The sequence below is a fragment of the Halomonas sp. SSL-5 genome (genome assembly GCF_030708455.1).
GTDB lineage: Bacteria > Pseudomonadota > Gammaproteobacteria > Pseudomonadales > Halomonadaceae > Halomonas.
In genome coordinates this window covers 1-56,029 of record NZ_JAUYWF010000008.1, presented here as the reverse complement: position 1 = coordinate 56,029, position 56,029 = coordinate 1, and the positions used below count along the sequence as shown (strand labels likewise).

The 56,029-nt window shown below is 67.8% G+C and carries 53 protein-coding genes (1 of these 53 cut by a window edge); 10 read left to right on the top strand and 43 right to left on the bottom strand.

Features of this window, described 5'->3' with window-relative positions; genetic code table 11:
- On the bottom strand, positions 1-1,726 hold the 5' portion of the coding sequence (locus RAN53_RS10730; RefSeq protein ID WP_305796813.1) for a diguanylate cyclase. Its footprint begins 224 nt before the window's first position; the window shows 1,726 of its 1,950 coding nt (coding positions 1-1,726); its start codon is at positions 1,724-1,726; its stop codon lies beyond the left edge, outside the window.
- Between the two features lie 341 nt (positions 1,727-2,067).
- Between RAN53_RS10730 and RAN53_RS10725 the strand changes: the two genes are divergently transcribed.
- Positions 2,068-2,349, top strand: coding sequence for a DUF503 domain-containing protein (locus RAN53_RS10725; protein WP_305796812.1), 282 nt, complete (start codon positions 2,068-2,070; stop codon positions 2,347-2,349).
- Positions 2,350-2,376: 27 nt separating this feature from the next.
- Here RAN53_RS10725 and RAN53_RS10720 read toward each other — a convergent pair whose 3' ends face one another.
- Positions 2,377-3,708: a carboxypeptidase-like regulatory domain-containing protein gene (locus RAN53_RS10720; protein WP_305796811.1), complete on the bottom strand. Its 1,332-nt coding sequence runs from the start codon at positions 3,706-3,708 to the stop codon at positions 2,377-2,379.
- Positions 3,709-3,894: 186 nt separating this feature from the next.
- Between RAN53_RS10720 and RAN53_RS10715 the strand changes: the two genes are divergently transcribed.
- From RAN53_RS10715 to RAN53_RS10700, 4 genes are all read left to right on the top strand, one after another.
- A complete protein-coding gene (locus tag RAN53_RS10715) occupies positions 3,895-4,122 on the top strand; it encodes a hypothetical protein (protein WP_305796810.1) in 228 nt (75 codons plus the stop codon).
- A 94-nt stretch (positions 4,123-4,216) separates the two neighbouring features.
- Positions 4,217-4,462 carry a type II toxin-antitoxin system CcdA family antitoxin gene (locus RAN53_RS10710; RefSeq protein ID WP_305796809.1) on the top strand — a complete coding sequence of 82 codons (246 nt, stop codon included), beginning with the start codon at positions 4,217-4,219 and terminating at the stop codon, positions 4,460-4,462.
- Positions 4,462-4,779, top strand: coding sequence for a CcdB family protein (locus tag RAN53_RS10705; protein WP_305796808.1), 318 nt, complete (start codon positions 4,462-4,464; stop codon positions 4,777-4,779). The genes RAN53_RS10710 and RAN53_RS10705 overlap by 1 nt, the downstream gene beginning before the upstream one ends.
- Before the next feature lie 129 nt (positions 4,780-4,908).
- Complete coding sequence (locus RAN53_RS10700; RefSeq protein WP_305796807.1) at positions 4,909-5,496, top strand: NAD(P)H-dependent oxidoreductase; 588 nt, start codon at positions 4,909-4,911, stop codon at positions 5,494-5,496.
- A gap of 16 nt (positions 5,497-5,512) precedes the next feature.
- Here the strand turns inward: RAN53_RS10700 and RAN53_RS10695 are convergent, their stop codons facing one another.
- The 9 genes from RAN53_RS10695 to RAN53_RS10655 all read right to left on the bottom strand — a co-directional run bounded on the left by RAN53_RS10695 (position 5,513) and on the right by RAN53_RS10655 (position 18,211).
- Positions 5,513-5,977 carry a hypothetical protein gene (locus RAN53_RS10695; RefSeq protein ID WP_305796806.1) on the bottom strand — a complete coding sequence of 155 codons (465 nt, stop codon included), beginning with the start codon at positions 5,975-5,977 and terminating at the stop codon, positions 5,513-5,515.
- Positions 5,974-6,870 (bottom strand): PhzF family phenazine biosynthesis protein, encoded by an 897-nt coding sequence (locus RAN53_RS10690; RefSeq protein WP_305796805.1) that lies wholly within the window; start codon positions 6,868-6,870, stop codon positions 5,974-5,976. The genes RAN53_RS10695 and RAN53_RS10690 overlap by 4 nt, the downstream gene beginning before the upstream one ends.
- The gene (locus RAN53_RS10685; RefSeq protein ID WP_305796804.1) at positions 6,863-7,267 is read right to left on the bottom strand and encodes a hypothetical protein; all 405 of its coding nucleotides are present in this window, start codon (positions 7,265-7,267) and stop codon (positions 6,863-6,865) included. Before RAN53_RS10685 ends, RAN53_RS10690 begins: the two co-directional genes overlap by 8 nt.
- 498 nt (positions 7,268-7,765) lie before the next feature.
- Positions 7,766-9,172 (bottom strand): restriction endonuclease subunit S, encoded by a 1,407-nt coding sequence (locus RAN53_RS10680; RefSeq protein WP_305796803.1) that lies wholly within the window; start codon positions 9,170-9,172, stop codon positions 7,766-7,768.
- On the bottom strand, positions 9,169-10,812 hold the full coding sequence (locus RAN53_RS10675; RefSeq protein ID WP_305796802.1) for an N-6 DNA methylase: 1,644 nt from the start codon (positions 10,810-10,812) through the stop codon (positions 9,169-9,171). The genes RAN53_RS10680 and RAN53_RS10675 overlap by 4 nt, the downstream gene beginning before the upstream one ends.
- Entirely contained in the window at positions 10,809-11,969 is a 1,161-nt protein-coding gene (locus tag RAN53_RS10670) for a Fic family protein (RefSeq protein ID WP_305796801.1), read from the bottom strand. The genes RAN53_RS10675 and RAN53_RS10670 overlap by 4 nt, the downstream gene beginning before the upstream one ends.
- Before the next feature lie 188 nt (positions 11,970-12,157).
- Entirely contained in the window at positions 12,158-15,694 is a 3,537-nt protein-coding gene (hsdR, locus tag RAN53_RS10665) for a type I restriction-modification system endonuclease (protein ID WP_305796800.1), read from the bottom strand.
- 164 nt (positions 15,695-15,858) lie between these two features.
- Positions 15,859-16,866: a RhuM family protein gene (rhuM, locus tag RAN53_RS10660; protein WP_305796799.1), complete on the bottom strand. Its 1,008-nt coding sequence runs from the start codon at positions 16,864-16,866 to the stop codon at positions 15,859-15,861.
- A gap of 211 nt (positions 16,867-17,077) precedes the next feature.
- Entirely contained in the window at positions 17,078-18,211 is a 1,134-nt protein-coding gene (locus RAN53_RS10655) for an alkene reductase (protein WP_305796798.1), read from the bottom strand.
- A gap of 230 nt (positions 18,212-18,441) precedes the next feature.
- Here RAN53_RS10655 and argE point away from each other — a divergent pair, with 230 nt between their 5' ends.
- Both argE and RAN53_RS10645 read left to right on the top strand, forming a co-directional pair.
- Positions 18,442-19,596, top strand: a complete 1,155-nt coding sequence (gene argE, locus RAN53_RS10650; RefSeq protein WP_305796797.1) for an acetylornithine deacetylase — start codon at positions 18,442-18,444, stop codon at positions 19,594-19,596.
- A gap of 34 nt (positions 19,597-19,630) precedes the next feature.
- On the top strand, positions 19,631-20,353 hold the full coding sequence (locus RAN53_RS10645; RefSeq protein WP_305796796.1) for a glutamine amidotransferase: 723 nt from the start codon (positions 19,631-19,633) through the stop codon (positions 20,351-20,353).
- A gap of 194 nt (positions 20,354-20,547) precedes the next feature.
- Here RAN53_RS10645 and RAN53_RS10640 read toward each other — a convergent pair whose 3' ends face one another.
- Positions 20,548-21,531, bottom strand: a complete 984-nt coding sequence (locus tag RAN53_RS10640; protein ID WP_305796795.1) for a DMT family transporter — start codon at positions 21,529-21,531, stop codon at positions 20,548-20,550.
- Between the two features lie 112 nt (positions 21,532-21,643).
- Complete coding sequence (locus RAN53_RS10635) at positions 21,644-23,347, bottom strand: DEAD/DEAH box helicase (protein WP_305796794.1); 1,704 nt, start codon at positions 23,345-23,347, stop codon at positions 21,644-21,646.
- A gap of 444 nt (positions 23,348-23,791) precedes the next feature.
- Between RAN53_RS10635 and RAN53_RS10630 the strand changes: the two genes are divergently transcribed.
- Positions 23,792-24,241 (top strand): YaiI/YqxD family protein, encoded by a 450-nt coding sequence (locus RAN53_RS10630; RefSeq protein WP_305796793.1) that lies wholly within the window; start codon positions 23,792-23,794, stop codon positions 24,239-24,241.
- A 237-nt stretch (positions 24,242-24,478) separates the two neighbouring features.
- Here the strand turns inward: RAN53_RS10630 and hslR are convergent, their stop codons facing one another.
- Together hslR and yrfG are read right to left on the bottom strand one after the other, a co-directional pair.
- A complete protein-coding gene (gene hslR, locus RAN53_RS10625) occupies positions 24,479-24,865 on the bottom strand; it encodes a ribosome-associated heat shock protein Hsp15 (protein WP_305796792.1) in 387 nt (128 codons plus the stop codon).
- Positions 24,858-25,568 carry a GMP/IMP nucleotidase gene (yrfG, locus tag RAN53_RS10620; RefSeq protein ID WP_305796791.1) on the bottom strand — a complete coding sequence of 237 codons (711 nt, stop codon included), beginning with the start codon at positions 25,566-25,568 and terminating at the stop codon, positions 24,858-24,860. The genes hslR and yrfG overlap by 8 nt, the downstream gene beginning before the upstream one ends.
- 73 nt (positions 25,569-25,641) lie before the next feature.
- On the opposite strand from yrfG, the gene nudE reads away from it, so the two are divergent.
- The gene (gene nudE, locus RAN53_RS10615) at positions 25,642-26,226 is read left to right on the top strand and encodes an ADP compounds hydrolase NudE (RefSeq protein WP_305796790.1); all 585 of its coding nucleotides are present in this window, start codon (positions 25,642-25,644) and stop codon (positions 26,224-26,226) included.
- Positions 26,227-26,239: 13 nt separating this feature from the next.
- Here the strand turns inward: nudE and RAN53_RS10610 are convergent, their stop codons facing one another.
- The 15 genes from RAN53_RS10610 to RAN53_RS10540 all read right to left on the bottom strand — a co-directional run bounded on the left by RAN53_RS10610 (position 26,240) and on the right by RAN53_RS10540 (position 42,489).
- A complete protein-coding gene (locus tag RAN53_RS10610; protein WP_305796789.1) occupies positions 26,240-27,325 on the bottom strand; it encodes an oxidoreductase in 1,086 nt (361 codons plus the stop codon).
- Positions 27,326-27,386: 61 nt separating this feature from the next.
- Positions 27,387-29,231 (bottom strand): dihydroxy-acid dehydratase, encoded by a 1,845-nt coding sequence (gene ilvD / locus RAN53_RS10605; RefSeq protein ID WP_305796788.1) that lies wholly within the window; start codon positions 29,229-29,231, stop codon positions 27,387-27,389.
- A gap of 96 nt (positions 29,232-29,327) precedes the next feature.
- Entirely contained in the window at positions 29,328-29,981 is a 654-nt protein-coding gene (locus RAN53_RS10600) for an ATP-binding cassette domain-containing protein (RefSeq protein WP_305796787.1), read from the bottom strand.
- Positions 29,981-31,639, bottom strand: a complete 1,659-nt coding sequence (thiP, locus tag RAN53_RS10595) for a thiamine/thiamine pyrophosphate ABC transporter permease (protein WP_305796786.1) — start codon at positions 31,637-31,639, stop codon at positions 29,981-29,983. The genes RAN53_RS10600 and thiP overlap by 1 nt, the downstream gene beginning before the upstream one ends.
- Positions 31,615-32,613: a thiamine ABC transporter substrate binding subunit gene (gene thiB / locus RAN53_RS10590; RefSeq protein WP_305796785.1), complete on the bottom strand. Its 999-nt coding sequence runs from the start codon at positions 32,611-32,613 to the stop codon at positions 31,615-31,617. The genes thiP and thiB overlap by 25 nt, the downstream gene beginning before the upstream one ends.
- Entirely contained in the window at positions 32,613-35,057 is a 2,445-nt protein-coding gene (lon, locus tag RAN53_RS10585; protein ID WP_305796784.1) for an endopeptidase La, read from the bottom strand. The genes thiB and lon overlap by 1 nt, the downstream gene beginning before the upstream one ends.
- Positions 35,058-35,136: 79 nt before the next feature.
- The gene (locus RAN53_RS10580) at positions 35,137-36,378 is read right to left on the bottom strand and encodes a DUF945 family protein (RefSeq protein WP_305796783.1); all 1,242 of its coding nucleotides are present in this window, start codon (positions 36,376-36,378) and stop codon (positions 35,137-35,139) included.
- Between the two features lie 58 nt (positions 36,379-36,436).
- Entirely contained in the window at positions 36,437-36,910 is a 474-nt protein-coding gene (locus tag RAN53_RS10575; RefSeq protein WP_305796782.1) for a phosphatidylglycerophosphatase A, read from the bottom strand.
- The gene (thiL, locus tag RAN53_RS10570) at positions 36,907-37,872 is read right to left on the bottom strand and encodes a thiamine-phosphate kinase (RefSeq protein ID WP_305796781.1); all 966 of its coding nucleotides are present in this window, start codon (positions 37,870-37,872) and stop codon (positions 36,907-36,909) included. Before thiL ends, RAN53_RS10575 begins: the two co-directional genes overlap by 4 nt.
- Positions 37,873-37,883: 11 nt before the next feature.
- Positions 37,884-38,381: a transcription antitermination factor NusB gene (gene nusB, locus RAN53_RS10565; RefSeq protein ID WP_161431086.1), complete on the bottom strand. Its 498-nt coding sequence runs from the start codon at positions 38,379-38,381 to the stop codon at positions 37,884-37,886.
- Positions 38,378-38,872: a 6,7-dimethyl-8-ribityllumazine synthase gene (ribE, locus tag RAN53_RS10560; RefSeq protein WP_161431084.1), complete on the bottom strand. Its 495-nt coding sequence runs from the start codon at positions 38,870-38,872 to the stop codon at positions 38,378-38,380. Before ribE ends, nusB begins: the two co-directional genes overlap by 4 nt.
- Before the next feature lie 92 nt (positions 38,873-38,964).
- The gene (gene ribBA, locus RAN53_RS10555; protein ID WP_305796780.1) at positions 38,965-40,134 is read right to left on the bottom strand and encodes a bifunctional 3,4-dihydroxy-2-butanone-4-phosphate synthase/GTP cyclohydrolase II; all 1,170 of its coding nucleotides are present in this window, start codon (positions 40,132-40,134) and stop codon (positions 38,965-38,967) included.
- 136 nt (positions 40,135-40,270) lie between these two features.
- Positions 40,271-41,416, bottom strand: coding sequence for a bifunctional diaminohydroxyphosphoribosylaminopyrimidine deaminase/5-amino-6-(5-phosphoribosylamino)uracil reductase RibD (ribD, locus tag RAN53_RS10550; protein WP_305796779.1), 1,146 nt, complete (start codon positions 41,414-41,416; stop codon positions 40,271-40,273).
- Between the two features lie 13 nt (positions 41,417-41,429).
- The gene (gene nrdR, locus RAN53_RS10545) at positions 41,430-41,903 is read right to left on the bottom strand and encodes a transcriptional regulator NrdR (RefSeq protein WP_305796778.1); all 474 of its coding nucleotides are present in this window, start codon (positions 41,901-41,903) and stop codon (positions 41,430-41,432) included.
- A gap of 76 nt (positions 41,904-41,979) precedes the next feature.
- Entirely contained in the window at positions 41,980-42,489 is a 510-nt protein-coding gene (locus tag RAN53_RS10540) for a copper chaperone PCu(A)C (RefSeq protein ID WP_305796777.1), read from the bottom strand.
- A gap of 186 nt (positions 42,490-42,675) precedes the next feature.
- Here RAN53_RS10540 and dsbG point away from each other — a divergent pair, with 186 nt between their 5' ends.
- Entirely contained in the window at positions 42,676-43,428 is a 753-nt protein-coding gene (dsbG, locus tag RAN53_RS10535; protein WP_305796776.1) for a thiol:disulfide interchange protein DsbG, read from the top strand.
- Positions 43,429-43,523: 95 nt separating this feature from the next.
- On the opposite strand, the gene RAN53_RS10530 is transcribed toward dsbG, so the two are convergent.
- From RAN53_RS10530 to RAN53_RS10470, 13 genes are all read right to left on the bottom strand, one after another.
- Positions 43,524-44,558, bottom strand: coding sequence for a c-type cytochrome (locus RAN53_RS10530; RefSeq protein WP_305796775.1), 1,035 nt, complete (start codon positions 44,556-44,558; stop codon positions 43,524-43,526).
- Between the two features lie 13 nt (positions 44,559-44,571).
- Complete coding sequence (locus RAN53_RS10525; RefSeq protein ID WP_305796774.1) at positions 44,572-45,222, bottom strand: c-type cytochrome; 651 nt, start codon at positions 45,220-45,222, stop codon at positions 44,572-44,574.
- 44 nt (positions 45,223-45,266) lie between these two features.
- Positions 45,267-46,595, bottom strand: a complete 1,329-nt coding sequence (locus RAN53_RS10520) for an ATP-binding protein (RefSeq protein ID WP_305796773.1) — start codon at positions 46,593-46,595, stop codon at positions 45,267-45,269.
- Positions 46,592-47,281 carry a response regulator transcription factor gene (locus RAN53_RS10515; RefSeq protein WP_305796772.1) on the bottom strand — a complete coding sequence of 230 codons (690 nt, stop codon included), beginning with the start codon at positions 47,279-47,281 and terminating at the stop codon, positions 46,592-46,594. The genes RAN53_RS10520 and RAN53_RS10515 overlap by 4 nt, the downstream gene beginning before the upstream one ends.
- Before the next feature lie 159 nt (positions 47,282-47,440).
- Complete coding sequence (locus tag RAN53_RS10510) at positions 47,441-47,854, bottom strand: DUF6691 family protein (RefSeq protein WP_305796771.1); 414 nt, start codon at positions 47,852-47,854, stop codon at positions 47,441-47,443.
- Positions 47,851-48,324: a YeeE/YedE family protein gene (locus RAN53_RS10505; protein WP_305796770.1), complete on the bottom strand. Its 474-nt coding sequence runs from the start codon at positions 48,322-48,324 to the stop codon at positions 47,851-47,853. The genes RAN53_RS10510 and RAN53_RS10505 overlap by 4 nt, the downstream gene beginning before the upstream one ends.
- Before the next feature lie 128 nt (positions 48,325-48,452).
- Entirely contained in the window at positions 48,453-50,261 is a 1,809-nt protein-coding gene (locus RAN53_RS10500) for a SulP family inorganic anion transporter (protein ID WP_305796769.1), read from the bottom strand.
- Position 50,262: 1 nt separating this feature from the next.
- A complete protein-coding gene (locus RAN53_RS10495) occupies positions 50,263-50,697 on the bottom strand; it encodes a TIGR01244 family sulfur transferase (protein ID WP_305796768.1) in 435 nt (144 codons plus the stop codon).
- An 18-nt stretch (positions 50,698-50,715) separates the two neighbouring features.
- Positions 50,716-51,582, bottom strand: a complete 867-nt coding sequence (locus RAN53_RS10490; RefSeq protein WP_305796767.1) for an MBL fold metallo-hydrolase — start codon at positions 51,580-51,582, stop codon at positions 50,716-50,718.
- 170 nt (positions 51,583-51,752) lie between these two features.
- Positions 51,753-52,664, bottom strand: coding sequence for an MBL fold metallo-hydrolase (locus RAN53_RS10485; RefSeq protein WP_305796766.1), 912 nt, complete (start codon positions 52,662-52,664; stop codon positions 51,753-51,755).
- A gap of 229 nt (positions 52,665-52,893) precedes the next feature.
- Positions 52,894-53,085 carry a DUF2892 domain-containing protein gene (locus tag RAN53_RS10480; protein WP_305796765.1) on the bottom strand — a complete coding sequence of 64 codons (192 nt, stop codon included), beginning with the start codon at positions 53,083-53,085 and terminating at the stop codon, positions 52,894-52,896.
- Between the two features lie 181 nt (positions 53,086-53,266).
- Complete coding sequence (locus RAN53_RS10475) at positions 53,267-54,676, bottom strand: MBL fold metallo-hydrolase RNA specificity domain-containing protein (protein WP_305796764.1); 1,410 nt, start codon at positions 54,674-54,676, stop codon at positions 53,267-53,269.
- Between the two features lie 189 nt (positions 54,677-54,865).
- Positions 54,866-56,029 (bottom strand): hypothetical protein (locus RAN53_RS10470; protein WP_305796763.1); only part of this gene is annotated, 1,164 nt, incomplete at its 5' end.

Genomic DNA, 56,029 nt, shown 5'->3' with positions numbered 1-56,029 from the left:
CCAGTGCCTGGTCGGGGCTACAGCCACCGATCAGCACGGCAAACTCATCCCCCCCTTGGCGGGCGGCATGATCGCTTTTGCGCACCACGCTGCGCACCGCGTCCGCCACCTGCTGCAGCATGCGGTCACCCAGGGCGTGCCCACCCTGGTCATTGATCGGCTTGAAGTGATCGAGGTCGAAGAGCAGTACCGCGGCCTGAGTGCCGGCCTTCTGCCACTCCACCAGGGCCTCTTCTAGACGGCGTGTCAGGCCACGTCGGTTAAGCAGACCGGTGAGCGGGTCGTGCTCGGCCTCCCAGCGACGCAGGGCGTCGTCATGACGATGCTGGGTGATGTCGCGCACCGCCCCGACGATGCCGATGAACTCGCCCTCGACCTGAATCGCGCCGGCATGCACGTCCAGCCAGCGCGGAGCGCCTTCGGCATCCAAGAAGCGGAACTGGCGCATGAAGTCGCGGCGCCGAGCCAGGCTCTGATTCCAGGCCTCCAGCACGGCCGGGCGATCCTCGGCATGGATCCGCTCGCTCCAGGTATCCATATCGAGGGGGTCATCGATCCCCAGCTGCGTGTACAGGGCATCATTCATGAAGGTCACCCGCCCATGCGGATCCGTCACGAACATCCCCTGAGGCGAGGCGGCCAGGGTGCCGCGCAGCAGGGCCTCGCGCTCCGTCAGGTCGCGCAGGCTGGCCCGCCGTGCCTGCTCGGTCTCGTTGATCACATCGATCACCCGGCGCAGCTCCGGCATGCGTGTCGGGATCTCCACGAAAGAGCGCCGCTCGTCCTGCAGCTCACGGACCTGCTCGGCCAGCCGGGACAGGGGACGCAGCGTCAACCAGATCAAGCCTCCCACCAGGGGCAGCACCAGTGCCAGCGCCCCCCAGGCATAGAAGGAGATGCGCCGCATACCGGCCACCAGCGGCGCCTCGGCCTGCGACTGTGGCAGGTGCACGCCCACGATCCAGTCGGCCGGCCAGATCTGGCGATACGCCACCAGTTGGGGCTCGCCGGAGGACATGCGGCCGGCGCTTTCTCCCTCCCAGCCATACAGCGCCAGCTCGAGCGCCGGGGGGAGGTCATCGGGCAGGCCGACGATGGCCTGCCGCTGGTTCGGGTGATAGAGCCGCTGGCCGGTGGCGGTGGTAATGGTGACATACCCACCTTCGCCCAGGCGCAACCGCTCGAAACTCTTGAAGAGTCGACTCTCGTTGATGTTGACCAGGCCTCCCAGGAAGCCGGTGTAGCGTCCCTCGTCGTCACGCAGCGGGACCAGCATCATCACCAGGGGCAGGCCGGTGATGCGCCCCACGAAGGGCTCGCTGACATACGGGCGCTTGAAGGCGTGCATGAAGCGGGCATATTCCCGGTCAGGAAAGCTGGCTCCCACCCGGCCAGCACCGGTAGGCCAGGCGTCTACCACCCGAGTGTCGCGATCGAAGAGGGAGAGACCTTCGAAGAGGTGGGCCAGGGCGTGGGCATGCTGGTCGGCCAGGGCACCCTCACGCGGCTCGGGAATCCTGCTTGCCAGCTGCGCCAGCTCCTCCAGTCGTAGGCCGACCTGGTTGGTGATGGTGTTGCTGATCAGCTCGGCTTCGTAGCGCAGATGCTGGTGGTTGGTCTCATCCACCAGGTGACGGCCCGCTTGCCAGCCGAGGGTCAGCAGCGTCACGCACAGCACGCCCCATAGCACCGCGGCACCCACCAGCAAGCGTCCGCGCAGCGTCATCAGGGGAAAGGTAAGCGGGCGTGATAGGATGCCAAGGAGCTGCGAGCCGGCAGCATACTCCTTTAAATTAGACTTCGTTTTCATTAACGACATACTGCCCGAGAATAATCTCAACGGCCAGGGTGGGCAACGCCCAGGCTTCGCGGCATAAGGCTTAACTGCCCCTCGATTGCCCCTCTTCCCGTAGGCAAGAGCCCCCATAGACGCCCCTGGTGACGGGGAGACACTCGAGGTAGTCAGACCACCTTCGGGAGTCGCTTCTTGGCCATCGACAACGGCGATTCAGAGGCGCTCGAAGGCCGGCGCCAGGGTGAGGCCACGAGAGCGGAGGAGAGGTTGTGATGCATATGGGAATACTCACGCTGCACATCTCGCTACCCGGCTGCCGATCGCTGAAGGAGAAGCGCCAGCGCATGGGCGGCCTGCACGAGCGCTTCGGGCGCAACCCGGCGGTGGCGGTCTGCGAGAGTGGCGAACACGACCGACTGGAGGCGAGCGAATGGACCTTCGTGGCGGTGGCCAACGAGGGCCCCAAGGTGGAAGCGCTGCTCGGCGAGATCGAGGACAAGATCCAGCGCAGCGTGGATGGCCGAGTGATGCAGGCGACCCGGGAGATGCTCTGACGGTGAGCCGCCATGCGGGCGCAGTTCTTACCGCCCTGGCCGGGGCGGCGAGATGCAGCCGGCGGGGCCTGCATCGCCAGGCAACTCCCTCAGGCTGAGACGAAGGTCATGGCGGCGATAGTCGAGATCGAAGGCCATCACCTCGAACACGGTATCGTCCCGTGTGCTGACCAGGCGTGGCGCGGAGTGGTGCACGAAGCGCTCGCCATCCACCGTCAACTGCAGGTGCGGCAGGCCATCCGTGTCGTACTCCAGGCGCATCGCCTGGAAGCGCCAGCTCAACGGCGCCTGCCGGGCACAGCTTTCCACATCCAGCGGCACGCCTGGAGCCAGCTCGACGTGCTGGCGCTCCAGTTCCCTGCCATCGGCATCGGTCACGACCAGCCGGTAGGCACGCGGCCCCGTGAAGGGCGCTCCCTGCTCGGGCAGGGAAGCCAGCAGCGCGGCGCGAACGGGCTCCATCGGCCGTAGCGGTGGCTGGTACACCACAGAACTCCCCGGCACGGGACGATAGACGAAGCGCAAGGAGAGCAGCCGCTCGCTGCTGGCATCGAGCCCCGGCACGCTGCCGGACATCGCCAGCGCCTCGCCCGGCTCCCAGGCGAGCTTGGCGTGGCGATCCCGGGCGGTGCGCAGGAAGAGCGTGCCGGGGGTGTCGTCCAGCGTCAGCCGGGATTCGGCAGGCGGCTCGGTCGAGGCGTCCTGATAGCGCAGCAGGTAGTCGTAGGAAGGATGGGTGATCCCCTGCGCCTCGGCCGAGACGAAGTGCAGCCCGCCCCCATCGGCGGCGGCCAGGGTGACTCGCAGCGGCTCGCGCTCCAGGGCGACGGGGAAGAGGTCGGCCCGGGCCGGGTCTCGCACCGGGGCGTGGTCGATGAAGGACCAGCCGAAGGGCTCGCCGTCCTTGTCCCAGCCCAGGTAGGCGATACCGCCGGGCAGGCGCTCCTTCCGTTCGGCCACCGTCTGCAGGGTCAAGGCCGCGCCAGGGGCCACATAGCCCGCATCGAGCCGCTGAAAGCCCTGCGCCTCGGCCACGAGACGGCCGCTGCCGTTGCCCAGCAGCCACACCGGGCCGGGCAACGGCAGACGAAAGCGCCCATCGCCATCGGTGATCGCGGTGGTTTCGTAGCGCTTGTCCCAGACCAGCTGTCGATCCGCGCCGCTCAAGCCCCAGCCCTGGCGGCTCAGGGTCAGGGTGGCACCAGCCACCGGTGCATCACTGTGATACTCGATCAACCGCCCAGTCACCGGAGCGGGGCTAAGCCACTCGAGCACCAGCCACACCACCAGCACCAGCCCTGAGAACGTGGCCCCCGATATCACGACCCACCGACAACGGCGCCCGGCATGCTCGCTCATGGTTCGCCTCCCCTCCTCGCCACCGGCAGCGTAGCACTCCGTCCATCGCCACACGCTCCCTTTCGGCCACCATTGCCGAATCGGATCCCGGGCCCTATGGTCGAGGCCCACCTCGCTCCCCCGCAATGAAAGGAAAAACTGAATGCCAGCCCCGCCACAGACGACGCGCAGCCTGCTGATCACCGGATGCTCCAGCGGCATCGGCCACGCCGCGGCCCACGCCATGGCAGCACGGGCTGGCGGGTCTTCGCCACAGCGCGCAAGGAAGAGGATGTGGCCCGGCTGCGCGAGGAGGGCTTCGAGGCGCTTACGCTGGACCTGGACAGCAGCGCCTCCATCGAGGCCGAGGTGGCAAAGCGCACCCGCGGCATGGACCGAGTGCTGCTGTGCGCGACGCGGGATGAGCGAGAGTGAAGGTCCGAGGGGTAACCCGCAGATCGCCCCCTTGCCGGGCAATCTCAGTGCGCATACGCTATGCGCATAGCCCTTCGCAACAGGAGACTTCTCCATGTCGCCACTCTTCGATGTCACGGCACCCAAGAAGCCCACCAATGTCAGCATCAACAGCGACCTGCTCCAACGCGCAAGGCACCTGGGGATCAACCTCTCGGCCACCTTCGAGAGTGCGCTGACGGAAAAGGTACGTGATGAGCTACGCGCACGGTGGCAACGGGAGAACACCGAGGCCATTCGTGCCTACAACCAGTTCGTCGAAGAGAACGGCACCTTCGGTGATGGCGAGCGGCAGTTCTGATGGCCCAGTTCCAAGCCTACGAAAACCGGAACCCGGCCTCGCGACATCGCTACCCCTACCTGCTCGATATCCAGAGCGACCTGCTCGAAGCGCTACGCACCACCGTTGTCGTGCCCCTCTGCTCTGTCGCTCAAGCCGAAAGCGTGCGAATGACCTACTTGAATCCCGTCGTCGAGATCGATGGTGAGCGCTATATCCTCATGACGCAGGAACTCGCCGGCATCGAAAGGAAGCGACTCGGTGAATCCGTTCATGACCTTGGCGGCTATCGCGATCGGATCATGGCCGCCGTCGACTTCCTGATCACCGGCATCTGATTCACCCGGCAACCAGCGGATACGGCCACAGTGCCCGCGCTGCCCATGCCTTGATGTCGGTCAAGGTGATTACCGGCCGGACGACTACGCTGAGGAACAGGCCCCCTGCCTCACCGAGAGGTCGTCGTCATGCATCAGCGCATCCTGATCCTGCAGGGTCACCCCGACCGCAGCGAAACCCACCTCTGCCACGCCCTGGCCGACCACTACCGTGCCGGCGCGGAGCAGAAGGGCCACGAGATCCGCCAGATCGACCTGGCCAGCCTTGAGTTCCCCCTGATTCGCAGCCAGCAGGAGTGGGAGCACTCGCCCCTCCCCGACAGCCTGGCCGAGGCCCAGCAGGCCATCGGCTGGTGCCAGCACCTGGTGCTCATCTTCCCCCTGTGGCTTGGCGACATGCCGGCCATGGTCAAGGGCTTTCTGGAGCAGGTGCTACGACCGGGCTTCGCCTTCGAATACGAGGAGGACAACCCCATGGGCAAGAAGGGGCTGACCGGTCGCTCGGCGCGGGTCATCGTGACCATGGGCATGCCGGCAGCCATCTACCGCCACCTCTACCGTGCCCACAGCCTCAAGTCGCTGGAGCGCAACGTCCTCGGCTTCGTCGGCCTGTCACCGATACGCGAGACGCTGATCGGCGGCGTGGAGGGGATGAGCCAGAAGGAAGTCGACGACTGGTTCCGTGAGGTGCACACCTTCGGCGAAGAGGGGCGGTAGGCCGGCGCCACAACGCCTACCGATCCAGCCCCAGGTACTTGATTCGGCGATAGAGCGCCGTGATGCCACCGCCGCCCAGCATCATACCGAGGCCCGCCACCACCACGACCAGAGCGTCATAGGCCACGGCGCCCGCGCCGGTGTAGGCCGCCACCAGCATGCCGAGGTGGCGCACCATCAGGTACACGCCGATCAGGAAGGTGCCGGCACGCACCAGATCCTCGTCCGCGACTCGAGCGCCGGCGTCGGCCTCAACGCCGCCGTGCAGCCTCTCCGCCAACCGGCCGGCGAAGCACCACAGCAGCACGCCCCCGAGCATCGGCACGCCCACCGTCGCCACGTAGATCAGCAGCAACTTCCCAACGCCGGGCTCGGCGGCATTGGGCCCCAACAACGCCAACGCCGGCACCACCGCAAACAGCGTCTCCAGGAAGAGATAGAGACCCAGCAGCCGGATCAGCAGGATGGAGAAGGGTTTCATGGGGCCTCCCGGGAAACCGTCAGCCCACTTGGCAGGTGCAGCGTCCCGCTTCCCACAATCATTGCCTCTCCCGCGATGCGGATCGAAAGATCGTCTTCGGTGCGATCGGCCTCGGCAAGTATGCGGCTAGGGCGACCCATCTCGATGCCTTGTTCGATCTGCCAGCGCCACCGGCCAATTCCCCTGTTCTGTGCCAGGTACCCCGCCAAGGCCGCCGCCGCACTGCCAGTTGCCGGGTCTTCGCGCACGCCACCCGGCGTGGAAAACATCCGGGCCCTCACGATGTGTGATGCATCAGCCTCCTTACCGGCCACATAGAGATAGACCTGATCGTAGCCGCTGGATGAGACCCACTCCGACCAGGCGCCCGGCGATGGCCGTGCCCGCTCGAGGGCCTCGAGCGATGCGAGCTCGACCAGGTGATAAGGCAGCCCGCAGGAGGCGAGCACCGGCTCGCTCAGGACTTGGTGTGCCCCCAGCCCCAGCAGTTCAGCGGCAGCGGTCCGATTCAAAGAGCTCGGCAGGCTGCTGAACGGCGCCGCCGTGGTAAATCGAGCCAGTTCGTTTTCGAACTCAACGACGATAGGGCCGACGCCAGCCTCGAGAACCAGAGGACGGTCACGCTCTGCCATACCCAGTTCCACCAGCAGGTGGGCGGTGCCAATCGTCGGGTGGCCTGCGAAGGGCAGCTCCTCCGTGGGTGTGAAGATGCGGATGGGGTAGCGATGCTGGCCGGTTGCCCCACCGACGAACACCGTCTCGGAGAGGTTCAGCTCGTTGGCGATAGCCTGCATCATGCCGTCATCCAGCCCCTTTGCCCGGGGGAATACCGCCAGCGGGTTGCCGGTAAAGGCTAGGTCGGTGAAGACATCGAGCAGAAAGTAGTCAGTCATGCGGCCCCACCCGAGGCCCGATCACACTCTCCCTGAATCCCTCTCTCGCATCACTGATAAAGGGAAGCAGCTGATCTTCTGGAACATGAACCACGGCAATACCCTGCCTCTTCGCCTCGGCGACAATTGACGACGCTGGCCACTCCTTGGGAACGAAAAGCTTCTTGGGCCAGCGTTTCTTATGGGCCTTGGCCTGCTTCAACAAGCGCCGGGATTCCAGCTTTCCAGGTCCCTCACCCGTTGCCGGCACCGGCCTGGAGCTCAGGAGAAAACAGCTTGCCGCATCCATAAACGCGACGATATCGAAATCACCATCTTGCGCCGTATGGACTGGCCACTCGTTCAGCTTGAACGCGATCCAGGCCTCGTTGACCTGAAACTGATCCGGATGCAGCATTGCGCCTCCTGGTTTTAATGACACCAAGCCCGTTCCAGCCAGTGGTATGGGCCCTTTCTCTTCGGCCTTCCATATACATAAGATTATTACGAATTATGCAGAATACCTCATGGCAATTTCCAGTGTAACGCACAGGGAATCCAGCTCCTCCTGCAATGCCGCACTCCTGATCTCTTTTATTGACCTACTCAGGTCCCCAACCAGCATCTCGAGCCAAAACCTTTCGATCATCAGCCGATGAAAGCCTGCCTTGTTTGCTACCGCTTCGAAGGCGGGTACCTGGTCCGGGAACGGATATCCATACCGCAGAATCAGGCTCGCCTCTCTCCCCGAAATTTCAATCTCAACGCCTCCAGACAACCTCGCGTCCTCCCATTTCTATGAAACAAAATCAGGTAAAATAGGAAACAGGGGGAAACAGGGGTACGTCCCCGATTTTCCCTCGTCCCCGATTTTCCCTCGTCCCCGATTTTCCCTCCCCGATTTTCCCCGATTTTCTCATGACGTCACCGTTGCCTTTCTGCCACCCCGCCGTGTCTTCGTCGGCGTCTGCTTCGCCTTCTCCGCCTTGATCCGCTCCAGCAGCGCCTCGGCGGAGTGCTCGCCGCTGATCAGCTCGGGGTTCTCGTCGCGCCATTCGGCGGTGAGCTCGCCGCGGAAGGCCTTGGCGAGGATGGACGGGGTCAGCTTGTCGACGCGGGCCTGGGCGCTAGCGACCTGCAGCTCGACCTGGTCGGCGAAGGCGAAGAGCTGATCGACCCGGCGGACGATTTCGGCTTGCTCACATAGGCTAGGAAGCTCAAAAGGTAGAGCCTTGAACTTTTGAAGATTCACTTTTTTCTGAGCCACCCCAGCAGAGGCTTCAACGACTCGATTTCTGAACCTGGGCGCTTTCATTGCATAATAAACATAGTGTGGATCCGCCACCTCCTCATCCACAGAAAGCTTGATACAATCTGCTGTAATGACAGCCTCAGGCCTACCTTCTGGATAGAAAGCCACATCCCCAGGAGGATCACCCATTTTCGTAATCAGCAAATCACCAGATACCACACGATGCGCGGCCAACTGATTAAACTTCTCATCATCCACATATTTTGTTGACCCATCGCCAAAAGCACCTGATCTTATCTCTCTAACGAAAACCAGAGGATGACCGTCAGCTTGACAATCTTTAACCTTTAGGTTGCTACCAAAAGGTCCAATACACAATGAGTATTTTTCTTTTTTTGCCAGCGAATCAACAGTGAACTCCGCCCACTCATCATCAATATCTCTTTCACTTCTCCACGCATCCGTCAGCCCTCCACTTACCGCCGCTGCCAGCACCGACTGCCGAAATCGCTTGAGGATAGCGGGAATAGCACCCAGGCGGGCTTTCAGGTTATTGACCTGAGCCAGCAGCTCATCCAGCTTATCGGCGATAAGCTTTTGCTCTGCCAAGGGAGGAATATCAATACGAAGCGTGGTAAGCTTTTTGGCATTGACATTCTGCAGCGCATTCCCAACCGCCCTATCTTTAAGCTGCTCCCAGTAAAAGGGAGACTGCAAATATCGTTTGACGAAACTAGAACCCAAATCTCCTACAGGACGAAAACGGATCAAATAAGATGCGAAAACTGCATCTCCCACAACATCCTCTATGAGATAGCTAAACCCAACTGAGCCAGCTCGAGAGACCACAACGTCACCCTTATGCAGGCGAAATTTATCTATATCATCCGGCTCTTCATGACAAAAAGGGACTGCCTCCCAGGCCAGTTTTCCTTTTGTGATATCGGTCGTTCTCAGGAACTTTACTGAACCATGGTGTGACGCCTTTGTTGTGTAACCATACTGAGGTTTGGTCACAACCTGACCAAGTGTGGTTTCCACCCACCCCTCCGGCAACTCCCGCTCGCTCATGCCTTCACCTCTTCGCTGCCGGCGTCATCCCCAAGTCCCAAGGCTTCGGCCAGCAGTTCCTTCTGGGCGGCGGCTTCGTCCTGGCTGCCGAGGGCGGCCATCAGGCCGTCGAGTTCGCGCAGGGCTTCGGTCAGCTCGCTCATCGCCTCGGCGGCGAGCACGTCGGGTTCGGGCAGGTTCTCGGCGGCGAGGCTGTCGGCGTCCTTGAGCCAGCTGATATCCAGCGAGTCGCCCTTGGTGTCGCGGATCCACTCGCGGCTGAAGCGTCGCCAGCGGGAGGTCTGTAGCTTGTCGTCCACGCCGGTATTCGCCTCATCGATGCCGGCGGCGCGGTCGGCTTCGATTTCCGCGGCGCCGAAGCTCCAGTCGCCCTCCTTCCGGGCGGCCAGCTGCTCGCCCGGGGCGTCGCTGCCCATGGGGCTGTAGCACTGTTCGAAGGGCTTGAGGTGGGCCTCGGTGAAGGGGGTGCGCTTGCCGAAGCTCGGCATGTTGGTGCGCAGGTCATAGACCCAGAGGCTGTCGGTGCAGCCCTCGTCCTGGTGAGGGTTCTCGGCGGTGCCGCGGGTGAAGAAGAGCACGTTGGTCTTCACGCCCTGGGCGTAGAAGATGCCGGTGGGCAACCTCAGAAGGGTGTGCAGGTGGCACTTCTCCATCAGGGCGCGGCGGATCTCGGTGCCCTGCCCGGCCTCGAACAGCACGTTGTCGGGCAGCACCACGGCGGCGCGGCCTCCGGGCTTGAGCCCGCGATAGATATGCTGCAGGAAGGCGAGCTGCTTGTTGCTGGTGCGGTAGGTGAGGTCGTCGCGGGTGATGCTGGCCTCACCGCCCTTGGCGGTGCCGAAGGGCGGATTGGCGAGAATCACATCGGCGCGGGGCAGCGCCTTGCCGGCCTCGCCCAGGGCGTTGCCCAGGTGCACCACGCCCTCGTCGTCGCCCTCCATGCCGTGCAGCAGGCAGTTCATCAGCGCCAGGCGGCGGGTGCCGGGCACCAGCTCGATGCCGACGAAGGCCTTGAGCTTCTGGAAGGCCTGGGCCCTGGCGTCGAGGTCGAAGTGGTCATCGGTCTGCTGCTTGATGTAGGCATCGGCGGCGATCAGAAAGCCCGCGGTGCCGGCGGCGGGGTCTTGGATCACCTCGCCGGGCATGGGGCGCAGGCAGCGCACCATGGCGTTGATCAGGGCGCGGGGCGTGAAGTACTGGCCGGCGCCGGACTTGGTCTCGTTGGCGTTCTTCTCCAGCAGCCCCTCGTAGAGGTCGCCCAGGCCATCCTTCTGGGCGCTGAACCAGTCGATGCGGTCCAGGTCGCGGATCAGCTGCTCCAGGTGGCGCGGCTCGCGCAGACGGGTCTGGGCGTCGGCGTAGATGGCGGCAATCAGCCGGTCGCTGCTCTTGGAGAGGTCGAGCAGCATCTGCTTGTAGTAGTTGAGCAGTGAAAGTCCCGAGCGGCCGGTGAGGTCCGGCCAGCGGGCGCCCTCGGGCAGGGCGTGGGCGTTGAGCAGCCCGGCCTGGGTGTTCTCGTACTCCATCTTGATGAACAGCAGCAGCACCAGCTCGGTGACGTAGTCGGAGTAGTTGATGCCGTCGTCGCGCAGCACGTCGCAGAGGTTCCACAGCTTCTGGACGATGTCGTTCTGGGTCATGAGGGATCCTGATTAAGAATATCGATGTAGGTCCGGTAGGCGTAGATCCGGTTGCGTTTCTGTCCGGTGAGCTCGTGGACGATGCCCAGCTCGCTTTCCAAGGTCGTCAGCAACTTGCCAACCGTGGCCGGAGTAAGCCCCGTGCGCCCGCAGAGATGGCTGATATTGGCGATGGGCTGCTGGAATAGCGCGTCGAGCAGCAGACCTGCCGACCCTGCCTGGCGGCCGAGCTCGGCCACTCGCACCTTGTCCTGCTCGCGCAGCTGGTTAAGCCGTCGAGCTGTTGCAACCGCCTGATTGGCGGTCTCCGCCACGGCGTCCACGAAGAACAGCAGCCAGGCCTCCCAGTCGCCGGTGACCCGCACCTGCTGCAGACGCTCGTAGTAGACCTGGCGATGCTTCTTGAAGAATACCGAGAGGTAGAGCAAGGGATCGTTGAGGATGCCCGACTCGACCAGGATCAGCGGAATCAGCAGGCGACCCAAGCGCCCATTACCATCCATGAAGGGGTGGATGGTCTCGAACTGCACGTGGGTCAGGGCGGCCTTGATCAGCGGGTCGGTGGCCTCGGGGATGTCGTTGATGAAACGCTCCAGCGCCGCCCAGCACTCTGCCAGCTGATGGGGCGGAGGCGGCACGAAGACCGCCTCATCGGGACGGTGCCCACCCAGCCACACCTGGTTACTGCGAAAAACGCCTGGCCCGCGGTTTATACCGCGCCCGGAGGTCATCAGCGCCGTATGCATTTCCATCGCCACGCGATGACTGATGGGAAAGCCCTCGCGGATGCGCTGCACGCCCAGCATCAGCGCGTTCACGTAGCAGGAGACTTCCTGCACGTCGTCCATGGGAACGCCCGGCATTCCCTCCATCTCGTAGAGCATCAGGTCGCTGAGCGAGGATTGGGTGCCCTCGATCTGGGACGACATGACGGCTTCCTTGCGCACATAGCTGTAGAGGAAGAGTGATGCATCCGGCAGCAAAGTACTGATGGCGTCGAGACGACCCAGCGCCAGCATCGCCTGATTGATGCGGCTCTGCAGTTTGCCATCCAGCGCCAGCGCCGGCCGTGGCGGCAGCGGGTCGGGGATGAAGGCCTTACACCGCATGCCGCCGGCGATGCTGTCCACATAGTGGCCTGTGAGTCCGCGTTCCATTGGGGCTCCACCTCACCGCTCGAAAACGGGCTTGGGTAAAATAGCGTCGCGCCTTATTTTAATTTAGGCCTGAAATTAAAATAAGGCCTGCCGCTATTTTAACTTCGTGCCGCTCCACAGTGGCCGTCATGTCGATGCCATCGACATGTCCGCGGGACGTGTCGAAAAAATCGCGTTTCTTGAACATGTCAGATCGCCTCCCACAAGGCATCGTTGAGGGCCTCCAGGACCTCGTCGAGGTGATGGTCGAGCACGGCATCCAGGCGCTTGATGCCCCCCTGCTCGGCAAAGCGCTGATGAATGAAGTCGCGGTCGAGCACCACCTCGTGAGTGAGCTGCTTGGCCAGGCGGTCGAGCCACTTGCGCTGGGCGGGGGTCCAGCCGTGCAGGGCGTAGATGCGCTGCATGGCGTCGCGCACCCGCTGCTCGAAGGGCACCAGCGCCTCGCCCAGGGCGGCGCGGCGGATATGCCCGACGATGCTGGCGGCGATCTCCTGGTTGGTGGCGTTGCGCCAAGCGCTCTCCAGCCGGGCCTCACTGTAGCCGGCGCCATCGAGCAGCAAACGCACCTCTTTCAAGGTCTCGCGGGTCAGGTCCCGGGGGCGGTTGACCACCACGCCCAGCGCCACCGAGTCGTTGAGCCGTTCACGAATGAAGACCTCGAAGCTCTCCAGGTAGTCGGCGGGCTTCTCGTGAACCCCATAGCTCTGGGTGCGGTCCAGCAGCTCGTCCTTGCCTTCGTAAATGATCGGCATGCGTTCGCTGCCGAGCAGCGCCTTCACCTCGGCCACCTGACCGAGCAGGCCGGCGTGCTGCTGCAGGAAGCTGGCCGCGGCCCGGGGACCCAGCTCGCGCAGGTGCTGGTGGAGCCTCTCCGGCGCCACGCCCCAGCTCTGCTCCAGCGCCTCCAGCTGCTGGCGCAGGTCGTCGCGCCCTTCGGCTCGCCGGGTGGCCTTGCGCATCACCCGCATCAGCATCTGGCTGTACTGGTCGAGGACGTCGTCGGCGTGGCTCTCCCCGGCCGCCTGGCCGGGGGCCTCCAGGGCGTGTGCCAACTGCTCGGGATCGCTGAGTTCCTCGTGCAGCTGCTCCAGGGTCACGCCGGGGTCCTTGACCAGCGGCTGCATGGTGTTGACCTCGGCCAGGGCGGCGTAGAGGTCCACCGGGTCGTAGATGGTAAAGACCGTCTTGCCGATCTCGTCGCAGCGGCGGGTGGCGCGTCCGATCATCTGCTCGTAGAGGATGCGCGACTTCACCCGGCGCAGGAACACCAGATGGCAGATGCGCGGCACGTCGATGCCGGTGGTGAGCAGGTCCACGGTGATGGCGATATTGGGGTACTTGTCGTTCTTGTAGCGGCGGATCAGGTCGTTGACCTTGTCCGACTTGCCGGTGATCTTGGCCACCGCGGCCTGGCGGTAGGCTTCGCCATAGAGGGCGTGGAAGGCCTCGTCGAGCAGCCGCTTGACCATGTCGGCGTGCAGGTCGGTGGCGCAGAAGATCAGCGTCTTCTCCTCGCCGAAGGGATCGAGCTCCCGAGCCAGCTGTTCGCAGATCACGCGATTGAACTCCGGCGCGATCACCCGCCGGTTGAAGGCCTCGATCTCGAAGTCGAGCTCATCCTCCAGCTCGGCGCTCTCCACCTCGCCGGTGCGCGCATCGATCAGGCTGACCGCCTCGCCCTTCTCGAAGTGGATGCCCTTCTGGCTGAGCAGGGTCTCGTAGCGGATCGGCGGCTCGTGGTCGATCAGCCAGTCGTCGGCCACCGCCTCCCGATAGGAGTAGGTGAACACCGGCCGACCGAAGATCTCGCTGGTGTGCTTGGCCGGGGTGGCGGTGAGCCCGATGCGCACGGCGTCGAAGTGGTCGAGCACGCGGCGGTAGCGGGAGAGGTACTGGCCGGCGTCACGGGTGGCCAGCTCCCCCTCGGTCATCTCCTGATCCAGGGTGTAGCCGCGGTGGGCCTCGTCGACGATGAGGCAGTCGTAGGCGTCCACCGGCGGCGGGGCGTCGGCCATGAACAGTCGCCGTGCCATGGCCTGCACCGTGGCGACCTGCACCCGGGTCTCGGCCTCGGCGGCCATGTCGCCCAGGGTGGCGACGTTGTAGATCTGCGAAAGCGTGTGGTTCTGCTCCAGCGGCGCCTCGTCGAAGGCGTCCTGGGCCTGCTGGCCCAGGGCGGTGCGATCCACCAGGAAGAGCACGCGGCGAAAGCGCTCGGTCTTCAGGAAGCGGTAGATCAGGCCGATGATGGTGCGGGTCTTGCCGGTGCCGGTGGCCATGGCCAGCAGCGCACGGGGCGCGCCCTCCTCCAGGACGGCCTCCACGGCGCGGATGGCGTGCTCCTGGTAGTCGCGCAGGCGCAGGTACCCGAAGCCTTCCTCGCGCAGCCGCCGCTCGGCCAGGGCGCGGCTGCGCCTGAGGCGGTCAAGCAGGCCTTCGGGGCTGTGGAAGTGCGGCAGCGCCCGAGCCAGGTTGCCGGGCTCGCGCACGTCGCGGAACCAGATGCCGGACTTCTCGGCCAGCTGCGGCAAATAGGGCCGGCCGTTGCACGAGAAGACGAAGGGCACATGGAAATGGCACTCGGCGTCGTCGGGCCAGGCGACGGTGCGCCCCTCTTCCTCCCACGCCGGGGTGATGCCGCCGACGAAGCCGCGCCGATCGAAGCCGCGGGCGTAGCGCTCCGCCTGGGCGAGCTTGCCGGCCACGTCGATATTCTGGCGCTTGGCCTCCACCACGCCGATGGGCACCAGCCCATGGAACAGCACATAGTCGGCGCGCTGGCCGTTGGGCAGCTCCCACTCGGCGATGGCGAGGGTCCGGCCGACCTCGGGGCGCACGCCCTTCTGCCAGGTGAGTTCGAGGGTATCGGCCTCCCAGCCGGCCTCCTGCAGCTGCTGGTCGATCAGCAGGCGGGTGAGCTCCTCGTCCAGGCCCAGCTGGGCGTTGAGTGCCCGGTCGGCCTGGACGACGCGCCGGCGCAGCGACTGGGGTGGCTCGCTCTCGTCCCCTTCTCGGGCCTGCTCCGCCAGGCGCCGCTGGAACTCCTGCTCGCGGCGCTCGAGTTCCGCCTGCTGGGCCCGAGACTGCTCGGCCAGGGCGCGGGCCTCCTCGTCCATGGCCTCGGCAAGCTCGGCGTACTCCTGCTTCTCGCGGGCCTCCAGTTCGGCCAGCTGCCGCTGGGCATCGGCTTGCTCGGTGGCAGTGGCCAGCTCGCCCTGCAGGCGCGCCATCTGTGCCTGGAGCTCGCGCAGCTCGCGGCTGGGGTCTTCCGGTGGGCGAAAGGCGCCGGGCTTGAAGTCGGGGTCGGCGAAGGCGCGATGAAACCAGACCGCCAGATTGCGGGCGACCTTGAGCCCCTGGGTCGCCTCGCGGTGCTGAGTACGGAACTGGTGGGTGGCGCGGTTGCCTTCGATACGCAGGGTATGGAAGAGCTCGCGCACGGTGGGGTCGAGCCCCAGTGCGCTATCGATACGGTAAAGAAGATCGCGCTGGCTGGTACGCTCGTCCAGTTCGATGCCCAGGCGGGCAGCGATGTCCTGGGCCATGGCCTCGCCGAGTTGGCGCAGCTTGATCAGGGTGGTGTTGGGGTCGTGACCGAAGGCTCGCTCGGCGCTGGCGGCGAGCTCGAGAAACACCGGATCATGGCCGGTCAGAAAGGCGAAGTTGCCGCCGGCATCCCGCCCTGCGCTGCCGCCATCCCCGCGGCCTGGTGGTCCCTGCATAGGTAGTACCCGTTCCCGGTTTGCCTGGGTGCGACTCCCCCGCTCTCCCGGCAGGGTGGGTCCGACATTTCCTTAGCCTGCCACTAATTCGGAGGAGGAGCCAGCGGGCGAAAGCACTGAGACCGAAGGCCCGCCTCACTTTCACGCCCAGCCTCCTATCTCCATCAACCTTTCTCAGGTTCGGCCAACATGTTCATGATCAGCCGGACCATGGTCTCCTTGTTGGCCGGGTCGGACTCGGCGACGAGCAGCGTCAGGGCAGCGAGGCCCACGTCATTGACCACCACCTCGCCATTCGCATCGAGCAGGCGATCGTTGCGATAGAGGAAGTCGACGAACAGATAGGCCGCACTGCGCTTGTTGCCATCGGCGAAGGGATGGTTCTTGACCACGAAGTAGAGCAGGTGCGCCGCTTTGGCCTCCACCGAGGGGTAAGCGGGCTCTCCGAAGACCGTCTGGTCGAGGTTGCCGAGCAGCGCATCGAGGCCGTCGCTACGCTCGCGGGCGAACAGGTCGGTCGCCTCGCCCTTGGCGATCAACTCGGCCTTCAGAGACGCCAGTGCCGTGCGGGCCTCGTTCAGTGTCGGCAGTCGGCCGCCGGCCTGGGCATGAGGTTCGGTGAGCAGGCCCTCGTCGTAGCGCTGCAGCAGCAGGAAGGTCTGGGCGTAACGGGTGACGATATCGATGAGGCCCCGTCCGCTGGCGGCATCCAGTGCCGGGCTGCCGGCCGTCTTGCGCACCAGGGCCATGGCGGCCTCCAACTCGCGGGCGTTCTCCTCGAAGCGCTGGCGGTTCAGCGTCCAGCCCTGGGTGAGGTGCTCGCGCAGCACGCGGGTGGCCCACTGGCGGAACTGCACGGCGCGCCGGGAGTTGACGCGGTAGCCCACCGAGATGATGGCGTCGAGGTTGTAGTGCTGCAGCTTGCGGCGCACTTGCCGCTTACCTTCCGTTCGAACTACTAAGAAATCCTTAGCAGTTGCCGGCTCTTCCAGCTCATTGTCCACATAGATGTTTTTCAGGTGGATCAGGACGTTCTCGGGCGTTGTGCCGAATACTTCGCCCATCTGCCGCTGCGTCAGCCAGACAGTGTCTTGCTCCACGTCCAGACGTACCTCGACCTGCTGATCGGCCTTCTGATAGATGACGATGGGTGCCTGGCTATTGGTGTTCATGTCCTGCTCCCCGATTCCCCGGCCTGTTCCTGCCTGGGTCTAGCGACGACAGCCCCGGGTGGCGGCCCTTGGCGATGCATTCAATGGATGCTACGCCCTGGCGTTGAAGGGCGCCAATCACCAAAAAAGTGACTCTTACCGCTCTCCCATCACGCCACAAGCCCGGCTCGATGGCCGGGCTTGTGGCGTTCAGCGGCTGGCTGGCGTCGGATCAGCCGAGGCGGTCGTAGCCGTTGTCGAGGAAGGGGTAGTCGGTGTAGCCCTTCTCGTCGCCGCCGTAGAAGGTGGCGTGTTCCGGCTCGTTGAGCGCGGCGCCCACCCGGAAGCGCTCGGGCAGGTCGGGGTTGGCGATGAAGGGGCGGCCGAAGGCGATGGCGTCGGCGCTGTTCTCGTCGAGGCGCATCTGGGCGCGTTCGGCGTCGTAGCCGCCACAGTAGATCAGCCCGCCCTTGAAGCGCTCGCGCATCTGCTCGCGGAAGCCCTCCGGGTAGGTGATGTCGGCACCCGCGAAGTCCGGCTCATTGAAATGGAGATAGGCCAGGCCGCGGCGGTTGAGCTCATCGGCCAGGTAGAAGGCCATCTCCTCGGGCTCGTCGTCGGTGAGGCCGAACAGCTCGAGGAACGGCGTCAGGCGGATACCGACGCGCTCGGGCCCGAACACCTCGGCCACCGCATCGACCACCTCAAGCGGGAAGCGCGCGCGGTTCTCCAGCGAGCCGCCGTACTGGTCGGTGCGCTGGTTGGTGCCGGTGGCCAGGAACTGGTTGAGCAGGTAGGCGTTGGCCGAATGCACCTCCACCATATCGAAGCCAGCGCGCTTGGCACGCACGGCGGCCTGGCGGTAGTCCTCGACGATACCGGGGATCTCGTCGGTCGCAAGCGCCCGCGGGGTGCTGGTGGGATGCGGCCCCGCCGTGCCGTCCTCGAACTCGACGAAGCATTCGGCGCCCTCGCCCTTCAGGGCACTGGGGGCCACGGGCGGCTGGCCGTCGGGCTGCACCATCTCGTGGGAGACGCGACCCACGTGCCACAGCTGCAGGGCGATGCGCCCGCCCTTGGCATGTACGGCCTCCACGACGCCCTTCCAGCCTGCCTCCTGCTCGTCGGTCCAGATGCCCGGCGTGTAGACGTAGCCGCGAGCGGTAGGCGAGATGTTGGTGGCCTCGCTGATGATCAGCCCGGCGCCGGCGCGCTGGCCATAGTAGGCCTGCTGCAGCTTGCCGGGCACGCTGTCCGGGGTGCGCGAGCGGGTCAACGGCGCCATGATCACCCGGTTGGGCAGGGTGAGGCGGCCGATCTGCAGCGGCGTGAATAGCCCGGGGTTGAGCAGAGAGGTGTCGGTCATGGAGCGTCTCCTGTGGCGAGGCTTTGACTGGATGTGCAATATGCGGAACACCATAAGCCTGTTAACGGTCAGCGCCAAGCCAGTGAGCGGATCGACCAGATAGCCTGCCGCTATCGGGCAAGTGTCCCGGCGTGCCTTCGGCCCGCCCGGCGGGCGTGGTAGTCTGCCCCGACGCTTCTCCCTGATCCATGCCCTCGATCCTCGTCTCTCACCCTCAACCGGAGTGCACCATGACCGCCGCCGAGATGCTCGACCGCCTGGTGGGCTTTCCCACCGTCTCGCGAGATTCCAACCTGGCCCTGATCGAGTGGGTCGAAGCCTGGCTCGACGAACACGACGTGGTGCACTGGCGGGTGGAGAGCGACGACGGGCGCAAGGCCAACCTGCTGGCGCGAATCGGCCCGGACGTGGCCGGTGGCGTGGTGCTCTCCGGCCATACCGACGTGGTGCCGGTGGAGGGCCAGCCCTGGTCGAGCGATCCCTTCACGCTGACCGACAAGGGCGACGGGCGCCTCTACGGCCGCGGCACCTGTGACATGAAGGGCTTCATCGCCTGTGCCCTGGCCGAGCTGCCGCGCTGGGTGACGCTGGAGCTCGAGACACCGATCTGGCTGGCGCTCTCCTACGACGAGGAGGTGGGCTGCATCGGCGCGCCGCGCATGATCGAGAAGCTGATGGCCGAGCATCCGCTGCCGGCGGCGGTGATCGTCGGCGAGCCGACCCTGATGCACCCGGTGGTGGCCCACAAGGGGGCCACCAACCTGCGTACCACGGTCACCGGCCGCGCCAGCCACTCCAGCCAGGTCAACCAGGGGGTCTCGGCGATCCACGTGGCGGCGCGGCTGGTCACCTATATCGAGGAGGTGATGGCCGAGCTGCGCGCCGAGGGGCGGGTCGATGAGGCCTTCAACGTGGTGCACTCCAGCCTGCACGTCGGCAAGATCAGCGGCGGCACGGCGATCAACATCATGGCCCGGGAGTGCACCTTCGAGTGGGAGATCCGCCACCTGCCCTCGGACCGCTTCGAGGAACTGGTCGCCCGGGTCAATGCCCGCGCCGCCGAGCTCCAGGCCGAGATGCGGAGCCGCGCGCCGGAGGCGGCCATCATCACCCAGGCGCTCAACGACACGGTGCCGGCGCTGGCCGACGACAACAACGCCGAGGTGCTGGCGCTGTGCCACGCCCTGCTCGGCGAGCGCCCCGCCGGCGCGGTGGCCTACGCCACCGAGGCGGGGCAGTTCCAGCGCCAGGGGCTGCCCACGGTGATCTGCGGCCCGGGCAGCATCAGTCAGGCCCATCAGCCCGACGAGTATATCGAGCACGCACAGCTCGAGGCGGGAACACGCTTCATGGCCGCACTGGGCGAGCGACTGCAACGAAAGTAGAATACGGGGCCGTCATCCCACGCCAGGAGTTCCCATGCCCCGACTGCTGATCGTCAAGACCGGCGACGCCTTCCCCGAAGTGATCGAGCAATACGGCGACTTCGAGGCACTGTTCCAGCAGGCGCTGGCGGGCGCCGGCTTCGTAGCCGAGGTGTTCGACGCCCGCCACGAGCCGCTTCCCGATCTGGCGGAGGTCGACGGCCTCATCGTCACCGGCTCCCACGCCATGGTCAGCGACGCGGAGCCCTGGAGCGAGGCGCTCAAGCCCTGGCTGGTGGCGGCCCGGGAGCGCAACCTGGCGATGCTCGGGGTGTGCTATGGCCACCAGCTGATGGCGGCGGCCTTCGGCGGCGAGAGCGGCTACCATCCGGCCGGGCGCGAGTCCGGCAGCCACGGGGTGGCGCTCACCGACTCGGGCCTCGAGGACCCGTTGCTGGGCGCCCTGCCCCGCCACTTTCCCGCCCAGCTTACCCACGCCCAGTCGGTGCTCAAGGCACCCAGCGGCTCGGTGGTGCTGGCGCGCAACGGTCACGACGCCCACCAGGCGCTGCGCTACGGCCCGCGCCAGTGGAGCGTGCAGTTCCACCCCGAGTTCACCCCCGAGGTGATGCGCGCCTACCTGGCCCGCCAGGTCGACAAGCTGCGCGACCAGGGGCAGGATGCCCACGCGCTGATGCGCCGGGTCATCGACACCCCGGCGGCGCGCTCGCTGCTGATAGGTTTTGCCGAAAGCGTGGCCGGACACGCCAAGCGCTGAGGCCGAGTCAACACCACCACCGAGGCGCCTGACGGCGCCATTCGCCCGGGAAACCCGGCCTCCCACCAGGCAACGCCACATTTGCCTGGAGCTGGTCGTGAGCAGAGTCCTGACCCATCACGACACACCCCCACCCTATCGATGGGGTTCGCGAAGCGGCGCCCTTTCAGCTTCAAGCTCCCGGCGCAGCCGGGTCAGTGGCGCTCGCCCACCGGCGGGGCCGGCTCGCCACGCGCGATGCTCTCTTCCGCCGCCTCGTCACGCAGGCGGCGGGTGTCGGGGGCGCCCTCGGCGGCCTTGCGCCGCTGGCGAGCGAGGTCACGCAGCGAACTTGCCAGCATGGCGACGACGATCAGGCCGCCCCCCACGAAGGCCAGCGGCGCCGGCACCTCGCCCACCCACCACCACACCAGCAGCGTGCCCACCAGGGTCTCGAGCAGCATCACCAGGCTGACCTCGGCGCCGGGCAGGTAGCGCGCCCCGGTCTGGATCAGGAAGTAGGCCAGCGGCAACAGCAGCCCCATCAGCAACAGGCGCTGCATGTCCTCGGGCCCCGGCAGCTGGGCACCGCCCATCAAGGCCGCGGGCAGCAGCATCGCCAGGCACCCCAGCGGCAGCACCACGGTGGTATCCAGGCCACGCTGACCGCTGCCCGGGCGGGAGCTGGCCACGCTGGTATTGATCGCGATGGAGATCGGGATGATCAGCGCCACCGCCAGGCCCAGCAGGCTGCCCTGCCCCACCTCGCCGGCGGCCATCAGGCTGGCGCCGACGATACACACGGCGATCACCACCCAGGTCTGGCGGCGCAGCCTCTGGCCGAAGAACAGCATGCCGATCAGCCCGGCTACCAGCGGCGCCAGGTTGAGCATCACCAGCACGTTGCCCGCCGAGGTCAGGCGGGTTGCCCCCACGAAGGCCCAGGCGCTGGCGGCGAAGGCCAGCGGGCACCATAGCGCCGCCGGGCCGCAGGCGAGCACCGCCTGGCCCAGGCGCTGGCGGTAACGCGCGGCGGCGATCATCAGCAGCACCAGGCCCAGCATCAGCCCGCGCCAGAACATGAAGGTGGCCACATCCACCGTGGTGTCCTTGATCAGCAGGGCATCCGGCGAGAGCAGCAGCACCCCGCTCATGGTGATCAGGTAGCCGCGCAGACGAAACGGCAGCCGCTTCCACATGGGGGAGTCCTCCTTGGTGACGGGATGGCGGGGTTACCAACGACGACAGGCCGGAGCAAGGCTCCGACCTGTCGTTGAGTGGGGTGCCGCCCGAGGGGCGGCCTCCAGGGTGTTACGCGCGCGACTGGCGGCGAATCGGCGCCTCGCCGTCATCGCTGCGACGACGCGGAGCACGCTCGGGGGTGCCACGGTCCTCGCTGATTTCCAGCGGACGGCCGGCGACGCGGGCGCGTGCCATCTTGGCCAGGATGCTGGCAGGCAGCGAGTTGGGCAGCTCGACCACCGAGAAGGCGTTGCGGATATCGATGCGCCCGATGCGGGCCCCCTCGATGCCGCCCTCGTTGGCGAGCGCCCCGACCAGCTGGCCGGGCTTGACGCCGTCCTTGTGGCCCACGGAGACGCGATAGCGAGTCATGCCCTCGCTGGGACCACGCTCGCGGCGCGCCGGCTTGCCGTCACGCGGGGCGCGATCGTTGCGCTCCTTGCGCGGCGCCTGCAGGCGACCGATGGGCGCCTCGTCGGCACGCGCCAGGCGGGCGAAGGAGCAGGCCAGCTCGACGGGGTCGTAGCCCTCGCCGATCAGGCGCTCGACCAGGGCCTGCTGCTCCTCGGCACCGGCGGTCAGGGCGGCGATCACCTTCTGGTGGAAGGCCTCGTCGCGATGGGCGCGGATGGCCGCCTCGTCGGGCACCTCCATCTCGCTCATCTTCTGGCCGGTGGCCTGCTCGATCCAGCCCGCCTTGCGGCCTTCGCGGAAGCCCACGAAGGTGATCGAGATGCCGGTACGCCCGGCACGGCCGGTACGGCCGATGCGGTGGGTGTAGGCCTCGGAGTCCTGGGGCAGGTCGTAGTTGAAGACGTGGGTGATGCGCGGCACGTCGAGGCCACGGGCGGCCACGTCGGTAGCGATCAGCACGTCGACCTTGCCGCGCTTGAGGCGCTGGATGGTGCGCTCGCGCAGGCTCTGGTCCAGGTCACCGGAGAGGCTGGCCACGTTGAGGCCGCGGGCGGAGAGCTGCTCCATCAGGGTGGTGCAGGCCGCACGGGTCCGCACGAAGACGATGGCACCGTCCACCGGCTCCACCTCGAGGATGCGGGCCAGCGCCTCCAGCTTGGCGCCACCATCGACGCGCACCAGGCGCTGCTCGATGTTCTCGCCGGTGGTGGTGCGTGACTCGATGGCCACCTTCACCGGGTCGACGAGATAGCGATTGACGATGCGCTCGATCTCGGCGGGCAGGGTCGCGGAGAAGAACACGCGCTGAGCGGCCTTGGGGGTATCGGCGACCACGCGCTTGACGTCGTCGATGAAGCCCATGCGCAGCATCTCGTCGGCTTCGTCCAGCACCAGGGCGCTGAGGCCGTCGAGCTTGAGGCTGCCGCGATCCAGGTGATCGATGATCCGGCCGGGGGTGCCCACCACGACCTGGGCACCGCGCTTCAGTGCGCCCAGCTGCTCACGGTACTCCTGGCCGCCACACAGGGTGGCCACTTCCAGGCCCTTGAGGTTCTGGCCGTAGCGAGTGAAGGAGACGGCGACCTGCTGCGCCAGCTCACGGGTCGGCGCCATCACCAGCACCTGGGGCTCGCGGCGCGTCAGCTCGAGACGCGAGAGCAGCGGCAGGGCAAAGGCAGCGGTCTTGCCGGTGCCGGTCTGGGCCTGGCCCAGCATGTCGCGCCCTTCCAGCAGTGCCGGAATGGTCTCGACCTGGATCGGCGAGGGGGTCTGGTAGCCCAGAGACTCGACGGCAGAGAGAACGGCAGGCAGCAGAGCGAGATCGCCGAAGCTCGGCGAAGCGACAGAAGAAGAGGTCATCAATCACACCTTGGTAGGCCGGGATCACCGGCGTAAATTCATTGGCGTCCCTGACGCAGCAATACGGTCAGGCGCGCTGTGCCCTCGAGGGGTGGCAGCACGGGACATCGGAGTCGGGGACGCCGGTCGCACCTGGCATCGGCTCCCTGCCATCGGGGATGGCGAACAGGAACCCTGTGGCGACCGTTGGCGCCGATCTCGCCAGAGTGGCGGGATCTCGGCGGCGCTCCATCTACACAATTCGAACGCTTGCGGCCTTCAGCGATGGCGCTGGGCCTGGCGTTGCGGCGCCCATCCTGTGCTCGGTCGGTGACCGGCGGCGATGGCGTCGTACATGATGGTGGGGTCAACACATGCGAGGAGCGCGCATGCTACCATCGTCGACCTGCCCTGGCCAGCCTTTTCGGCTGCCCTGTTATTGCTGCTGTTGATCGAGGAGATGTCATGCCCAGCCTGTGGGTCGATGCCGACGCCTGCCCCAAGGTGGCCCGCGAGATCATCGTGCGTGCCGCCGAACGCACCCGCACGGCGGCCTGGTTCGTGGCCAACCATACGGTGCCGCTGCCGCGCTCGGCGTGGGTGAAGGCGCTGGCGGTGAGCCAGGGCTTCGACGCCGCCGATGACGAGATCGTCGAGCGTATCCAGCCCGGCGACCTGTTGATCACCTCGGATCTGCCGCTGGCCATGGCCGCCATCGAGCGCGGCGCCAGGGTGATGACCACCCGCGGCGAGGCATTGAACGAGAACAATATCCGCGCCCGGGTGCAGATGAGGGACTTCATGGAGACCATGCGCGCCAGCGGCGAACATACCGGCGGGCCTAGCGGCTATTCCGATAGCGACCGCCGCGAATTCGCCAACGCCCTGGATCGCTGGCTGGCGAAGCAGCGCTAACACCGCCTGGGCGCCTGACGGCGCCAATCGCGAGGCGGAGTCTAGACGTCGAACCGCGCCCTCCTACAATGATATCGCCACCCTGTGGGAGGCCGGGTCCTCCCGGGCGAATGGAGGCCGAAGGCCTCCCTGGATGACGCCCCCCCAGATCGGCAACACGGCCGGGGCGCCTGGCGGCGCCAGTCGCGAGGCGGAGCCTCCCTCCCACAAGGCGCCAATCGCGCAGGACCTGCGCTCCTACTCGCCCTGGTTGCGCTGGAAGCGCTGGATCTCGCGGCGCTGCTTCTTGTCGGGGCGCTTGAGCGGGTGCTGCATGGCCTGGTTGGTCAACCGGCGTGCTTCCGCCTCGCGCTCGCGGCGCGCCACGCTCTCCTCGGTCTCGCGGTAGAGGGCGCGCGCCTCCGGGGCGCCGCGGCGCTGGTCGGAGAGCGCGATGACCTCCACCTCGAGGATGTCCCAGCCCTGGGGCACGCGGATGATGGCGCCCACCTCCACGGCCTTGCTGGTCTTGGCCCGGGCGCCGGCGTAGTGCACCTTGCCGCCCTCGATGGCTTTCTTGGCCAGGCCGCGGGTCTTGAAGAAACGCGCCGCCCACAGCCACTTGTCGAGCCGTACGCTATCCATGAGTGTCCTCCTCTCCACGTTCACGCTTCGCGGCGGGAGCCAGCGGCGGCTCATGGCCGGGCAGGATGGCGGCGAAGGTATCCAGGGCGACGAACTCCTCCAGCTCGCGCTCGGGCCGTTGGCTGTCGGGCTGCTTGATGCCCAGCAGATGGCGGATGCCGAACTCCCGGGCGCTCTCCAGCACCCGCGGATTGTCGTCGATGAACAGGGTGCGGGCGGGATCGAAGGGCTCCACCTCCTGCAGCGCGAACCAGAACGCCTGCTCCTCCTTGGGCACACCGAGATCCGCCGAGGAGACGATGGCGTCCAGGTACTGCTCGAGGCCGGTGAGCGGCAGTTTGAGCTCGAGGCTGGCACGGTCGGCGTTGGTGGCCAGCACCACCCGCGGGTGGGCCTGCTTGAGCCACTTGAGGAAGTCCAGGGCGTCGCCGCGTAGGCCGATCAGGTGCTGGATCTCGCGCTTGAGGGCGACCACGTCGACGTCGAGCTCGCGGCTCCAGTAGTCGAGGCTGTACCAGCTGAGGGTGCCCTGCTCATGGAGCACCTTCGAGCGCACCACCTCCTGGGTGGCCTCATCGAGCTGATGGAGCTCGACGTAGCGGCGCGGCAGGTGCTCGAGCCAGAAATGGCTGTCGAAATGCAGGTCCAGCAGGGTGCCGTCCATGTCCAGCAGGACGGTATCGATGGCGCGCCAGTCGATCATGGGGATTCCGGGTCGTGGCTTGCGGGAGGTGATATGGTAACAGGCGATCCCTTCCCCCAGAAACGGAGCCGCCATGTCCTCGCCCAGCTGGCCGCAGAAACCCGCCATCCTCGACCGCCGCTCGGTGGCCAGGAGCCGCCTGTTCCACGTCGAGTCACTGGACTTGCGCTTCTCCAACGGCGAGGAGCGCACCTTCGAGCGGCTGACCGGCAGCGACAGCGGCGCGGTGATGATCGTGGCCATGCCCGACCCCGAGCACGTGCTGCTGATCCGCGAGTACGCCGCGGGCTTCGAGGACTATGTGCTGACCCTGCCCAAGGGGCTGGTCGACCCCGGCGAGGATATCATCAGCGCCGCCAATCGCGAGCTGATGGAAGAGTGCGGCTTCGGCGCCAACAACATCCAGCCGCTGGTGGAGCTGTCGTTGGCGCCCAACTACATGCGCCACCGCATGCAGGTGCTGCTGGCCAGCGACCTCTACCCCAGGCGGCTGCCCGGCGACGAACCCGAACCGCTGATCGTCGAGACCCACTCGATCCATGAGCTGCCCGCCCTGCTGGCCCGGGAGGACTTCCACGAGGCCCGCGCCATCGCCGCGCTGTACATCGCCCGGGACAAGCTGCTCGAGCGCGAGGCGGAGACGGCCCTGCGCTGGTAGCTCACCACAAGGTTCAGCGACGATGCAGCCGCTGGCGCTGCAGCCCGCTGCCCTCCTTGAGCCGAACCCAGCGGGCCTGGCGGTAGCTGTCCAGGCCCGCCTCCAGCAGCTCCATCACCTCCATGGCACCGTCCAGCGGCACCGGCGGCGCGGCGTCGTGCAGCAGCATCTCGGCCACCCCGGTGTAGAAGGCCGGATAGTCGCCTGGCCGGCTGGGGTACGTCTGCACCGCGGGGGTGTCGCTCTCGTCGCGGGCCAGGGTCAGCCGCCCGGGCTCGGGGTCATCGCCCAGGCCCGCCACCACCGCCAGGCGCTCCCTGAGGCGTGCCTCCTGGGGATCCTGGCCGAACTTCACGTAGCTGCCCTGGGTGCCATGCACCCGGAAGCGAGGCGTGGGGTCGGCCACCAGCGAGCTCGCCTGCAGGCTGACCCGCGGCCCGTCGTACTCCAGCAGGCAGTAGAAATCGTCGTCCACCTCGGCGCCGTCGCGCAGGGTGGCGAGCTCCAGCAGGATCGCCCGCGGCATGCCGAACAGCCGCACCGCCTGGTCGAGCAGGTGCGGCCCCAGGTCGTACCAGATACCTGCCCCGGGGCGATGGTGATCGTGCCAACGATCGGTCACCGTGGGCCGGAAGCGATCGAGACGCGACTCCAGTGACACCACCCGCCCCAGGCTGCCCGCCTCGAGCAGTGCCTTCAGGGTCAGGAAGTCGCTGTCCCAGCGGCGATTGTGGAAGACGCTCAGGGTACGCTCGACCTTGTCCGCCTGGGTCCGCAGCAGGCGTGCCTCGGAAAGCGACACCGTGAAGGGCTGGTCCACCACCACATGCTTGCCCGCGGCGAGTGCCGCCTTGGCCAGCGGGAAGTGGGTATCGTTGGGAGTGGCGATGACCACCAGGTCGATATCGCGGCGGGCGAACAGCGCCGGCGCCTTTGCCAGCACCTCCACCTCCGGCAGGTCGGCCTGGACCCGCTCGGCATCGCCGCTGACCACGGCGGCGAGCTCCATGCCCCCGGTGGCCTGGATCAGGGGCGCGTGTAACACCCGCCCCGCCAGGCCATAACCGACCAGCCCGACGCTGAGCGTATGGGTCTTCATCGCAAGCCTTCCTTGAGAGAGACGCCGACGCCCCGGCCATGGCCGGGGCGTCGAGGGTGGATCAATCGAGCTTGGTCAGGTCACGCACCGCGCCCTTGTCGGCCGAGGTGGCGAGCAACGCATAGGCCTTGAGTGCCGCCGAGACCTTGCGGTCACGCTGGATGACGGGTTTCCAGGCATCGGCGCCCTTGGCCTCCATGGCCGCGCGGCGCTTGGCCAGCGCCTCGTCGGAGAGCTTGACGTCGATGCGCCGGCCGGGGATGTCGATGCGGATGATATCGCCCTGCTCGACCAGGCCGATGGCCCCGCCGGCGGCGGCCTCCGGGGAGGCGTGGCCGATGGAGAGCCCGGAGGTGCCGCCGGAGAAGCGACCGTCGGTGAGCAGCGCGCAGGCCTTGCCCAGCCCCTTGGACTTGAGATAGGAGGTCGGGTAGAGCATCTCCTGCATGCCGGGGCCGCCCTTGGGCCCCTCGTAGCGGATGACGACCACGTCGCCCTCCTTCACCTGGCCACCGAGGATATGCTCCACCGCCTGGTCCTGGGACTCGACCACATGGGCCGGCCCCTCGAACACCAGGATGGAATCATCCACCCCGGCGGTCTTCACCACGCAGCCATCGACGGCGATATTGCCCTTGAGCACGGCGAGGCCGCCCTCCGTCGAGAAGGCGTGGTCCAGGTCGCGGATGCAGCCGCTGGCGCGGTCGCCGTCGAGACTCGGCCAGCGCGCGCTCTGGGAGAAGGCCACCTGGGTGGGCACGCCGCCGGGGCCGGCGCGGTAGAACTCCACCACCTCGGGGCTCGGGTTGCGCATGATGTCCCACTCGTCCAGGGCGGCCTTCAGGGAGTCGCCGTAGACGGTGGGCACCCGGGTGTCGAGCACGCCGGCGCGATCCAGCTCGCCGAGGATCGCCATGATGCCGCCGGCGCGGTGCACATCCTCGATATGGTACTTCTGGGTGTTGGGGGCCACCTTGCACAGCTGCGGTACCTCACGCGAGAGGCGGTCGATATCGGTCATGGTGAAATCGACCTCGGCCTCCTGGGCGGCGGCGAGCAGGTGCAGGATGGTGTTGGTGGAGCCGCCCATGGCGATGTCCAGGGTCATGGCGTTCTTGAACGCCGCCTTGGAGCCGATGGCACGCGGCAGCAGGTGCGCCTCGTCGCCCTCGTAGACGCGCTTGGCCAGTTCGACGATGCGGTGCCCGGCGTTCTCGAAGAGGCGGCGGCGGTCGGCATGGGTGGCCACCACGGTGCCATTGCCCGGCAGCGCCAGGCCCAGCGCTTCCATCAGGCAGTTCATGGAGTTGGCGGTGAACATGCCGGAGCAGGAGCCGCAGGTGGGGCAGGCGCTGCGCTCCACCTCGTTGAGGGTCTCGTCGTCGACGCTGTCGTCGGCGGCCATCACCATGGCATCCACCAGGTCGAGGCCGTGGTCGAGCAGCTTGGTCTTGCCGGCCTCCATGGGACCGCCGGAGACGAAGATCACCGGAATGTTCAGGCGCATGGCGGCGTTGAGCATCCCGGGGGTGATCTTGTCGCAGTTGGAGATGCACACCAGGGCGTCGGCGCAGTGGGCATTGACCATGTACTCGACGCTGTCGGCGATCAGGTCGCGGCTGGGCAGCGAATAGAGCATGCCGTCGTGGCCCATGGCGATGCCGTCGTCCACGGCGATGGTGTTGAACTCCTTGGCCACCCCGCCGGCCTTCTCGATCTCGCGGGCCACCAGCTGCCCCATGTCCTTCAGGTGCACGTGCCCCGGCACGAACTGGGTGAAGGAGTTGGCCACGGCGATGATCGGCTTGTGGAAGTCGTCATCCTGCATGCCGGTGGCGCGCCACAGGGCGCGGGCGCCGGCCATGTTGCGACCGGCGGTGGTGGTGCGGGAACGATACTCGGGCATGGTGTCCTCTTCTTCGCGTGCGGCCGCCTGTGCCGGCGGCTCGGTGTCCAGGTCAGCCGACGATTCTGGCACGCGCTCGGCCGTCAGGCCAGTGGCTCAGGCGAGCGGCACCAACCGCCCCGCCTCCAGCCGGCAGCGGCGATCGGCCAGGGCATCGATATCGTCGCGGTCGTGGCTGACCAGGATCACCGCAGTGCCCTGCTGTTGCTGGCGGCGCACCAGCGCCCACAGGCCCTCGCGGGTGGCCTCGTCGAGGCCGGTGAAGGGCTCGTCGAGCAGCAGCAGGGGCGAGCCCCGCAGCAGTGCCCGCAGCAGCGCCACCCGCTGGCGCTGGCCACCGGAGAGCTCGCTGGGCAGGCGCGCCTCGAGGCCGGCGAGCCCCACCTCGGCAAGGCCTTCGGTGATGCGCCGGCGCTGGTCGGCGCTGAGCCGCAGGTCGGGCGCCAGGCCGAGCCCCAGGTTGGCCCATACCGGCAGGTGGTCGAAGAGGTTGTGCTCCTGGAAGACGGTGGTGATGCCGCGCTCCCAGGGCGGCCGCGCCAGCAGGTCCTCCCCCCGCCAGGCAATGGTGCCGCCCTCGGGCTCGAGGAAGCCGGCCAGCAGCCCCAGCAATGTGCTCTTGCCACAGCCCGAGGGTCCCTCCACCGAGAGGCACTCCCCCGGGGCCAGGTGGAAGGTGAAGGAGAACGCCGGTGTCTCGCCGGGATCGGCGCGGTCATAGTGGAAGGTCAGGTCGCGGCAGTCGAGCATCAGGGTCTCCAGCGCGGGCGTGGCGGGCGGCGGGTCAGGCCGCCCAGCGCGGCGAAGGTGAGGGTCACCAGCACCAGCAGCAGCAAGGCAGTGGCCGCCGCCCCCTGCCAGCGATAGCCGCCCAGCTGCTGGTAGAGCAGCATCGGCAGGGTCGGGGCGGAAGGGCTGCCGAACAGGGCGATGACGCTGAAGTCACCCAGCGACAGCGTCATGGCGTAGGCCAGTGCCAGGGCCAGCGGACGGCGCAACCGCGGCCAGGTCAGCCAGCGCAGCCTTGCGGCCCCGCGCACACCGAGCTGGTCGGCCAGGCGCGCCTCGGGGGCGGTGAGCCCCGGCAGCGCCCCGCGCAGCACCTGCATGGCGAAGGGCAGCGCCATCAGGGCGTTGACCAGCACCACCAGCCCATAACCCTCCCAGCCGCTGCCCAGGGTGGGGCGCAGCAGCAGGAAGAGCCCGGTGCCCAGCACCAGCGCCGGCACCACCAGGATCAACTGGCCGCCGCCCTCCATCGCCAGGCCCAGGGCACCCTGCCCAGCGCGGCGCAACCAACGGCTGCCGGCCAGTAGCGCCAGCGCCAGGGCGAGCGCGCCGAGGCCCGCCCCCAGCGCCATGGCGAGGCTCCTCGCCGCCGCCGGCCACAGGCTCGACGCCCGGGGCAACTCGGCGAGCCCACCCAGGCCGGCGATGACGATGGCCGCCAGGGGCGGAACCAGCAGCGCGGCCAAGGCCAGCAGCCAGGCGGCGTCCACCCAGCGCGAGGGGCCCGCGGCGTCGCGGCGGCGCCAGCGCCCCAGAGACGGCAGGCGCACGCTGCCTACCATCAGCAAGGGCGCCCCGCCCCGGGAGAGCGCCAGCAGCCACAGGCCCAGGCAGATCGTCAACTGGGTCAGCGCCAGCAGGGCGGCAAGCGCGAGGTCGTGGTCGAACTTGAGCGCCTGGTAGATCGCCACCTCCAGGGTGGAGCTGCGCGGCCCGCCGCCCAGGGTCATGACGATGGCGAAGCTGGTGAAGCAGAGGGTGAAGACCAGCGCCGCCAGCCGCGGCAGCAGCGATGCCAGGCGGGGCCACTCCAGGGTGCGCCAGATGGCACCGCGGGTGAGCCCCAGCTGGGCGGCCAGGCGCCAGTGGGCCGCCGGCGCCGTCTCCAGCGCCTGGAGCATCAGCCGCGCGGCGAGCGGCAGGTTGTAGAACACATGGGCCAGCACGATGCCGGAGAGGCCGTAGAGGTAGCCCGCCTCGAGGCCGAAGAGCCACTCCCAGAGCGGCGCCGCCCAGCCGCGCCGGCCGTGCACCGCCACCAGGCCGAACAGGCCGATCAGCGTCGGCAACACCAGCGAGAGCTCCATGGCGCGCAGCAGCAGGGCCCGACCCGGGAAGGCGGGCCGCCGCGCCAGGGCCAGCGCCACGGGCACGGCGAGCCCCACGCTGAGCAGCGTGGAGAGCGTGGCCTGCCACAGGGTGAAACGCAGGATGGCGGCGAGCCATGGCTCCTGCCACAGCATGGCCGGGTGCAGCGCCCGGGTCTGCCACAGCAGTGCGGCCAGGCTGCCGAGCCCCAGCCCCGCCACCAGCGCCAGGGCGGCGAGCCCCAGCCCCGGCGGCCAGGGTGAGGGGCGCGCCCAGCGCGGCGGCGTCAGCGCGCCGCCGCGTTCAGCCACTCGCGGATCCAGGCACGGCGGTTGTCGCGCACCTCCTCGGGGGTGAAGGTGAGGCTCTCGGGGTCGATCAGCCGCTCGAACACCGCGGGCAGCTCATCGCCCAGGTCGATGGCCGGGTTCATCACGTTGCCCAGCGGGATATGGCGCTGGAAGTCCGGGGTCAGCATGAATGCCAGGAAGTCCCGGGCCAGCTCGGGCTCGTCGCTCGAACGCAGCCTCGCCGCGGTCTCCACCTGCAGGTAGTGGCCCTCCTCGAACTCGGCGGCCTGGTAGCGGTCGGTCTCCTCCACCGCCATGTGGTAGGCCGGCGAGGTGGCGTAGGAGAGCACCATGGGCGCCTCGCCGTTCATGAACAACGAGAAGTAGGCCTGGCTCCAGCCGTTGGTCACGGTGAGCACCCGCTCGTTGAGCCTTTCCCAGGCCTCGGGCGCCGCATCGCCATAGACATGCTTCATCCACAGCAGCAGCCCCTGGCCGGTAACGCTGGTGCGCGGGTCCTGGAGGATGATCTTGACGTCCTCCGGGGCCTCGAGCAGTTCGGCGAAACTGCCCGGCGGCGCCTCGAGCTGCTCGCGGTCGTAGACGAAAGCGAAGTGGCCCCAGTCGAAGGGCAGGAAGGTGTCGTCGTCCCACTCGATGGGCAGCTCGAGCGCGCTTGTGTCGACGCCATGGGGCGCCAGCAGGTCGAGTTCACGGGCCTCGGCCATCAGGTTCATGTCGAGGCCGAGCACCAGGTCGGCGCCGCTGCCCTCCCCCTCCAGGCGCAGGCGCTGGAGGATGTCGACACCGCCGTCGAGTGCCACGAAGCGCAGGTCGCAGTCGGCGCAGCGCGCCTCGAAGGCCGCCTCGATGGCGGGCCCCGGCCCCCACTCGGAGACGAAGGAGTCATAGGTATAGACGGTCAGCGTGCGCTCCGCGGCGGTGGCGCCGCCCGCCGCTACCAGTGTCAGGATCAGGGCTGCCGGTCGTTTCATCAGCCGAACACCACCCTGGCCACATCCTTGTAGCGCCTGGCGAAGTGCACGGTGACCCCCTCCTTGAGGTGCTCGGGCAACTCGTCGTAATCGCGACGGTTGGCGTCGGGCAGGATCACCTCGAAGATGCCGCTGCGCCGGGCGGCGATCACCTTCTCGCGGATACCGCCCACCGGCAACACATGTCCGGTCAGGGTCAGCTCACCGGTCATCGCCAGATTGCGATCGATGGCCTGGTGCTTGGCCAGCGAGAGCAGTGCGGTGGTCATGGTCACCCCCGCCGAGGGGCCATCCTTGGGCGTGGCCCCCTCCGGCACGTGCATATGCACGAAGGCGGAGTCGAAGAAGTCGGCGTCGGCGCCATACTCGGCCAGGTGGCCCAGCACATAGCTGTAGGCGATGTTGGCGGATTCCTGCATCACCTCGCCGAGCTTGCCGGTGAGCTTGAAGCCGCGGGTCAGCGAGTGCACCTTGCCGGCTTCGATGGGCAGTGTGGCGCCGCCCATGGAGGTCCAGGCCAGGCCGGTGACCACGCCCTCGCCCTCGAGCACCTGCTCCTTGCGGAACAGCGGGGCCCCCAGGTACTCCTCGAGGTTCTTCACCGAGACCTTCACCGACTGCTGGTCGTTCTCCAGCAGCCTGACCGCCGCCTTGCGCACGATGCGGTGCAGCTGCTTCTCGAGCTGGCGCACCCCCGCCTCGCGGGCGTAGCCCTCGATCACCTGGCGCAGGGCGGCATCGGTGAGGTTGATGCGCTTCTTGGGGATGTTGTCGCGCTTGAGCAGCTTGGGCCACAGGTGGTTCCTGGCGATGGCCATCTTCTCCTCGGCGATGTAGCCGGAGAGGCGGATCTGCTCCATGCGGTCGAGCAGCGCCGGCGGAATCGAGTCCAGGGTGTTGGCGGTGCACACGAAGAGCACCTTGGAGAGGTCCAGGCGCACGTCCAGGTAATGGTCGAGGAAGTCGACGTTCTGCTCGGGGTCGAGCACCTCGAGCAGCGCCGAGGCGGGGTCGCCCTGGAAGGACTGCCCCATCTTGTCGATCTCGTCGAGCATGATCACCGGGTTCTCGACCTCGACCTCCTTGAGCGCCTGGGCGAGCTTGCCGGGCATGGCGCCGATGTAGGTGCGCCGGTGGCCCTTGATCTCCGCCTCGTCGCGCATGCCGCCCACCGAGAAGCGGTAGAACTCGCGGCCCAGGGCCTCGGCGATGGAGCGGCCCACGGAGGTCTTGCCCACCCCGGGCGGGCCCACCAGCAGCACGATGGAGCCGCCCACGTCGCCCTTGAAGGTGCCCTCGGCGAGGAACTCGACGATGCGCTCCTTGACGTCGGCCAGGCCGTCGTGGTCGCGGTCGAGCACCGTGCGGGCGTGGGGCAGGTCGAGCTGGTCCTGGCTGCGCACCCCCCAGGGCATGCTGGTCAGCCAGTCGAGGTAGTTGCGGGTGGTGCCGTACTCCGGCGAGCCGGTCTCCAGCACCGCGAGCTTGTCGAGCTCCTCCTCGATGCGGGTCAGCACCTTGGGCGGCACCACCAGGTCCTCGAGGCGGTCGCGGAAGGTGTCGACGTCGTTCTCACGGTCGTCCTTGGAGATGCCCAGCTCGCGCTGGATCACCTTTAGCTGCTCGCGCAGGAAGAACTCGCGCTGGCGATCCTGCATCTGGGCGTTGACCTGGTCACTGATCTCGCTCTGCAGCTGGGCGACCTCGATCTCCTTGCGCAGCAGCGGCAGCACCTTCTGCATGCGCGAAAGCACCGGCAGGGTGGCCAGCACGTCCTGCAGCTCGTGCCCCTTGGCCGAGGTGATGGCCGCGGCGAAATCGGTGAGCGGCCCCGGTTCGTGGGGGCTGAAGCGGTTGAGGTAGTGCTTGAGCTCCTCGCCGTAGAGCGGGTTGATCGGCAGCAGCTCCTTGATGCCGTTGATCAGCGACATGGCGTAGGCGCGCGCCTCGTCGGCCTCGGCGTCCACCGGCTCGCGGGGGTAGCTCACCTCCACCAGGTAGGGCGGCTCCCGGGAGATCCAGCGCTGGATACGGAAGCGCTGCAGGCCCTGGGCGATGAACTGCAGCTGATCATCCTCGCCCTGCAGCTTGTGCATCTTCACCGCGGTGCCGATCTCGGGGAAGTCGTCGTGATCCATTGCCTCCGAAGCGGCCTCGCCGACGAAGGCCAGGCCCACGGTATGGTGCGGGGTCTTGGCGACACGCTCGATGGTCTCCTCCCAGCGCTCGCGGTTGATCACCAGCGGCTGTACCTGGGCGGGGAAGAAGGGGCGGTTATGGATGGGCAGCAGGTAGATGCGCTCGGGCAGCGTCTCGCGAGCCGGCACCATGGAACGCTTGCTGTCACCGGACGGCTCGCCGAGGTCGAGGTCTTCGTCCTGCTCGTGCTCGTCGTGGATCCATTCCGGCTCGTCAGACGCGTGGCGGTCCTGGTCGTCGCTCATGGGGTCTCCCTGTCCAAACGGTTGGGCATATGCCGATGGGTTATGGGATGCGGGCGACGCCGCAGAATTTCAAGCCCAATCAGCGCCATAGCGGGGGCAGCGGGCGGCCATTGACGCGCACCGTGCCTCGCACCACGTCCACCGCCAGCTCCGTGGTGTCCAGGGGCAGCCCCAGCCACAGGGCCACCACGGTGGGCACCTCGCGCCACACGAAGTCGCCATCCAGGCGGCTGCGCCAGCGGGCCTGCTCGGCGGGTTCATCGAGGCGGGAGACGCTGAGCTCATCGAGACGCCGCGGGTCGAAGATCAGCGCCCCCTCCCCCTGGGCGGAGAGGCCCAGCATGGGGCTGTCGAGGTCCACCGCGGTAATATCCAGGCGCGGCGAATCCTGCAGCAGCGCCTTGAGCTCCGGTTCCAGCCGCGCGATGAGCTCGCGGGGTGTCGGGGTGTCGCTGCCTGCCATCATCACCTCCTCGCGCAGCCGGCTCAGCAGGGTACGCAGGGCCTCGGCATGGAGTCGCGAGAACTGGGCTTCCACCCTTCCGGTCAGCAGCACCTGTTCGGCGGCCATCAGCTGCCCCAGGTTGAGCTCACCGTCGATGCGCAGCTCGCTGTCATCCAGCTGCATGCGGCTGCTGTAGAGCAGCTCGCTACCATCCAGCTCGAGATCCTGCTGGCGCCAGGCGACCCGCTCCAGGCGCAGCAGGTCGTGCTGGGTGAAGTGGTGGGCATCGGCGGTGTAGGCGTAGCGACTCTCCAGGCTGGCCGGGCCGGCCTCCAGGCTGACGACGCCGTCGGTGAGGCGCAGCGGCTTGAGCCGGGCGCGCAGCCACCAGTCGCCATACTCGCCGCCGAAGGTGACCTGCCCCCCCTGGAAGTCGAGCTCGCGCTGGCCCTGGCGAATCAGGAAGGGGGCCAGTCCGACGCTGCCCTTGAGAGCGCCACCCAGGGTCTGGTAGCGCGCATGCCAGCGGGGTGCCGCGGAAGGCAGCGCATCGCCGAACAGGCGCTGGCGCGCCGGGCCCAGGGAGGGCTGAACCTCGCCGTGCAGGCGGGTGCTGAGCACCCCGTGACGCGCGGTATAGGTGAGCGCGAGCTGCCAGCCGTCGCCCAGCAGCGGGGCGATCAGCACGCGTCCCGACGAGGAGAGCCAGCCGCGCTCGATGGCCTCACGCTCGACCACCAGCTCGCCGCGCGCCTCCAGGTCGTTCAGCGTGCGCATCAGTTCGCGCTCGAAGAGCAGCGAGGCGGCATACTGGGCCACCGCCCAGACCAGCGCCAGCCCTACCACCACCGGCACGATCAGTCGTTCCTTGCGCATGGTGACTCCCTTCCCTGCGACGCCGGCTACGGCCTCAGCGAAAACCCGCCGTACCGGTCTAGTGTAGCCAGAACCAGAGGTGCATGAGGCTCCAGGCATAGATGCCGGCGAGGACATCGTCGATCATGATGCCGAAGCCGCCGGCCACATGACGGTCGGCCCAGCGGATGGGGAACGGCTTGATCACGTCGAATACCCGGAACACCAAAAACCCCCAAAGCGCCGCCTCCCAGGAGAAGGGGACCGCCGCCATGGTGATCCAGTAGCCCACGAACTCGTCCCAGACGATGCCCGAATGGTCGTGGACGCCGAGGTCACGGGAAGTCTTCTCGCACAGCCATACACCCCATACGAAGGCGATGAAGACGACGCCCCAGTACCAGGAGAGCGGCAGCTCGGAGAGCAGCCAGTAGAAGGGGATGGCCGCCAGGGTGCCGAAGGTACCCGGTGCCCAGGGCACGGTGCCGCTACCCAGGCCGAAGGCCAGGAAGTGGGAGGGGCGATGCCAGACGCTGGATGGGGCTCGATTCATGAAGTGCCTCCCGGGGGGGCGCCGCGGAAGTGCTGCCAGCCGGTGCGCCGGGCCGCCGGCACGCCGCTCACGCCGGGTGACTGGGTCAGGTGGCCGACCACGGTCAGCGGCAACGCAAGCGCCGCCAGGCGTTGCCGGGCCTCGTCCAGCCGCTCGGCGGGCAGGCACACCAGCAGTTCGTAGTCATCGCCGCCGACCAGCGCCGCCTGACGCGCGCCCTCCTCGCCCAGCGCCGCCACCAGCCCCTCGGCCAGGGGTAGCGTCTCGGGCTCGAGATGGGCGCCGCCCCCGGAGTGCTCGAGGATATGCCCCAGGTCGGCCAACAGCCCGTCGGAGATATCCACCGCGGCCGTGGCCAACCCGGCCAGGGCCTCGCCGGCGGCCAGCCGCGGCTGGGGCATGAGGTAGCGACGCAGCAGCGGATGGGCGGGGTCGCGCTCGCCCGCCTGCCATGCCGCCAGGCCACCGGCGCCGCCGCCCAGGGCCCCGGTCACCGCCAGCAGGTGGCCGGGACGACCGCCGCCCCGGGTCATGGCCGCGTCGGGGGCTACCTCGCCCATCACGGTGACGCCGATGGCCAGTTCACCGCGGGTGATGTCGCCGCCGGCCAGGCGGGTGCCGGTCGCCTCGCAGAGCGCCAGGAACCCACGCGAGAAGCCCTCCAGCCAGGCGTCCTCGCTCTCCTCAAGCGACAGCGACATGAAGCACCAGCGGGCCCTGGCGCCCATGGCGGCCAGGTCGGAGAGGCTGACCGCCAGGGCCCGGTGGCCTACCGCCTCGGGCGGGGCGTCGGGGGGGAAGTGCACCCCGCACACGGAGGTATCGACGCTCACCGCCAGCCGCCGGCCCGGGGTGGGCGCCAGCAGCGCGCAGTCGTCGCCCACGCCCATCACCACCCCGGACTCGGGGTCGGGGGTGGCGGGGGTAAAGTAGCGCGCGATGAGGTCGAATTCGCTATGCATCCGGTTTCCCTTCAGCGGCGGCGGGCGGCCACCTCGGCGCCGCGCAGGCGCCCGGCAAGCTTGTCGAGGATGCCGTTGACGTACTTGTGGCCGTCGGTGGCCCCGAACGACTTGGCCAGCTCGACGCCCTCGTTGATGGCCACCCGGTACGGCACCTCCAGGCGCCGCGAGAGCTCGTAGGCGCCCAGACGCAGGATGGCCAGCTCGATGGCGTCGAGCTCCTCGAGCTTGCGGTCGAGCAGCGGCGCGATGGAGGCATCGAGGTCGGCGCGGAAACGTGACACGTTGTGCACCAGCTCATGGAACAGCGCCAGGTCGGCGATCTCCATGACCTTGTGCCAGTTCTCGTGGTCCTCGAGGTCGTCGTCGGCCAGCTGGCTACGGAACTCCACCTCCACCGCGCTCATCGACTTACCGGTCATCTGCCACTGGTAGAGACACTGCACCGCCAGTTCACGGGCGGCGCGCCGCCCCTGCTGCGCCTTCGAGGGCCCGCGCTCGCGTCTCATGCTTCCTCCTCGGCGCCACCGCCCAGCTGGCGCATCAGCGAGACCATCTCCATGGCCGCCATGGCCGCCTCGGCGCCCTTGTTGCCGGCCTTGGTGCCGGAGCGCTCGATGGCCTGCTCGATGGAGTTGACGGTGAGCACACCGTTGGCGATGGGGGTCTCGAACTCCAGCTGCAGGTTGCCCAGGGCCGCGTTGCAGCCACCGGCCACGTACTCGAAGTGCGGGGTGCCGCCGCGGATCACCGCGCCCAGGGCGATGACGGCCTCGGGGCGCGCCACCTTGAGCACCTGCTTGACCGCCAGGGGCAGCTCCCAGGCGCCGGGCACATGGACGATGTCGATGTTCTCGGCATCGACGCCATGGCGCACCAGGATATCCACGGCGCCCTCTACCAGGCTGTCCACCACGTGGTGGTTGAAGCGCCCCACCACGATCACGTAGCGACCGTCGACGTCGACGAAGCTGCCTTCCAGTTGAGAAATGGGTTCCATATCGGTTTCCTGCTGAGGCTCACCGGCGCGGCCATGCCGCGCCCGGAATTGAATGAGAGTAGGTGATGGGAGTGCCGAGGGGAGGCGCCGTGTCACTCGCCGTCGGCAGCGTCGGCACCCGCCGGGAGATCCTCCGGCCCCAGGCGCTCCACTACCTCCAGGTCGAAGCCCGAGATCGCCGAGAACTTCCAGGGCGAGCTGAGCAGGCGCATCTGGCCCACGCCCAGGTGGCGCAGGATCTGCGAGCCGGTGCCGATGGTCAGGTAGTTGCCGGCGCCGTCGGAATCGCTGGTGCGCGGGGCACGCTTGCGCTCGAGGAAGATATCGAGCTGGTCGCGCAGGTCGAGGCGCGGCCGGCCATGATCAAGCAGCACGAAGACCCCGCGCTCGCTGCGCGCCACCTCGGCGATCGCCTCGTGGGAGGTCCAGTGCCCCCCCTCGCCCTTCTGCAGGCAGAGCAGGTCGCGCATGGTATCGGCCAGGTGAACGCGCACCGTGGTCGGCATCTCGGGGCTCGGCCGGCCCTTGACCAGCGCCAGGTGATGGGCGCCCTGGATGCTGTCGCGGAAGACATGCAGGGCGAGCTCACCATGGGCGGTGTTGACCGTGGTCGACTCCTCGTGATCCACGGTCTGCTCGTTGTGGATGCGATAGTGGATCAGGTCGGCGATGGTGCCCATCTTCAGGCCGTGCTCGGTGGCGAAGCGCTCGAGCTCGGGGCGGCGGGCCATGGTGCCGTCGTCGTTCATGATCTCGCAGATCACGCCGCTGGGGTCGAGGCCGGCCAGGGAGGCCAGGTCACAGGCGGCCTCGGTATGGCCGGCGCGGCGCAGCACGCCGCCGGGTTCGGCCATCAGCGGGAAGATATGACCGGGCTGGACGATATCCTCGGGGCGGGCATCGCGGGCCACGGCGGCCTGCACGGTGCGCGCGCGGTCGGCGGCGGAGATGCCGGTGGTGACGCCCTCGGTGGCCTCGATGGAGAGGGTGAACTTGGTGCCGAAGCCGGAGCCGTTGTCGTTGACCATCAGCGGCAGCTTGAGGCGCTCGCAGCGACTGCGGGTCATCGGCAGGCAGATCAGGCCGCGGGCATGGCGAGCCATGAAGTTGATGTGCTCGGCCTGGACCATCTCGGCGGCCATGATGATGTCGCCTTCGTTCTCGCGATCCTCATCGTCCATCAGGATCACCATCTTGCCCTGACGGATGTCCTCGATCAGGTCCTCGATGGGGGCCAGGCCCCCGGCAGTGGCGTGCACCATGAGATCTCCAGAAATTCTGCGTGGCAGGCGTCGGCAGGCGGCGACAGTCACGTCGTCCACAGGCGTCGCCTCGCCTCGAAACGGCGTCAGGGTACCTTGGCGCGGCAGCGGGCGCCAGTAAAGAGCCCTGCCTGGGTTAACCGGGAGCCACCCGGCGACGCGGCCGGGCGGTGATGCGCCAGTCCTGCCCCACGGCGCGGATATCGAGGATCTCCAGGCCGCGCTGGTGGGCCATGGTCTCGATGCCGGCGAGCTGGAACAGCGGCCGGGCGTCGCCGCCGAGCAGGGTGGGCGCCACGAAGAGCTGCATCTCGTCGACCAGGCCGGCATCGAGCATGGCGCCGGCCAGGGTCGCGCCGGTCTCCAGCAGCACCTCGTTGGCCTGCTCGACCTCGGCCAGGTGGCGCAACAGGGCGTCGAGGTCGACCCGGCCCTCGGCGCCGGCGGGCAGGGTCAGCACCTCGGCCCCGGCGCGGGTGAGCCGTTCGATGCGCTCGGGCTCTACCCCTTCCACCGTCACCACCAGGGTGCGTCCCGGTTCGGTGAGGCAGGCCGCCGCCTCGGGCAGGCGCAGCCGACTGTCGACGATCACCCGCAGCGGCTGACGGGCGGCGATGGCCTCGGCCTCGGGCAGGCCGAGCTGGTCGGCGCGCACGGTGAGTCGCGAGTTGTCGAAGATCACCGACTCCACCCCGGTGAGCACGGCACTGGAGCGGGCACGCAGGCGCTGCACCTGGCGCCGCGCCTCGGGGCCGGTGATCCACTGCGACTCGCCGGACCGCATGGCGGTGCGGCCGTCGAGGCTCATGGCCATCTTCAGGCGCACGAAGGGGCGGCCGTGGTCCATGCGGCGCACGAAGCCGGCGTTGAGCGCCCGGGCCTCGTCCTCGGCGATGCCCACCGTCACCTCGATGCCGGCCTCGCGCAGCATCGCGATGCCGCGGCCGGCCACCGCCGGATTGGGGTCCTCCATGGCCACTACCACACGGGCCACGCCGGCCTCGATCAGCGCCTGGGCGCAGGGCCCGGTGCGCCCCTGGTGGGAGCAGGGCTCCAGCGTCACGTAGGCGGTGGCGCCGCGGGCCGCCTCGCCTGCGGCGTTGAGGGCGTGCACCTCGGCATGGGGCTCGCCGGCGCGGGCATGGTAGCCCTCCCCCACCACGCGACCGTCCTTGACCAGCACGCAGCCGACCCGGGGGTTGGGGTGGGTGGTGTAGAGGCCGCGCCGGGCCAGCTCGAGGGCGCGGGCCATCCAGGCATGCGGTGGCGTGGGGTGGGCCATGGGGGGCTCCGGGTCAGCGAGGGGGCGTCTGGTCGGGGTCCTGGGCGAGGCGATCGATCTCGGCGCGGAACTCGTCGATGTCCTGGAAGCGGCGGTAGACCGAGGCGAAGCGGATATAGGCGACCTGGTCGAGGCCGCGCAGCGCGGCCATTACCGCCTCGCCGATGTCGCGAGCATGGATCTCGCGCTCGCCACGGGCGCGCAGGGTCTGGCGGATGCGCTGCACCGAGGCCTCGATGGCCTCGGCGCTGACCGGACGCTTCTCGAGGGCGCGCAGCATACCGGCGCGCAGCTTCTCCTCGTTGAAGGCTTCGCGGGAGCCGTCGCCCTTGATCACCCGCGGCATGATCAGCTCGGCGGTCTCGTAGGTGGTGAAGCGCTCGCCGCAGGCCACGCACTGGCGACGCCGACGCACCTGATCCCCCTCGGCGACCAACCGCGAGTCGGTGACCTTGGTGTCGTGGGTGCCGCAGAAGGGACAGTGCATGGCAGGGTTCCAGAATGGGGAAACGGGACTCGTCGTATTGTACTGACTCGAGCCCCGCCCGCCCAGCAGCGCCGCCTCAGTGGGCCGAGTGCGACATCCCTTCGGCCTTCCCCTCGGGCATCTCCTCGGCCTTCTCCTCGGGCATGCCGTGGCCCATGGTCTCGATGCGGCGCACCGGGGCCGCCACCTCGAGGGTCTGGCCGTCGTCGAAGGTCAGCGAGAGCGCCACCTCGTCTCCCTCGTGCAGCGGCACGGCCAGGTCGATCAGCATCAGATGGTAGCCGCCCGGTGCCAGGCGAGCGCCCTCGCCCACCGGCACCGGGATCGCCTTCACCTGGCGCATCTGCATCACCCCGTCCACGTCGACATGGTTGTGCAACTCCGCCACCCGGGCCGCCGGGGTGCTCGCCGCCACCAGGGCGCGATCGGCATCACCGGCGTTGTGAAGCTGCATGAAGGCGGCGGTGGTGGTGGAGACCGGCGGCACGGCACGCACATGGGCGCCCTCGATGCTCAGTGAGTCGGCGCTGGCCAGGCCGCTGGTGAGGGTCAGCCCCGCGGCGACGAGAAGAGAGAGAAGGCGCATGTGATACTCCTGAAGCAGGTAAGGATTTCCAGCTTAGCGCGACAGGACAAGCGCGCGCAGGCCTGCGACACTCTGCCCCGCTTAACCCCTAACTAATCAGCGCGTGCCAGGATGGGAAACCCGAGACGCCCCGGGCGGTCTGGTGTAGACCCCCCGCCTGCTGACCACCACCCACAGGACCTTGCGATGCGCTACCTCTTGCCTTCCCTGACGCTGGGCCTCGCCGCCGCCCTCCCCGCCCTAGCCGACGAGCACTGGCCCGCCCCGGTGGAGGCCCTCACCGAGCAGGGCCTGACCATCCACGGCGAGTTCGAGGGCCCAGCCGGGTTGACCGGCTACGGCGCCAGCCACTCCGCCGGCGAAGTGGCCATCTACCTGCTGCCGGGTGGCGAGCACGCCATCGTCGGCACCCTGGTCGATGCCGAGGGCAACAACCTCTCCGAACCCGCGCTGGACAAGCACGTGCGCGCCGCCCAGTTCGCCGAGGTGTGGCAGGATCTGGAGGCGAGCCACTGGATCGCCGACGGCAACCCCGACGCCGAGCGCATCGTCTACACCTTCACCGACCCCAACTGCCCCTACTGCCGTCAGTTCTGGCAAGAGGCCCGGCCCTGGGTCGAGGCCGGCGAGGTGCAGCTGCGCCATATCATGATCGGCGTGCTGGCCTCGGACAGCCCGGCCAAGGCCGCCGCCCTGCTCGGCGCCGACGATCCCGCCGCCGCCCTCCACGCCCACAGCGGCGACGGCGAGGAGATCGAGGCCGGCCCCCAGTCACGCGAGGTCGAGGAGCAGGTCTACGCCAACAACCAGCTGTTCGACTCGCTGGGCTTCATGGCCACGCCGACCACCCTCTTTCGCGACGGCGACCGGGTCGATCGCATCGAGGGCGTGCCCAGCCCCGAGCGCCTCGAGGAGGCCATGGGCGGCCCGGCGCCCTGAGCGCAGTCGTACTCCCGCCCACGCGGCTACTGACGAAACAGCCCCCGCCAGGCACTGCCGGGCGGGGGCTCAGTCATCGCCGATAAATCGGGCTCCTACTCGACGTCGAGGTCCTCGAAGCGCGGCTGACCGACGTTCCAGGGCTTGACCTCCTCGCCCTTCTCGCCCCAGTTGGCGTGATCGGCGAGGCGGTGGCCGTCGACCTCACGCTCCTGGCCGTAGCTGGAGTGCTTGTGGAAGGTGGGGCCGAACTTCTCCAGCACCTCGTCCACGCTGCCGGTGTAGCGCGGATCCTGCGGGCGCTCCTGCTGGGTCATGTAGTAGGCGATGTCCCAGGCTTCCTGGTCGGAGAGCGACAGCGGCTGGCCCAGCGGCATGTTGTTCTTGATGAACCCGGCCGCGGTGTGGGTGCGCACGATGCCGGCGCCCCAGTTGTTGGAGCCGTCGCCCCAGGGGGCGGGGAACACGTACTCGCCGTCCTGGTAGAGGCCCGAGCCGTCCTCGCTGTGGCACACCGCGCAGTTCTCCACGTAGAGCGCCTCGCCGTTCGCGTAGCTCAGGCTCTCGGGACGCTCCGGCGCCGGGAAGCCGCGCCCGTAGATGGGCTGATCCGGATACACGGGCGCGCCCTTGGCGAGCCACTGGTGGTAGGCGGAGAGCGCCAGCATGTCGTCGCTGCCGTACGCCGGCGGGGTGCCGTTCATGGAGTAGGCGAAACAGCCGGCGATGCGCTCCTCCAGGTTGTTGACGTGCTGGTTCTTGCCACGGAAGTCCGGCAGGGTCACCGCCGCCGGCCACACCGGGGCGCTGAAGGGCTGACGCCCCTCGCCCAGGTGGCAGCTGGAGCAGTTCATGTCGTTGAAGACATTCTCGCCGCGCAGCTGCTGGGTGTTGGTGAACAGCTCGTAGCCACGGCGGATGACGGCCTTGGTTGCCGGCTTCATATCGGCGGCCTCGAGGTCCGCCATGGTCGGCGGCACGTGGACCAGTTCGCCCTCCTGGGGCGCCGGATAGCCCATTTCCACCAGCTTGTCGTAGGGATGGCCGTCGGTCTCTGCCCAGGCGACCAGGCTTGCGCTGGCGGCCAGGGTCGCACCGGCTAGTGCCAGCGCCTTGCTGCGATTGATCATGGTCTGTTCCCCCTTACTCGTCGGTCGCCGGCTGACTGGCCAGCCAGGCCGCCACGGCGGTGATGTCATCGTCGCTCATGCGGTTGGCGATGGCCCCCATCAGGTTCTGCGGGTCGTTGCTGCGCTCGCCGGCCTGCCAGGCGTGCAGCTGGCTCTCGATGTAGCCGGCGTGCTGGCCGGCGATGCCCGGGAAGGTGCTGCCCGCGCCCTGGTTGCCGGGGCCGTGGCAGCTCTTGCAGGAAACGATGTACTCGTCCCAGTCGCCGCGCAGGGCGAGCTGCTCGCCGCGGGCCAGCAACGCCTCATCGACGTCACCGCCGTCGCCCTGGGTGGCAGGCAGCTGGCTGTAGTAGGCCGCCACGTCGGCGATCTGCTGGTCATCGAGCATGTTGGCGAAGGGCATCATGCTGGCGTTCTGGCGGCGCCCCTCCTGGAAGTCGTGCAACTGCTTGGCGATGTAGTCGGCACCGAGCCCCGCCAGGCGCGGCCAGGACTGCCCGCCCGGCACGTTCATGCCGCTGCCATCGGCCTGGTGGCACGCCACGCAGGTGCCCGCGGCCGCCTGGCCACGCTCGGCGTCTCCCTCGAGCGCCACGGCCTGGCCGGCGGCCAGGCCGGCGCCCAGCAGCAGGCCGAGCCCGCTCGCGATCCTCTTGCTGGTCATCGGTATTCCCCTCTTTCGTGTCGTTTTGTCTTCGTCATGGCCCCTCAGGGGGCAACGGTACTTGCCTGCACCGGAAAGGTCAGGCGAGCCTCCAGCCCACCCCTCGCGGGACGGACAAACTTCAGGTCACCGCCGAAACGCTCGGCGATGGCCACCACGATGGCCAGCCCCAGGCCACTGCCATGCTGCTTGCTGGCACGCCAGAAACGCCTGGCCATCTGCTCCAGGGCTTCGTCATCGACGCCGGGCCCATGGTCGATCACCCGGAAGGTCAGGGTAGTGTGGTTATCGCCCTCCACATCGAGGGTCACCCGAGACGCCTCGCCGCCGTGGCGCAGCGCGTTATCGATCAGGTTGCGCAGCGCGGTCACCGCCAGCTCCCGCGGCAGCGCCAGGGGCGCCTCGGGCCACGCCTCGGGCAGCTCGAAGCGCGAGGTCGGCGCACCGCTATCGCGCAGCGCCAGGGCCACCACCTCGGCGGGGCGGCACAGGCTGCCGTCCTCGAAGGCCAGACGCCCCTCCACCCGTGCCAGCATCAGCAGCTGGTCGAGGATCCGCGCCAGGCGCTCGACGCCCTCCTCAGCGTAGGCGACGGCCTCGCGCGCCGCCTCGCCCTCCACCCGGCCGGCCACCTGCAGGTGGGTCTTGATGGCGGTGAGGGGCGTGCGCAGCTCGTGGGCGGCATCGTTGGTGAAGCGCTGTTCGCGGACGATGGCCTGCTGGACGCGGGCCAGCAGGCCGTTGAGGGTCTCCACCAGCGGACGCAGCTCGCCGGGCACCCCGTAGGTGGCCACCGGCGCCAGGGCATCCGGATGACGCCGCGCCAGGGAGTCACGCAGCCGGGCAAGGGGCGACAGCCCGCGCACCACGCCGATCCACAGCGCCACCAGGCTGCCCAGCATGGCCACCACGAAGGGCACCGTGGCCACCTTGATGACATTGCCGAGCAGCAGGTCGCGCTCATCCATGCGGTCGGCGGTGGTGATGGTCAGCCCGCCCCGCTCGTAGGTGAACACCCGCCAGGTCACGCCGCCCTCCTCGCGGTAGGCGTGCCCGCCGACCTCGCCCACCGCCAGGATCGACTCCAGGTCGGTGTGGGTCTGGGCCATGATCTCGCCGCGCGGCGAGTGCACCTGACAGGCCAGCCCCTCGATGGGCGGGATCGATAGCGCCCGCCGGTCGGCCTGGAGCCACACCTCCTGGGGCAGCTGGGCCATGAGTCCCGCGACCATGCGCGCCGACTGGGCGAGACGCTGGTCGAGGGTGGCCACGAACTGCTCCTCCAGGTCCCGCAGTAGCCAGGCGGCGGCCAGCCCCCAGAGCAGCACCAGGGTGACGCCCAGGGTCACCAGCAGCCGTGTGCGCAGGCTCACGAACGGCCCTTCTCGGCGGACTCACCCAGCGGCGGCCCCAGCCGGTAGCCCAGCCCGCGTACCGTCTCGATCAGCTCGCTGCCGAGCTTGCGCCGCAGGTGGTGGATATGCACGTTGAGGGCGTTGCTCTCCACGTCCTCGCTCATGCCGTAGAGGCTGTCCTTGAGCTGGTCCGCCGAGAGCACGCTGCGCGGCGCCTGCAGGAAGGCCTCCAGCAGCACCAGCTCGCGGCGCGAGAGCGCGACCGGGCGGCCGTCGAGGCTGACCTCACGGGCCACCGGGTCGAGGCACAGGGCACCGTGCTCGATCAGCGGATGCGACCGCCCCGCCGCACGCCGCAGCAGCGCCTGCAGCCGGGCCACCAGTTCGTCGAGGTCGAAGGGCTTGACCAGGTAATCGTCGGCACCGCCCTGCAACCCCGCCACCCGGTCGCTGACCGCATCGCGGGCGGTCAGCACCAGCACCGGCGTGGTCACCCCGGCGTCTCGCCACTCCTCGAGCAGGCTCAGGCCATCACCGTCGGGCAGGCCACGGTCGAGGATCACCACGTCGCTGTCGACGCTCTCCAGGGCGCGACGCGCCTCGGCGATGGAGGCCACATGATCGACGACATAGTCGTGAACGGCGAGCCCGGCGCGAATGCCAGAGGCTACCAGGGCGTCATCCTCGATCAGTAGAACGTGCATGGCATCGGGTCCTCTCGTTGTGCGACATCCTGTCACCGCCCCATTAAGCCTGCGTTAATGGTTATAGGGTTATAAGCCGCCCGCGGCGATCCATTGGTCGTAGACGACGACGCCCCCGCTGGCGGGGCCTGCGGGGGCGTCGCTTGACGCAGGTCAGGCTCAGCTCCGGGCGGGGATCGCCCTGGCCAGGAACCAGCCGGCGACCATCGCCACCAGCATCGCCACCAGCGGCATGGTAGGCCCGGCGATGGAGGCGATGGCCGGCCCCGGGCAGTAGCCGGAAAGCCCCCAGCCGATGCCGAACAGCGCCGAGCCGCCGATCAGCCGGGCGTCGAGGTCCTGGCGGGTAGGCAGCTGGAAGGCCTCACCGTAGATCGGGGCCGTGCGCTTGAAGACCAGCCGGTAGCCGATGAAGTTGGTAACCACGGCACCGCCGAGCACGAACATCAGGGTCGGGTCCCAGGCGCCGGCGAGGTCGAGGAAGCCCAACACCCGGGCCGGGTCGGTCATGCCGGAGACGGCCAGTCCCAGGCCGAAGATCAGCCCGGCGATATAGCCCATGAGCGTCTTCATGCGCCACCTCCGATCACGTGCCGAACCACGAACACGGTGATGATCGCCATCACCAGGAAGGTGACGGTCGCCACCATCGAGCGCACCGAGAGCCGCGACAGGCCGCAGACCCCGTGGCCGCTGGTGCAGCCGCTGCCCAGGCCGGTACCCAGGCCCACCAGCAGGCCGGCGACGAGCATCAGCGCCACGCCGCCGGCGGGCTCGCCGATCACGCGACCGGTCGCGTCGACGGCACCGCCGGCGACGTTGCCCAGGCCGCCGCCCAGCAGCATCACCACGAGCGGGCTGCTGATCAGGCCGAGCAGGAAGGTGAGGCGCCAGGCGCTGTCGCCCTTCGGCCGGGCGGTGATCAGGTTACCGATGATGCCGCTGATGCCGGCGATTCGGCCCAGGGTGGCCATCAGCCAGGTGGCAGAGAGGCCAATCAGCACGCCGCCGGCCAGTCCCTGCAGGGATGAACTCCAGTCCACGCTTGTTTCTCCTATGGTCTCATAACGTATTTGGTTAGCTTGTCATGCGTGGGGCTGACCCGGCGGCAAGCCCCCGCGCCCCTCGCTGGCTGTTATCACCAGACCCCTGTAACACCGGGGCGCTGTCGTCAGGGCAGCCGCGGATGCGGCTGTGCCTCGTCGTCGAAGGTCGAGCCCGGCACGGCGCCCAGCTGCATCTCGGCGCAGCGCCGCGACAGGCGGCCGTCGACCACGCCGCGCAGTTCCTGCCAGGCATCGAAGGTGCTCAGGAACACCTTGCCGGTCATCTCGTGACAGAATTCCGTGTGCTGCAGGCGATCCATCACCGGGCCCTTGACCTCGGCCAGGTGCAGCGCCACGCCGGAGTCCCTGAGGCGCGCGTTGATCGCCTCCAGGCTTTCCAGCGCCGAGGCGTCGATGACGTTGACCGCCTGGCTGGCCAGCACGATGTGCTCGAGGCCGGGCTGGCGGGCGGCCAGCTCCATCACGGTATCTTCCAGATAGCGCGCATTGGCGAAGTACAGGCTTTCGTCGACGCGCAGGATGACCAGGCGCTCGTCGGTCTCGACCGAGTGGCGCTGCACGTTGCGGAAATGCTCGGTGCCCGGCACCCGCCCCACCACGGCGCTGTGCGGCCGACTGGTGCGGTAGAGGTGCAACGCCAGCGACAGCCCCACCCCCACCATGATACCGCTCTCCACGCCATGACCCAGGGTAACGGCGATGGTGGCCAGCATGGCGGCGAAGTCACCGCGCGAATAGTCCCAGGTGCGCTTGATCGCCGCGACGTCGACCAGCGACAGCACCGCGACGATGATGGTGGCCGCCAGGGTGGCGATGGGCAGGTAGGCGATCAGCGGAGTGAGCAACAGCGCCGCCACGCCGATGCCTACCGCGGTGAAGGCACCGGCGGCCGGGGTCTCGGCGCCGGCGTCGAAGTTGACCACCGAACGCGAGAAGCCACCGGTCACCGGCATGCCACCGGTCAGCGAGGCGGCGATATTGGAGGTGCCCAGGCCCACCAGCTCCTGGTCGGGGTCGATGCGCTGGCGGCGCTTGGCGGCCAGGGTCTGGCCCACCGACACCGACTCCACGAAGCCGACGATGCTGATCAGCAGTGCCGCCACGACGAGCTCACGCCACAGGCCGGCGTCGAAGGCGGGCAGGGTCAGTGGCGGAAGCCCCGCGGGCACCGCGCCGACCACCGCCACGCCGTGCTCGTCGAGGCCCAGCCCCCAGCTGGCCAGGGTGGTGGCGGCCACGGCCAGGATCGGCGCCGCCTTGGTGAGCATGTCCGCCGGGCGCGCCGGCACGCCGAGCCGACCCAGGGCGGGCTTGAGCCAGCGCCGCGCGGCATAGAGGAAGGCAAGCACCGAAAGGCCGATCACCAGGGTGGGCAGGTTGACGCTGCCCAGCTGGCTGCCCAGTCCAACCACCAGCTCCAGCAGGTTGTGGCCGCTCGCCTCGACGCCCAGCACGTGCTTGAGCTGGCTCGCCGCGATGATCAGTCCGGAGGCGGTGATGAAGCCCGAGATCACCGGGTGACTCAGGAAGTTGGCCAGGAAGCCCAGTCGCGCCACGCCCATCAGCGTCAGCATCAGCCCCGACATCAGCGCCACGGCCAGGGCCGCCGCGAGATACTCCGGCGTGCCCTGAGGCGCCACCTGCCCCACCGCGGCGGCGGTCATCAGCGAGACCACCGCCACCGGCCCCACCGAGAGGGTGCGGCTGGTGCCGAACACGGCATAGACCACCAGCGGCGCGATGCTGGCGTAGAGCCCCACCTCGGCTGGCAGCCCGGCCAGCATGGCATAGGCCAGCGACTGCGGGATCAACATGATGGTGACGATCACCGCGGCCAGCAGGTCGCTTGAAAGCGTCGCCCGACCATAGCCGGGCAGCCACTGCAGGATCGGCAGATAGCGTTTCGGGTTCATCTCAACGCTGCCCGGCGGCGGCTTCCAGATGCGGCCGATGCTCTTCCAGATCGTGGCCGGCGGCCCGCGCAGCGGCCAGCAGCGCCGGAATATCGCAGCTCTCGCCCTGGCTGCGGGCGCGGGCCCACAGGTGCACGGCACGCTTGCCGGTCTTGCAGAAGGCGAGGATCGGCGCCGGCAGTGTCTCCAGCGCCTCGCCGAAGGCGGCGATGTCGCCCTCCGAGTACTCGCCCGGCGTCACCGGGATGCAGCACCACTCGAGACCGAGCTCGGCGGCGCGCGCCTTGAGGGGACGGTCATCGGGATGGTCCTCGGCCTCGCCGGGGCGGCGGTTGCAGATCACCGAACGGAAGCCGCGACGGGCGACCTCGTCGAGATCGGCGGGGGTCACGGCATCGGTGATGGCGAAGCCGGGTTCGAGCTCATGGATCTGCATGGACGCACTCTCCTCTTCTCAGAACTTGTTGATCGGCACCTTGAGGTAGACCTGGCCGTTGTCCTCGGCGGGTGGCATCTCGCCGGCGCGCATGTTGACCTGCACCGAGGGAATGATCAGCCGGGGCATGCCCAGGGTGGCGTCGCGCTCGGTGCGCATCTGCACGAACTCCTCCTCGCCGATGCCCTCGTGGACGTGGACGTTGTGGGCGCGCTGCTCGGCCACCGAGGTCTCGTGCTGATACGCCTCGCGCTCCGGCGCCTTGTAGTCGTGACACAGGAAGAGACGCGTCTCGTCCGGCAATGCCAGCACCTTCTGGATGGAGCGGTAGAGGGCGCGGGCGTCGCCGCCGGGGAAATCGCAGCGCGCGGTGCCATAGTCGGGCATGAACAGGGTGTCACCGACGAAGGCGGCATCGCCGATGACGTAGGTAAGGCAGGCCGGCGTATGGCCCGGGGTGTGCAGCACTCGCCCTTCGAGGTTGCCGATGGCAAAGGTGTCGCCCTCCTCGAAGAGGCGGTCGAACTGGCTGCCGTCCCGGGCGAACTCGGTGCCGGCGTTGAAGGCCTTGCCGAAGACGTCCTGGACCACGGTGATGTTGGCGCCGATGCCGGTCTGCCCGCCCAGCTTTGCGTGCAGGTAGGGCGCGGCGGAGAGGTGGTCGGCGTGCACGTGGGTCTCGAGGACCCACTCAACCTCGAGGTCGTTGTCGCGCACGAAGGCGATGATCTCGTCGGCCGAGCGCACGTCGGTGCGGCCGGCGGCATAGTCGAAGTCGAGCACCGAGTCGAGGATCGCGCAGGATTTGCTATCTGGGTCCTGCACCACATAGCTGAAGGTGTTGGTGGGCTCGTCGAAGAAGTGGGTCACGATTGGCTGGGACATGGAAAACAACCTCCATCGGATGTCGCTGGCCGAAGCATGGAGACAGCATAGCCGAAAACACGTTCTAAGAATAGATTATTAGGCTATATAAAGGTCCGACTACCCTCCCCCACGGTACGAGCCCCGGCGGCAAGGGCTGCGAGGCTCGCTGTTCCAGCACGGCCGGGGGATTACTCCCAGGCGGCGCCCTCCAGGGCATCCAGCGGGATCTTCAGGTAACGCTTGCCGTTGGCCTCCGGCTCCGGCAGGCGCCCGCCCAGGGTATTCACCTGCAGGGAGTGCAGGATCAGCTTGGGCATGGGCAGCTCGCCGTCGCGCTTGACCCGCATCGCCGTGTAGTCATCCTCGGTGACGCCGCCGGCCAGGTGCTTGTTGGTTTCGCGCTGCTCACGCACCGTGCTCTCCCACTCCGGCGCGCGACCATCGGGCATGTAGTCGTGGCCGGTGAACAGCCGGGTGTCGTCGGGCAGTGCCAGGATCGCCTGGATCGAGCGCCACAGCTGGTGGGCATCGCCGCCGGGGAAGTCGGCCCGGGCGGTGCCGAAGTCCGGCTGGAAGAGGGTGTCGTGGACGAAGGCCGCGTCGCCCACCACATAGGTGATCGAGGCCAGGGTGTGCCCCGGCGAGAACATCACCCGAGCCTCCAGCTCGCCGATGGCGAAAGTGTCACCCTCGGCGAAGAGCCGATCCCACTGGGAGCCATCGGCGGGGAAGCCGGGCCAGTGGTAGATCTCCTTCCACAGTTTCTGCACCTCTACCACCTTCTCACCGATGGCCGTAGGCGCCCCCGTCTGCTCGCTCAGGTACTGCGCCGCCGAGAAGTGGTCGGCATGGGGGTGGGTGTCGAGGATCCACTCTACCTCGAGCCCCTTCTCCTTCACGTAGGCGAGCAGCTCATCGGCATGGTGGCTGGCACTAGCCCCGGACTTCTCGTCGAAGTCGTACACCGGGTCGATGATGGCGCACTTGCCGGTGGCCGGATCGCTGACCACGTATTGGATGGAGAAGGTCCGCGGGTCGAAGAAGCCGGCGACCTCGGGGCTGCCGGCCCCGGTGCTGGGCGAGAGGGCAAAGGTCTTCATGGGATACCTCCGATAGCGTGTTGCGGTGGGTCGATCACCACTTGCTTTATATGGAATAAGCTTAGCTTAAAATAAACTATATGGCGATTGTGCCACTGCATGGGGCCGATAGCCCTACCGCGACAACCTTCGCGCAACGGCCGCCCGCGAGGAGGCCACCAACGCACGGCGCCCGCGACCAGGAGGCCGCGGGCGCCGCGTATCATCAGCCAGCCGGAGCCGGCGTTGGCTACTTCTTCAGCTTGCAGGTATTCACGCCCAGCAGCTTGTAGGCCGGGCAGAAGTTGAACAGGCCGGTGGCCAGCGGCAGCACACCGATCCAGCCCCAGGCGCCGATGACGCCGGTCAGGGCCAGGCCGATCAGCAGCGCGCCGATCACGATACGGGCAATCCTGTCGATACCACCCACGTTACGGGTCATGGCGTTCTCCTCGATGCTTGGTCGCAAAAGTTGCTTGGATTCAGAAGGTGAAGATCGGAGCGGGCACGGCCGGGCGGAGGCGTCCTCCGACGGGTACCGACAGGCTAGACCAGCCCGTCCGAGATGACATGTGGCAAGGCGTCACACCTTGACCCACATCAAGCCCCTCCTGAACGGTGGCTCACAGCTGGATACGGTCGCCGTAAGCGGGAATCTGTGCCTCAATCTCGCTCTCGGCCAGCGCGGCCTGGAGCACCTTCTGGGTCTCGGGCTCGCCGTGTACCAGGTAGAAGCGTGGACGGTTGCGGAAGGCCCCGGCCCAGCCGATCAGCTGACTCTGGCCGGCGTGGGCCGAGAAGCCACCGATGGTGTGCACCTTGGCCTTCACCGCCAGGTCGTGGCCGAACACGCGGATGCGCTCGGCGCCGTCGACGATCTGGCGACCGATGGTGCCCCCGGCCTGGAAGCCGACGATCACCAGCCGAGTGGCGCTCTTCTCCAGGTTGTAACGGAAGTGGTGCACGATACGCCCGCCGTTGCACATGCCCGCACCGGCGATGATGATCGCCCCGCCGTGGATGCGGTTGATGGCCATGGATTCCTCCACCGTGCGGGTCATGCGCAGCACCGGCAGGTACTGGCCCGGGTCGCCGCTGGCCGCCTTGTTGAGCACCTTGAGATCCTCGGGGTCGAGCGCCTTGCGCGCCCGGTGGTAGAGCTCGGTGACCCGGATCGCCATGGGGCTGTCGAGGAACACCAGCTGCTGGCGCAGCCGCCCCTCGTGGTAGAGCACGCTCAGGTGGTAGAGGATCTCCTGGCTGCGCCCCACCGCGAAGGCAGGGATCAGCACGTTGCCGCCATCGGCGTGGGCCTCTTCCAGCACCCTGGCGAACTCCTCGAGGGTCTCCTCCAGGGGGCGGTGGTCGCGGTCGCCGTAAGTACTCTCCATCAGCACCAGGTCGGCCTCATAGAGCTTCTCGGGGTCCTTCATCAGCACCGAGCTGGGATTGCCCAGGTCGCCGGAGAACACCAGGTGCTTCTGCTGGCCGCCGGAGGGCACATTGAGCTCGACGATGGCCGAACCGAGGATATGCCCGGCATCGCGAAACACCAGGATCACCCCGCCGGGCAGGTTGACCGGCTGTCCATAGGGATGGGAGACGCACTGGGCGAGGGTCTGCTCCACGTCATCGAGGTCATAGAGCGGTGCGACCAGCGGCCTGTCGTTGCGCTTGCGCCACTTGTTCTCCCACTCGATGTCCTTGGCCATCACGAAGGCCGCATCCTGGAGCATGATCTGCAGCAGGTCGCGGGTGCCGCGAGTACAGTGAATGGGCCCGCGATAGCCCTCGCGGACCAGCTTGGGCAGCAGGCCCGAGTGGTCCAGGTGACCGTGGGAGAGCACCACCGCCTCGAGCTCTTCGAACAGCTTGCCGAAGGGCTTCTCGTTGGCGCGGTCGGCGTCCGCCCCGCCCTGGTGCAGGCCGCACTCCAGCAGCAGCCGGTGTGGCCCGCTCTCGCCGTCCACCTCGAGCAGGTAGCGGGACCCGGTGACTTCCCCCACCGCGCCCAGAAAGGTCAGTGTCGACATGTGCATGCTCTCCCGTCCTGGTCATCTCCCCGGCGGCACTCGGGCACGCCGGATCCTCTACCTTCCACTAACAGGCAGTATGGCGGGAATCGGGGGAGGCGTACCAACGAAAGCGGGCCGGCCCGCGATGCGGGTCGGCCCGAGACCATCAAGGGGCGGACCCACCGGATGGCAGGCCCGCCGTTTGGGTTAAAGCAACACGTCAGGGTCGTCGAGACTTACGGAGGATGCCTCCGCCGGTGGCTCCGGGCTGAAGTCAACGGTGAAGTCGTCCGTCGCGGTGTCCTCGTCGCCATCCTCGAGCGTTGCGGTGAAGTTCAGCTCGAGTGAGTCCGGATCGAACGCCTGCGAGGTGGTGAACTCGACCACCGGGATCTTGACAGTCCCACTGCCCATGAACAGCTGCACCGCATCGATGTTGTTCGGGCCATTGGCATCGCCGATCGTGAAGCTGACCTGGCCACCCGCTTCTGCCGAAAGCATGTTATTAGTGACCAGCGTCGGCTCTCCCACCGCGTTTCCATCTGCGTCGTAGACGAGGTAATAGAGCTCTTCTGAAGAGGTGTCATAGCCCCCCACCGTGTTGTCGATGAATACCTTGACGCTGCTCACGTCGACATCAGTCGGATCGATAACGAAGCTCTCGTCGACCTTTCCACCTTGCGTCGTTTCCCCGTCGATGTCCGAGAGCGAGTTACCGTCGAAGTTGTTGTTGCCGTTCCCGATGCCGGCGGTGCTGACGTTCATCTCGTCATCGCTCAGATAATCGGCCCCCGCTTCGATATCGGCCTCCAACGCGTTGAGGAAGGACGAGATATCACCCGGTTCGGTCGTGGGATCCACGGCAGAGAACACGATTTTAAAGTCATCCGTCACGGTCAGTGTCCGCACCGGGTCCGGACCACCGGCATCCAGCGAGCCATCCGCCGACGAAAATGTGACTTTTTGGGCCGGCGGGGTATCGAGGGTGACGGTGTACTCGTCGTTGGCGAGGTCGACACCCAGGGTGAAATCGACTGTTTCGTCCTCGCCGTCCCCGTTGAAGTCATCGGTGATGCTCCCTGTCCAGGTCTTATCGGTGACCGACTCAACGAAGGTGACGTTGATGTTACCCGACGTTGAGATGGGATCCTCACCGTCGATCCGATACGAATCGAAGGTGATCGAAAGGTCGCCAAACCAATCGGTTCCGGGGTCGTCGATGAAGGTGCCTGTAGCCTCGGCCGGATCCGAGTAGGTTCCGGTGGCATCGCCGACTTCAATCGCCGGGCCGTCATCCTCGAAGCCGATCAGGCTGCCCAGCTCGATCTTGCTGGACGCGGTGTCGGTATCGCCGTCGGTCAGCGTCGCCTC

Excerpts from the sequence above, each read along its gene's own strand:
- RAN53_RS10725 (WP_305796812.1), top strand. The coding sequence starts at position 2,068 with ATGCATATGGGAATACTCACGCTGCACATCTCGCTACCCGGCTGCCGA.
- RAN53_RS10720 (WP_305796811.1), bottom strand. The coding sequence starts at position 3,708 with ATGAGCGAGCATGCCGGGCGCCGTTGTCGGTGGGTCGTGATATCGGGG.
- RAN53_RS10715 (WP_305796810.1), top strand. The coding sequence starts at position 3,895 with ATGCTCCAGCGGCATCGGCCACGCCGCGGCCCACGCCATGGCAGCACG.
- RAN53_RS10710 (WP_305796809.1), top strand. The coding sequence starts at position 4,217 with ATGTCGCCACTCTTCGATGTCACGGCACCCAAGAAGCCCACCAATGTC.
- RAN53_RS10705 (WP_305796808.1), top strand. The coding sequence starts at position 4,462 with ATGGCCCAGTTCCAAGCCTACGAAAACCGGAACCCGGCCTCGCGACAT.
- RAN53_RS10700 (WP_305796807.1), top strand. The coding sequence starts at position 4,909 with ATGCATCAGCGCATCCTGATCCTGCAGGGTCACCCCGACCGCAGCGAA.
- RAN53_RS10695 (WP_305796806.1), bottom strand. The coding sequence starts at position 5,977 with ATGAAACCCTTCTCCATCCTGCTGATCCGGCTGCTGGGTCTCTATCTC.
- RAN53_RS10690 (WP_305796805.1), bottom strand. The coding sequence starts at position 6,870 with ATGACTGACTACTTTCTGCTCGATGTCTTCACCGACCTAGCCTTTACC.
- RAN53_RS10685 (WP_305796804.1), bottom strand. The coding sequence starts at position 7,267 with ATGCTGCATCCGGATCAGTTTCAGGTCAACGAGGCCTGGATCGCGTTC.
- RAN53_RS10680 (WP_305796803.1), bottom strand. The coding sequence starts at position 9,172 with ATGAGCGAGCGGGAGTTGCCGGAGGGGTGGGTGGAAACCACACTTGGT.
- RAN53_RS10675 (WP_305796802.1), bottom strand. The coding sequence starts at position 10,812 with ATGACCCAGAACGACATCGTCCAGAAGCTGTGGAACCTCTGCGACGTG.
- RAN53_RS10670 (WP_305796801.1), bottom strand. The coding sequence starts at position 11,969 with ATGGAACGCGGACTCACAGGCCACTATGTGGACAGCATCGCCGGCGGC.
- hsdR (WP_305796800.1), bottom strand. The coding sequence starts at position 15,694 with ATGCAGGGACCACCAGGCCGCGGGGATGGCGGCAGCGCAGGGCGGGAT.
- rhuM (WP_305796799.1), bottom strand. The coding sequence starts at position 16,866 with ATGAACACCAATAGCCAGGCACCCATCGTCATCTATCAGAAGGCCGAT.
- RAN53_RS10655 (WP_305796798.1), bottom strand. The coding sequence starts at position 18,211 with ATGACCGACACCTCTCTGCTCAACCCCGGGCTATTCACGCCGCTGCAG.
- argE (WP_305796797.1), top strand. The coding sequence starts at position 18,442 with ATGACCGCCGCCGAGATGCTCGACCGCCTGGTGGGCTTTCCCACCGTC.
- RAN53_RS10645 (WP_305796796.1), top strand. The coding sequence starts at position 19,631 with ATGCCCCGACTGCTGATCGTCAAGACCGGCGACGCCTTCCCCGAAGTG.
- RAN53_RS10640 (WP_305796795.1), bottom strand. The coding sequence starts at position 21,531 with ATGTGGAAGCGGCTGCCGTTTCGTCTGCGCGGCTACCTGATCACCATG.
- RAN53_RS10635 (WP_305796794.1), bottom strand. The coding sequence starts at position 23,347 with ATGACCTCTTCTTCTGTCGCTTCGCCGAGCTTCGGCGATCTCGCTCTG.
- RAN53_RS10630 (WP_305796793.1), top strand. The coding sequence starts at position 23,792 with ATGCCCAGCCTGTGGGTCGATGCCGACGCCTGCCCCAAGGTGGCCCGC.
- hslR (WP_305796792.1), bottom strand. The coding sequence starts at position 24,865 with ATGGATAGCGTACGGCTCGACAAGTGGCTGTGGGCGGCGCGTTTCTTC.
- yrfG (WP_305796791.1), bottom strand. The coding sequence starts at position 25,568 with ATGATCGACTGGCGCGCCATCGATACCGTCCTGCTGGACATGGACGGC.
- nudE (WP_305796790.1), top strand. The coding sequence starts at position 25,642 with ATGTCCTCGCCCAGCTGGCCGCAGAAACCCGCCATCCTCGACCGCCGC.
- RAN53_RS10610 (WP_305796789.1), bottom strand. The coding sequence starts at position 27,325 with ATGAAGACCCATACGCTCAGCGTCGGGCTGGTCGGTTATGGCCTGGCG.
- ilvD (WP_305796788.1), bottom strand. The coding sequence starts at position 29,231 with ATGCCCGAGTATCGTTCCCGCACCACCACCGCCGGTCGCAACATGGCC.
- RAN53_RS10600 (WP_305796787.1), bottom strand. The coding sequence starts at position 29,981 with ATGCTCGACTGCCGCGACCTGACCTTCCACTATGACCGCGCCGATCCC.
- thiB (WP_305796785.1), bottom strand. The coding sequence starts at position 32,613 with ATGAAACGACCGGCAGCCCTGATCCTGACACTGGTAGCGGCGGGCGGC.
- lon (WP_305796784.1), bottom strand. The coding sequence starts at position 35,057 with ATGAGCGACGACCAGGACCGCCACGCGTCTGACGAGCCGGAATGGATC.
- RAN53_RS10580 (WP_305796783.1), bottom strand. The coding sequence starts at position 36,378 with ATGCGCAAGGAACGACTGATCGTGCCGGTGGTGGTAGGGCTGGCGCTG.
- RAN53_RS10575 (WP_305796782.1), bottom strand. The coding sequence starts at position 36,910 with ATGAATCGAGCCCCATCCAGCGTCTGGCATCGCCCCTCCCACTTCCTG.
- thiL (WP_305796781.1), bottom strand. The coding sequence starts at position 37,872 with ATGCATAGCGAATTCGACCTCATCGCGCGCTACTTTACCCCCGCCACC.
- nusB (WP_161431086.1), bottom strand. The coding sequence starts at position 38,381 with ATGAGACGCGAGCGCGGGCCCTCGAAGGCGCAGCAGGGGCGGCGCGCC.
- ribE (WP_161431084.1), bottom strand. The coding sequence starts at position 38,872 with ATGGAACCCATTTCTCAACTGGAAGGCAGCTTCGTCGACGTCGACGGT.
- ribBA (WP_305796780.1), bottom strand. The coding sequence starts at position 40,134 with ATGGTGCACGCCACTGCCGGGGGCCTGGCCCCCATCGAGGACCTGATC.
- ribD (WP_305796779.1), bottom strand. The coding sequence starts at position 41,416 with ATGGCCCACCCCACGCCACCGCATGCCTGGATGGCCCGCGCCCTCGAG.
- nrdR (WP_305796778.1), bottom strand. The coding sequence starts at position 41,903 with ATGCACTGTCCCTTCTGCGGCACCCACGACACCAAGGTCACCGACTCG.
- RAN53_RS10540 (WP_305796777.1), bottom strand. The coding sequence starts at position 42,489 with ATGCGCCTTCTCTCTCTTCTCGTCGCCGCGGGGCTGACCCTCACCAGC.
- dsbG (WP_305796776.1), top strand. The coding sequence starts at position 42,676 with ATGCGCTACCTCTTGCCTTCCCTGACGCTGGGCCTCGCCGCCGCCCTC.
- RAN53_RS10530 (WP_305796775.1), bottom strand. The coding sequence starts at position 44,558 with ATGATCAATCGCAGCAAGGCGCTGGCACTAGCCGGTGCGACCCTGGCC.
- RAN53_RS10525 (WP_305796774.1), bottom strand. The coding sequence starts at position 45,222 with ATGACCAGCAAGAGGATCGCGAGCGGGCTCGGCCTGCTGCTGGGCGCC.
- RAN53_RS10515 (WP_305796772.1), bottom strand. The coding sequence starts at position 47,281 with ATGCACGTTCTACTGATCGAGGATGACGCCCTGGTAGCCTCTGGCATT.
- RAN53_RS10510 (WP_305796771.1), bottom strand. The coding sequence starts at position 47,854 with ATGAAGACGCTCATGGGCTATATCGCCGGGCTGATCTTCGGCCTGGGA.
- RAN53_RS10500 (WP_305796769.1), bottom strand. The coding sequence starts at position 50,261 with ATGAACCCGAAACGCTATCTGCCGATCCTGCAGTGGCTGCCCGGCTAT.
- RAN53_RS10495 (WP_305796768.1), bottom strand. The coding sequence starts at position 50,697 with ATGCAGATCCATGAGCTCGAACCCGGCTTCGCCATCACCGATGCCGTG.
- RAN53_RS10490 (WP_305796767.1), bottom strand. The coding sequence starts at position 51,582 with ATGTCCCAGCCAATCGTGACCCACTTCTTCGACGAGCCCACCAACACC.
- RAN53_RS10485 (WP_305796766.1), bottom strand. The coding sequence starts at position 52,664 with ATGAAGACCTTTGCCCTCTCGCCCAGCACCGGGGCCGGCAGCCCCGAG.
- RAN53_RS10480 (WP_305796765.1), bottom strand. The coding sequence starts at position 53,085 with ATGACCCGTAACGTGGGTGGTATCGACAGGATTGCCCGTATCGTGATC.
- RAN53_RS10475 (WP_305796764.1), bottom strand. The coding sequence starts at position 54,676 with ATGTCGACACTGACCTTTCTGGGCGCGGTGGGGGAAGTCACCGGGTCC.